This is a genomic window from Polyangium sp. 6x1 (assembly GCF_029946515.1).
Taxonomy (GTDB): Bacteria; Myxococcota_A; Polyangia; order Polyangiales; family Polyangiaceae; genus Polyangium.
Genome location: NZ_JARZHH010000067.1, coordinates 1 through 57,671, shown reverse-complemented (window position 1 = coordinate 57,671; position 57,671 = coordinate 1). Strand labels below are relative to the sequence as shown.

45 protein-coding genes (1 of these 45 running past the window's edge) are annotated in these 57,671 nt (G+C 69.9%); 25 read left to right on the top strand and 20 right to left on the bottom strand.

Going from position 1 to position 57,671, the window contains the following annotated elements:
• Together QHF85_RS40025 and QHF85_RS40020 are read right to left on the bottom strand one after the other, a co-directional pair.
• Positions 1–769: the 5' portion of a ParB N-terminal domain-containing protein gene (locus tag QHF85_RS40025; RefSeq protein ID WP_281332696.1), read on the bottom strand. It extends 272 nt beyond the left edge of the window; the window shows 769 of its 1,041 coding nt (coding positions 1–769); it begins with the start codon at positions 767–769; the stop codon falls past the left edge of the window.
• 70 nt (positions 770–839) lie between these two features.
• Positions 840–2,279, bottom strand: coding sequence for a serine/threonine-protein kinase (locus tag QHF85_RS40020; protein ID WP_281332695.1), 1,440 nt, complete (start codon positions 2,277–2,279; stop codon positions 840–842).
• A gap of 98 nt (positions 2,280–2,377) precedes the next feature.
• On the opposite strand from QHF85_RS40020, the gene QHF85_RS40015 reads away from it, so the two are divergent.
• Positions 2,378–4,234 (top strand): thrombospondin type 3 repeat-containing protein, encoded by a 1,857-nt coding sequence (locus QHF85_RS40015; protein WP_281332694.1) that lies wholly within the window; start codon positions 2,378–2,380, stop codon positions 4,232–4,234.
• Here QHF85_RS40015 and QHF85_RS40010 read toward each other — a convergent pair.
• Together QHF85_RS40010 and QHF85_RS40005 are read right to left on the bottom strand one after the other, a co-directional pair.
• Positions 4,191–5,594, bottom strand: coding sequence for a hypothetical protein (locus QHF85_RS40010; protein ID WP_281332693.1), 1,404 nt, complete (start codon positions 5,592–5,594; stop codon positions 4,191–4,193). The two genes, QHF85_RS40015 and QHF85_RS40010, sit on opposite strands and share 44 nt — an antisense overlap.
• A gap of 13 nt (positions 5,595–5,607) precedes the next feature.
• The gene (locus tag QHF85_RS40005) at positions 5,608–6,597 is read right to left on the bottom strand and encodes a hypothetical protein (protein WP_281332692.1); all 990 of its coding nucleotides are present in this window, start codon (positions 6,595–6,597) and stop codon (positions 5,608–5,610) included.
• A 122-nt stretch (positions 6,598–6,719) separates the two neighbouring features.
• On the opposite strand from QHF85_RS40005, the gene modB reads away from it, so the two are divergent.
• From modB to QHF85_RS39980, 5 genes are all read left to right on the top strand, one after another.
• Positions 6,720–7,397, top strand: a complete 678-nt coding sequence (gene modB / locus QHF85_RS40000) for a molybdate ABC transporter permease subunit (RefSeq protein ID WP_281332691.1) — start codon at positions 6,720–6,722, stop codon at positions 7,395–7,397.
• On the top strand, positions 7,394–8,119 hold the full coding sequence (locus QHF85_RS39995; RefSeq protein WP_281332690.1) for an ATP-binding cassette domain-containing protein: 726 nt from the start codon (positions 7,394–7,396) through the stop codon (positions 8,117–8,119). Before modB ends, QHF85_RS39995 begins: the two co-directional genes overlap by 4 nt.
• Entirely contained in the window at positions 8,095–8,505 is a 411-nt protein-coding gene (locus tag QHF85_RS39990; protein ID WP_281332689.1) for a hypothetical protein, read from the top strand. The genes QHF85_RS39995 and QHF85_RS39990 overlap by 25 nt, the downstream gene beginning before the upstream one ends.
• A gap of 124 nt (positions 8,506–8,629) precedes the next feature.
• The gene (locus QHF85_RS39985) at positions 8,630–10,999 is read left to right on the top strand and encodes a 3-hydroxyacyl-CoA dehydrogenase/enoyl-CoA hydratase family protein (RefSeq protein WP_281332688.1); all 2,370 of its coding nucleotides are present in this window, start codon (positions 8,630–8,632) and stop codon (positions 10,997–10,999) included.
• A gap of 18 nt (positions 11,000–11,017) precedes the next feature.
• The gene (locus QHF85_RS39980; protein ID WP_281332687.1) at positions 11,018–12,181 is read left to right on the top strand and encodes a thiolase family protein; all 1,164 of its coding nucleotides are present in this window, start codon (positions 11,018–11,020) and stop codon (positions 12,179–12,181) included.
• Positions 12,182–12,481: 300 nt separating this feature from the next.
• On the opposite strand, the gene QHF85_RS39975 is transcribed toward QHF85_RS39980, so the two are convergent.
• Together QHF85_RS39975 and QHF85_RS39970 are read right to left on the bottom strand one after the other, a co-directional pair.
• The gene (locus tag QHF85_RS39975; protein ID WP_348652801.1) at positions 12,482–12,970 is read right to left on the bottom strand and encodes a hypothetical protein; all 489 of its coding nucleotides are present in this window, start codon (positions 12,968–12,970) and stop codon (positions 12,482–12,484) included.
• A gap of 158 nt (positions 12,971–13,128) precedes the next feature.
• Positions 13,129–14,226: an AAA family ATPase gene (locus QHF85_RS39970; protein WP_281332685.1), complete on the bottom strand. Its 1,098-nt coding sequence runs from the start codon at positions 14,224–14,226 to the stop codon at positions 13,129–13,131.
• 126 nt (positions 14,227–14,352) lie between these two features.
• Here QHF85_RS39970 and QHF85_RS39965 point away from each other — a divergent pair, with 126 nt between their 5' ends.
• Complete coding sequence (locus tag QHF85_RS39965; protein ID WP_281332684.1) at positions 14,353–15,309, top strand: patatin-like phospholipase family protein; 957 nt, start codon at positions 14,353–14,355, stop codon at positions 15,307–15,309.
• Between the two features lie 21 nt (positions 15,310–15,330).
• Here QHF85_RS39965 and QHF85_RS39960 read toward each other — a convergent pair whose 3' ends face one another.
• The 4 genes from QHF85_RS39960 to QHF85_RS39945 all read right to left on the bottom strand — a co-directional run bounded on the left by QHF85_RS39960 (position 15,331) and on the right by QHF85_RS39945 (position 19,843).
• Entirely contained in the window at positions 15,331–17,229 is a 1,899-nt protein-coding gene (locus tag QHF85_RS39960) for a hypothetical protein (RefSeq protein WP_281332683.1), read from the bottom strand.
• Positions 17,226–18,002: an imidazole glycerol phosphate synthase subunit HisF gene (hisF, locus tag QHF85_RS39955; RefSeq protein ID WP_281332682.1), complete on the bottom strand. Its 777-nt coding sequence runs from the start codon at positions 18,000–18,002 to the stop codon at positions 17,226–17,228. Before hisF ends, QHF85_RS39960 begins: the two co-directional genes overlap by 4 nt.
• 137 nt (positions 18,003–18,139) lie before the next feature.
• Positions 18,140–18,961: a hypothetical protein gene (locus tag QHF85_RS39950; protein ID WP_281332681.1), complete on the bottom strand. Its 822-nt coding sequence runs from the start codon at positions 18,959–18,961 to the stop codon at positions 18,140–18,142.
• Positions 18,962–19,057: 96 nt separating this feature from the next.
• On the bottom strand, positions 19,058–19,843 hold the full coding sequence (locus QHF85_RS39945; protein ID WP_281332680.1) for a hypothetical protein: 786 nt from the start codon (positions 19,841–19,843) through the stop codon (positions 19,058–19,060).
• A gap of 174 nt (positions 19,844–20,017) precedes the next feature.
• On the opposite strand from QHF85_RS39945, the gene QHF85_RS39940 reads away from it, so the two are divergent.
• Both QHF85_RS39940 and QHF85_RS39935 read left to right on the top strand, forming a co-directional pair.
• Positions 20,018–21,694, top strand: a complete 1,677-nt coding sequence (locus QHF85_RS39940) for a S41 family peptidase (protein WP_281332679.1) — start codon at positions 20,018–20,020, stop codon at positions 21,692–21,694.
• A gap of 21 nt (positions 21,695–21,715) precedes the next feature.
• Positions 21,716–22,543 carry a siderophore-interacting protein gene (locus QHF85_RS39935; protein WP_281332678.1) on the top strand — a complete coding sequence of 276 codons (828 nt, stop codon included), beginning with the start codon at positions 21,716–21,718 and terminating at the stop codon, positions 22,541–22,543.
• A 10-nt stretch (positions 22,544–22,553) separates the two neighbouring features.
• Here QHF85_RS39935 and QHF85_RS39930 read toward each other — a convergent pair whose 3' ends face one another.
• The gene (locus QHF85_RS39930) at positions 22,554–23,369 is read right to left on the bottom strand and encodes a hypothetical protein (RefSeq protein WP_281332677.1); all 816 of its coding nucleotides are present in this window, start codon (positions 23,367–23,369) and stop codon (positions 22,554–22,556) included.
• A gap of 27 nt (positions 23,370–23,396) precedes the next feature.
• Between QHF85_RS39930 and QHF85_RS39925 the strand changes: the two genes are divergently transcribed.
• Complete coding sequence (locus tag QHF85_RS39925; protein WP_281332676.1) at positions 23,397–23,597, top strand: hypothetical protein; 201 nt, start codon at positions 23,397–23,399, stop codon at positions 23,595–23,597.
• 140 nt (positions 23,598–23,737) lie between these two features.
• On the opposite strand, the gene QHF85_RS39920 is transcribed toward QHF85_RS39925, so the two are convergent.
• Positions 23,738–24,652 (bottom strand): PAS domain S-box protein, encoded by a 915-nt coding sequence (locus QHF85_RS39920; RefSeq protein WP_281332675.1) that lies wholly within the window; start codon positions 24,650–24,652, stop codon positions 23,738–23,740.
• A gap of 813 nt (positions 24,653–25,465) precedes the next feature.
• Between QHF85_RS39920 and QHF85_RS39915 the strand changes: the two genes are divergently transcribed.
• Together QHF85_RS39915 and QHF85_RS39910 are read left to right on the top strand one after the other, a co-directional pair.
• Positions 25,466–27,289, top strand: coding sequence for a zinc ribbon domain-containing protein (locus tag QHF85_RS39915; protein ID WP_281332674.1), 1,824 nt, complete (start codon positions 25,466–25,468; stop codon positions 27,287–27,289).
• A 2-nt stretch (positions 27,290–27,291) separates the two neighbouring features.
• The gene (locus tag QHF85_RS39910; RefSeq protein ID WP_281332673.1) at positions 27,292–28,551 is read left to right on the top strand and encodes a PQQ-binding-like beta-propeller repeat protein; all 1,260 of its coding nucleotides are present in this window, start codon (positions 27,292–27,294) and stop codon (positions 28,549–28,551) included.
• Positions 28,552–28,564: 13 nt separating this feature from the next.
• Here the strand turns inward: QHF85_RS39910 and QHF85_RS39905 are convergent, their stop codons facing one another.
• On the bottom strand, positions 28,565–30,001 hold the full coding sequence (locus QHF85_RS39905; protein WP_348652800.1) for a catalase: 1,437 nt from the start codon (positions 29,999–30,001) through the stop codon (positions 28,565–28,567).
• A gap of 142 nt (positions 30,002–30,143) precedes the next feature.
• Here QHF85_RS39905 and QHF85_RS39900 point away from each other — a divergent pair, with 142 nt between their 5' ends.
• The 3 genes from QHF85_RS39900 to QHF85_RS39890 all read left to right on the top strand — a co-directional run bounded on the left by QHF85_RS39900 (position 30,144) and on the right by QHF85_RS39890 (position 37,000).
• Positions 30,144–30,737, top strand: coding sequence for a protoglobin domain-containing protein (locus QHF85_RS39900; protein WP_281332671.1), 594 nt, complete (start codon positions 30,144–30,146; stop codon positions 30,735–30,737).
• A 70-nt stretch (positions 30,738–30,807) separates the two neighbouring features.
• On the top strand, positions 30,808–31,362 hold the full coding sequence (locus QHF85_RS39895) for a cysteine hydrolase family protein (protein WP_281332670.1): 555 nt from the start codon (positions 30,808–30,810) through the stop codon (positions 31,360–31,362).
• A gap of 172 nt (positions 31,363–31,534) precedes the next feature.
• A complete protein-coding gene (locus QHF85_RS39890) occupies positions 31,535–37,000 on the top strand; it encodes an AAA family ATPase (RefSeq protein ID WP_281332669.1) in 5,466 nt (1,821 codons plus the stop codon).
• Between the two features lie 9 nt (positions 37,001–37,009).
• Here the strand turns inward: QHF85_RS39890 and QHF85_RS39885 are convergent, their stop codons facing one another.
• Positions 37,010–39,208, bottom strand: a complete 2,199-nt coding sequence (locus QHF85_RS39885) for an ATP-binding protein (RefSeq protein WP_281332668.1) — start codon at positions 39,206–39,208, stop codon at positions 37,010–37,012.
• Positions 39,209–39,746: 538 nt separating this feature from the next.
• Between QHF85_RS39885 and QHF85_RS39880 the strand changes: the two genes are divergently transcribed.
• From QHF85_RS39880 to QHF85_RS39870, 3 genes are read left to right on the top strand one after another with little or no spacing between them, the layout of a single operon-like run.
• A complete protein-coding gene (locus tag QHF85_RS39880) occupies positions 39,747–41,342 on the top strand; it encodes a L,D-transpeptidase (RefSeq protein ID WP_281332667.1) in 1,596 nt (531 codons plus the stop codon).
• Between the two features lie 54 nt (positions 41,343–41,396).
• The gene (locus tag QHF85_RS39875) at positions 41,397–41,786 is read left to right on the top strand and encodes a hypothetical protein (RefSeq protein WP_281332666.1); all 390 of its coding nucleotides are present in this window, start codon (positions 41,397–41,399) and stop codon (positions 41,784–41,786) included.
• A 1-nt stretch (position 41,787) separates the two neighbouring features.
• Positions 41,788–42,720, top strand: coding sequence for an alpha/beta hydrolase (locus QHF85_RS39870; protein WP_281332665.1), 933 nt, complete (start codon positions 41,788–41,790; stop codon positions 42,718–42,720).
• On the opposite strand, the gene QHF85_RS39865 is transcribed toward QHF85_RS39870, so the two are convergent.
• The 4 genes from QHF85_RS39865 to QHF85_RS39850 are packed head-to-tail and all read right to left on the bottom strand — an operon-like array spanning position 42,701 to position 47,318.
• Entirely contained in the window at positions 42,701–43,732 is a 1,032-nt protein-coding gene (locus QHF85_RS39865) for a hypothetical protein (RefSeq protein WP_281332664.1), read from the bottom strand. The two genes, QHF85_RS39870 and QHF85_RS39865, sit on opposite strands and share 20 nt — an antisense overlap.
• 57 nt (positions 43,733–43,789) lie before the next feature.
• On the bottom strand, positions 43,790–44,548 hold the full coding sequence (locus tag QHF85_RS39860) for a 4'-phosphopantetheinyl transferase superfamily protein (RefSeq protein ID WP_281332663.1): 759 nt from the start codon (positions 44,546–44,548) through the stop codon (positions 43,790–43,792).
• Positions 44,545–45,375: a metallophosphoesterase gene (locus QHF85_RS39855; protein ID WP_281332662.1), complete on the bottom strand. Its 831-nt coding sequence runs from the start codon at positions 45,373–45,375 to the stop codon at positions 44,545–44,547. Before QHF85_RS39855 ends, QHF85_RS39860 begins: the two co-directional genes overlap by 4 nt.
• A gap of 17 nt (positions 45,376–45,392) precedes the next feature.
• Positions 45,393–47,318, bottom strand: coding sequence for a serine/threonine-protein kinase (locus tag QHF85_RS39850; RefSeq protein ID WP_281332661.1), 1,926 nt, complete (start codon positions 47,316–47,318; stop codon positions 45,393–45,395).
• Positions 47,319–47,442: 124 nt separating this feature from the next.
• Here QHF85_RS39850 and QHF85_RS39845 point away from each other — a divergent pair, with 124 nt between their 5' ends.
• Positions 47,443–49,095, top strand: a complete 1,653-nt coding sequence (locus tag QHF85_RS39845) for a DUF2961 domain-containing protein (RefSeq protein ID WP_281332660.1) — start codon at positions 47,443–47,445, stop codon at positions 49,093–49,095.
• Between the two features lie 12 nt (positions 49,096–49,107).
• Here the strand turns inward: QHF85_RS39845 and proC are convergent, their stop codons facing one another.
• On the bottom strand, positions 49,108–49,962 hold the full coding sequence (proC, locus tag QHF85_RS39840; protein ID WP_281332659.1) for a pyrroline-5-carboxylate reductase: 855 nt from the start codon (positions 49,960–49,962) through the stop codon (positions 49,108–49,110).
• Between the two features lie 187 nt (positions 49,963–50,149).
• On the opposite strand from proC, the gene QHF85_RS39835 reads away from it, so the two are divergent.
• A complete protein-coding gene (locus QHF85_RS39835) occupies positions 50,150–51,661 on the top strand; it encodes a Do family serine endopeptidase (RefSeq protein WP_281332658.1) in 1,512 nt (503 codons plus the stop codon).
• Positions 51,662–51,710: 49 nt separating this feature from the next.
• Positions 51,711–53,213 carry a 2OG-Fe(II) oxygenase gene (locus tag QHF85_RS39830; protein ID WP_281332657.1) on the top strand — a complete coding sequence of 501 codons (1,503 nt, stop codon included), beginning with the start codon at positions 51,711–51,713 and terminating at the stop codon, positions 53,211–53,213.
• Here the strand turns inward: QHF85_RS39830 and QHF85_RS39825 are convergent.
• Positions 53,210–53,698 (bottom strand): hypothetical protein, encoded by a 489-nt coding sequence (locus QHF85_RS39825; RefSeq protein WP_281332656.1) that lies wholly within the window; start codon positions 53,696–53,698, stop codon positions 53,210–53,212. The two genes, QHF85_RS39830 and QHF85_RS39825, sit on opposite strands and share 4 nt — an antisense overlap.
• Positions 53,699–53,832: 134 nt before the next feature.
• Between QHF85_RS39825 and QHF85_RS39820 the strand changes: the two genes are divergently transcribed.
• The 4 genes from QHF85_RS39820 to QHF85_RS39805 form a co-directional block, all read left to right on the top strand.
• Entirely contained in the window at positions 53,833–54,798 is a 966-nt protein-coding gene (locus tag QHF85_RS39820) for a DMT family transporter (RefSeq protein WP_281332655.1), read from the top strand.
• 19 nt (positions 54,799–54,817) lie between these two features.
• Positions 54,818–55,963, top strand: coding sequence for an ATP-dependent 6-phosphofructokinase (locus tag QHF85_RS39815; protein ID WP_281332654.1), 1,146 nt, complete (start codon positions 54,818–54,820; stop codon positions 55,961–55,963).
• On the top strand, positions 55,960–56,880 hold the full coding sequence (locus tag QHF85_RS39810; RefSeq protein ID WP_281332653.1) for a tetratricopeptide repeat protein: 921 nt from the start codon (positions 55,960–55,962) through the stop codon (positions 56,878–56,880). Before QHF85_RS39815 ends, QHF85_RS39810 begins: the two co-directional genes overlap by 4 nt.
• A gap of 84 nt (positions 56,881–56,964) precedes the next feature.
• On the top strand, positions 56,965–57,671 hold a 707-nt coding region (locus tag QHF85_RS39805; protein ID WP_281332652.1), incomplete at its 3' end, for a response regulator.

Sequence of the window (57,671 nt, the reverse complement as noted above, 5' to 3'; positions counted from 1 at the left end):
GGGCGAGCGCGTCTTCGAGCGAGACGTCGAGGAAGGCGTCCGTGGCCCGGAGGATGCCGTGGTACGAGCCGCCCGAGAAGCGCGGGCGGGCCTCGTAGCAGAGGCCGAGCGTGAGCAGCGCGGGCTCCTCGAACTCGAAGGAAAAATCCGCCTCGGTGCGGTCCGAGCCCGCCTCGGCGAGGGAGCGGGCCATGCGGATGACCTCGAGCGCGCGCTCGCGGACGTTGTGGGCCTTCTCGGTGTTGAGGGCGAGGATCTGGTAGGCGACGCGCTCGTCCGGCACGACGAGGGCGACGAGGGCGCGGCCGCCGAGGCGCTTCATCGCTTCGAGGCGGTGGCGGCCGTTCGGGGTCCAGTAGCGGCCGTCGGGCCGCCGGAAGGCGATGATCGGGTCGAGGAAGGTGCCGATCTTGTCGATCACGGCGGCGAGCTTTTTCGCGTGGGCCTCGGAGAGATCACGCTGGAAGGGCGTGGGCTCGACGCGGTCGAGGGGGAGGCCCGCGAGGACGGTGGGATGGGCGCCGAGCGGGTCGCGGTAGACGGCGAGGACCGAGCCGCCGTCCTCCTGGATGGCGTGCGCGAGGGCGTCGACCTCGGGCGGGACGGGGCCGGCGAGCAGGACGCCGGCGGGCAAGCCGCGGGATCCCTCGGCGGGGCCCTTCTTGCGGCGAGCTCGTTTCACCGGCGGTGCGGACTCGATCGGCGGCGCGGCGGCGGCCGTCTCGGGCGCTTTCTTCGAGCGGGGTGCGGCGCGTTTGGTCGTGGCCATGCACCACGTTCGTTCGGCGCGACGTTCGTCCCGGCAACTGGATCGAGGGGGATCCAGCCTGCGGCAGGGCTCAATCCCGCACGTAAATCGAGGTCGACGCGGGCGCGGCGGGCGGGCGCGTGGGCGCCTTCGTCGAAGAAGCGCGGACCGTGGGAGAAGGGGTGGGCGTCGAGGACGGGGCGGCGACCACGGACGCGGTGGGCGGCGCCTCGGCAGTCGCGGGGACGATCGGCGAGGGGACGGGGGCGGGGAGCGGGGACACGTCGACGATCGGGGGGTTCGTCGAGCCCCGCGGAGGTGCGCTCTCCGTCGCCACGGCCGGCGGCGGCGTGGGGGGATCGGCGAGGAAGGCGCGCGCGGCCAGGGCGCTCGCGCCGAGCAAGCTCAGGGCGATGAGCGTGGCGTTGCGGAGCCGGCGAGGTGGTTTGTCCGGGAGCGCAGCCGTGCCTCCCGGGGCGGCCCGGGTCACCGCGGGGGGCGCCGTCTGGGTGACGGCCTCGCGGGCATCCTTCGAGAGGGCAGGGCGATCGGCCGGCACGAGCCGGAGCCGCGCGGGTCCGAGGGGCATCTGGGCAAGGAGCGGCGTCTCGCCCGCGCCGGTCGACGTCCGGAAGGACGGCGCCGGCTGGCCGAGCGCCTCGGCGAGGGTCTGCACGGCCTCGGTGGCGGAGGGAAAACGGTCCTCGGGCGCGAATGCGGTGATCTTCGCGAACCAGGCGTCGAACGCGGGCGGAAGCACGATCCCCACCCGCTCGGCGCGCGTGCTCGCCGCTTCCTGCGGGCCGCGACACACCTTCGTGGCGAATGCGAAGACATTCAGCCCCGATTCCGTTTCCTTGTACCAGTAAGCAATCCCGCAGAGGAGCGTGTAGGCGATCATGCCCAGGGCAAACACGTCGGTCGCGGGGGAGACGGACGAATCCTCATCGAACTGCTCGGGCGCCATGTAGAGAGGCGTGCCCATCGAGCGCGTCGTGCCCATCTGGGAGGCGCTCGCCGCCAGGATCTTGGCGATGCCGAAATCGAGCACCTTGATGCGGGGGGGGCCGTCGTCGGGCATGCACAAGAAGAGGTTGTCCGGCTTGAGGTCGCGGTGAACGATGCCGGCGCGGTGGGTCTTCTGGAGCGCGAGCGCCGTCTGGTGGAGGTGCTCGACCACCTCGGCCGGGGCGAGCGGCCCGAGGCGGCGCACGCGCTTGCCGAGGTCCTCGCCGGAGAGCAGCTCCATCACGAGGAAAGGCATGCCGCTCGGCGCGTCGATGCCCGCGTCGAGCACGTCCACGATGTGCTGGCTCTGCACGTTCGCCGCGACGCGCGCCTCCTGACGGAAGCGGTCCCGGAGCTGATCGCTCTGGATGCAATGCGGCAGCATCACCTTGAGGGCGCAGTGGCGCTGGGTCTCCGCGTGGACGACCTCGTAGACCGCGCCCATCCCGCCCGTGGCAATGCAGCGGACAACCTCGTAGCGGTCCGCGAATACACTGCCTGGAGAGAGCGGCCCGGCCGACATGTGTGGGACCATAGCGCGGCGCCGGTTCGAAGAGAAGCGTCGCGCCGAACCCTCGCGCGTGGAGATCGGGCCGCGTTCTTGCAAGGAACCGATCCGACATGCCAGCATCGGCGAGCAAGGAGGCCACGATCACGATGAGCTCGGGGGGCGCGCGGAGCGCCATGCGGGGCGGGTTGCGCGGCGCGCGCGGCCGTGTGGTCGTCTTCGCATTCGCGGCGACGGGTCTCCATGCGAACGTCGGCCACGCCGAACCGGCCGAGTGCGCCCTCGAGCCGGCGATGTGGCCCGCGCGCGCGAAGCCTTATTTCTTGATTGTCGTCGATTCGTCGAGCGCGATGACGGCGAGCGTCACGCAGGGCGGGGCCGCGGTGCCGAACAGCTGCGGCTACCCGACCACGCGTATCGGGCACGCGAAGTGTGCGGTCAAGAACACGATCCAGGCCTATGGCGACCAGGTGAGCTTCGGCCTCGCTGCGTTCGCCCGCGGGACCACGCTGGCCTGCTCGGCGTCGTGTGGCAGCGACGGAAACGGGTCGTGCATCTGGCTCGATTATCCCGGGGGCGGTTCGCCCCAGGCCGGGTGCGGGCCGGAGCCGAGCTCGCTGCCGAGCTCGGAGGACCGGCGCGGGGCCGAGATCCTGGTGCCCGTGCGGCGCGACAATTTCTATGCGCCGCCGCTCGACCCGCCGAACATCCCGGATCTCTTGCAATGGGTCGACAACAATTGCTCGCCCTCCGGCGGGATACCGAGGGAGGTGTGGGCCACCGGCGGCAAACCCCTCAACGGGGCGCTCCGGGACGCATATCGATATTTGTCGGTCGGCTGGACCAGCCCGAACGGGAATCGGTCGTTCCCGTCGCCCCTGGCCGACGCGGGGGAGCGACCTTGTCGGCCGCTCCGCGTGATTCTTTTGACCGCCGGCACGGAAGGCTGCGACGACGCGGGGCACGCGGCGGACGCCGCGGCGGATCTGCTCACGGGTTTCTCCAAGGGAGGGATTTCGTGGAGCGTGAAGACGCACGTCGTCGATTTCGGGAGCGTCGCCGTCAACGACGCCATCGCGGGCGCGGGCGGGACCGGAAAGGCGATCGCGGCGGCCGACGAGGCCGCGCTGACCGCGGCCCTCGCGAACATCGTCGTCGGTTCGCTCGGCGGGGAGACGTGCGACGAGGTCGACAACGATTGCAATGGCTGCACGGACGAGGGGTTCGGAAAAGGGGACGCGTGCAGCGAGGGCGTCGGCGCCTGCATGAGCACGGGCATGATGGTATGCGACGGTGCGGGCGCGACCATGTGCAGCGCCACGCCCGGAGAGCCCACGGCGGAAGCGTGCGGCGACGCGATCGACAGCGATTGCGACGGAGCGCCGAGCAATGGGTGCAGCGTCGACGCGGACGGGGACGGCGTGCCCGACGCCTACGATAATTGCCCGGACGTCGTCAATCTCGAACAGGGGGACCAGGACGGCGACGGCGCGGGCGACGCGTGCGACGCCGATCCCGACGGGGACGAGATTCCCACGGAGATGGGCGACAACTGCCCGTGGACGGCCAATGCCGGGCAGGAGGACCGCGACGAGGATGGGGTCGGCGACGCGTGCGACGCGGACGACGCCCTCGACGACGACGGGGACGGGATCGCCGATACGAGCGATGTTTGTCCCGGCGTGCCCGATCCGGAGCAAAGCGACATCGACGGCGACGGCGAGGGGGATGCGTGTGACGCCGACATCGACGGCGACGGCGTCGCCAATTTCGCGGATACGTGTCCCGAAGATCCGCGGCTCTCCTGCCCGAACCCCGTGGTCGACGTGTCCGGTTGCTCCTGCCGGGTCGGGAGCGCCGAAGGCGCGAGGAATGGGTTTTTCGGCGCGATCCTCGCCGGCCTGGTCGTCTTCGCCCGTCGCGGTTCTACTCGATCCGCATCCAGAAGGGCTCGGACGACGCGGCGGTGATGACGTCGTCCCCGACCGTCAGCGTTCCCTCGAAATCGCCGACCAAAAAGATGCGTCCCTCCCCGTCGACGGCAATGCCCGTCGCGTGCTGCGCATATTCGTCCCCGAAAGACCCGGCGCGCAGCACCCGCAGCGATGCGTCGAGCTCGAGGACGAGCACGTCCTCGGCGCCTTCGCTTTCGAAGACACGATCCCCCACCTCGATCCGGCCCGTGTAATCGAGCGCGATCACGGCGCCTCCGTCCGGCGTCCGGGCCATCGCCCTGGCGCGCGTGACGCCGGTCTCGCCGAAGCTCCGGACCTTGACGAGCGCGCCCTTGGAATCGATGGCCGCGACAAACGCCGCGCGCTCGGCCGAGGTCGCGGTGAGCGCGGCGCCGCGACCCACGCGGCCCGAAAAGCTCCCGAGCACGAGCGTCTGGCCCGCAGGATCGACGATCACGCCGGCCGCCTCCTCGTTGCCCGTGTCCCCGAGCGCGAGCATCCATCGCGCCTCGCCCGCGCCGCCCCGCGCAGCGACGAAGACGTCGCCGCCGCCCGCGCTCACGACCGCCGCGTTTGCCGGATCGAGCACGCCTTCGAAGACGCCAACCACGACGGCCCCGCCATCCGGGGTCGCCGCGATCGCCGCCGCTTGCTGCGCGAGCGGGCCGCCGATCCGCGCGGCGAACCGAGGCTCACCTGCGGCGTTCCTCGCGGCGACGAAGACGTCGCGATCCCCCTCGCTCACGAGCGGGTCGCCCCCGAGGTCGATCGTGCCCGAGAACGTGCCCGCGAGGAGCGTGCCGCCGTCCTCGAAGGTCGCCACGCTCATCGCGCGTTGCTCCGCGACGTCCCCGAAACGTGTCGCCTCGCCGAGGACGTCCCCGCCCGGGCTGAATCCGGTCAGGTTCGCGAGGAAGGCGTCCCGGCCTCCCGCGCTCTCGACGCGGCTCGGCCCGAAATCGAAGGCGCCCGCGAGGTCCCCGACGAGGACGATGTCGCCGTCCGCGCGCGCGGCCACCGCGCGGGGGCGCACCGAGCCGAGATCCCCCGCGACGACGGACGCGATGAGCCCCCCCGACGGCGCGAGCTCGAGGAGGAAGAGGTTTTCGTCGGCGACACACGGCGTGAGTTTGTCGGAGAGGAAGAGCCCGTCGCTGCAATGGCCCACGACGACGGATTCGCCCGAGCTCGTCGCCGCGACGCCCGTGAGCGCGCGCGCGCCCGTGCCGCCGATCTGGACGGCCGCCGCGGCCTGGAACGTGCCGACCGGACCCTCCTGCCACGCCGGCAGCGGATCCTGGAGCGCCGGGGCGCAGGCCGAAAGGAGCGGGAGCGCGACGAGGCGTGCGAGCGCGGACGGCGAGGCCCTTCGCATGAGACGCATCCTTTCAGAAATGGCCGACGACGAAGGCGCCGCCGGCGTCTTTCGCGGCCCACGGAACGAGGGTCATGGCCGCGGCCGTCTTGGCGTCCCGGTACGTCTGGACGAACCCGACGGCGCCGAGGCCGATTCCGATCGCGCTGACCACGCCGAAGCCGACGGCGAGGCCGAGGTCGCGGTTCCAGCGCTGTCGATACTCCGCGGCGAGGCCGGGCTCGTCGCACGTGCCGTCGGGGCAACGCGTGGCCACGGTGTGGCGGACATTCGCATGCGCGACGCTGAACGCGATGCTGCCGCCGAGCGCGGCGAGGCCTCCGATCCCGGCGATCCAGGCCCACGTCGGGGCCAGTCGATACGCATGGTCGGCCGGCTCGGGGGAGCCGACGGGGCCCGTCGTGAGGGGAGGGAGCTCCGGCTTCGTCGGGCCCGCCTTCGCCTGCGGGTCGAGCTCCACCGTCTTCGACTCGCCTTTCGACACGGTCACGCGCGTCTCGACCGGCGGGGCGCCGGGCATCTGCGTCGTGAGGACGTGCTCGCCCGGATCCACGGGCAGCGCCGTGCCGAGCGAGGCCGCGCCGAGCTCGAAGCCGTCCCGCATCACGCGGACGCTGACCGGGGTTTTTCCGGGGAGGACGAGCGTGAGCTTGGGGATCGCGGGCTCGATCGCGGCTTTTTCTTTGCGGGCGATGGCCGCGCGCGCGTCGTGTTTTTGACGGAGCGCCGCCGGCATGGCCTGGACGAGCCGCAAATATTCCGCGTAATGGGTCGAGGCCGAGGCGATCTTGCCCCAGAGGCGCTCGCATTCGGCGAGCGTGAACAACGTCCCCGCCCGGGGGTCGAGGCGCTGGCTCTCGGCGAAGGCGGGGCAAGCCATGTCGAAATGGCGGGCCTGCATCTCGGCCAAACCTCGGTCGAAGAGGGCCTCGGCGGCCGCCTCCTGCTGCGCGTGCGCTGACCGCGCCCCGAGCAGCACGGGCGCGACACAGAGAGGCCACACGAAAGCTCGCAGGAGCTTCCAAACGCCGGGCATGCGAGACGGTATCGCTCGGCCGAGCGAGGCGTCAAGGCGAGCGCACATCGTTGGCCCAGGCGCGCCGCCGCGTCGTAGCATCCGCGCCGGTGGAGTCGTCCACGTCGTTTCCCATCCTGCTCTCGCTCCGTGTCGCCGGCTTGGCGCTGCTCTTCGTCGGGCCGATCGGCCTCGCGATCGCGCTCCTCCAGGCGCGGCGAAGGTACGCGCTGCGTGGGCTCGTCGACGCACTCGTGCTCTTGCCGCTCGTCTTGCCGCCGTCGGTCGTGGGGTATGTCCTCGTCGTGGTGTTCGGCCGGCGGGGGCTCCTCGGGCGGATCCTGGAAGAGGGGCTCGGCGTTCGGCTCGTGTTCTCGCCGGCCGGCGCGGCGCTCGCGTCGGCGGTCGTGGCGCTGCCGATCCTCGTGAAGACGGCGCAACCGTCGATCGAGGCGGTGCCGTCGCAGCTCGAAGACGTGGCGCGCACGCTCGGGCTCAAGCCCTGGGAGGTCGTCTTTCGCGTGACGTTGCCGCTCGCGTGGCGCGGGGTGCTCGCGGCGCTCGTGCTCGGCTTCGCGCGGGCGATCGGCGAGTTCGGCGCGACGTTGATGCTCGCGGGCAACATCCCGGGCCGCACGAACACGATGCCCGTGGAGATCTTCGCGGCCTTCCAGGAGGGCGACGACGCGCGCGCCGGGCTCTACGTGGGGGTGCTCTCGGCGATCTCGGTCGTGGTGGTCCTCGTGGCGGGCCTGCTCGGGCCCAAGGAAGGGCGGGCACCGGCGTGAGCGGCGCGCCGGCGCTGGAGGTCGATCTCGAGGTCACCGTGGGGCGCGGCGGCGCGGCGTTCTCCGTCGAGGCGCGCTTCACGCTCCCTTCGGGCGTGCTCGTCCTGTTTGGCCCGTCGGGCGCGGGCAAGACCGTGACGCTGCGGGCGATCGCCGGCCTGATCCGGCCGACGCGAGGCTCCGTGCGGCTCGCGGGGGAGGCCTTGTTCGATTGGATGCGCGGGGTCGACGTGCCGCCCGAGGCGCGCCGGATCGGGTACGTGCCGCAGGATCAGGCGCTCTTTCCGCACCTCGACGTGCTCGGCAACGTGGTCTTCGGCCTGCCCCGCAAAGAGCGCAAGAAGCCCGGCCCTTTGGTGCTCGCGCTGCTCGACGAGCTCGGGCTCTCGGCGCTCCGAGGAGCGCGCGTGGACTCGCTCTCCGGCGGCGAGCGGCAGCGGGTGGCCCTCGGGCGCGCGCTCGCCGCCGAGCCGAGGTTGCTCCTGCTCGACGAGCCGCTCTCGGCGCTCGATCGGGCCGCGCGGCTGTCGATCGGTCGGTCCTTGCGGGAGGCGCTCGCGCGGCGGTCGCTGCCGGCGGTGCTCGTGACGCACGACGCGGAGGAGGCGGCGGCGTTCGGGGACGTGTTCGTGCGGTTCGAGCGCGGAAAACCGGCCCGGGAGTTGCCGCGGGAGGTCGTGCTCGGTGAAAAAGGACCATGTCCGCACTGCGGCAAGCCGTGATCGGCGAGCACGTCGCGATGATCGAGCCCCCAGATCTGCTCGTCCTCTCGTTCCGAGGGATGATCCGCGTCCCGCACGTCGAGGCCTACGCCACGCTGCGCGGCGAGCTGCTCTCGGATCAGCGCTACCTCCTGACGCTCGCGGATCTGCGCTGCGTGGAGGGCGTCGAGCCCGAGTGCCGCCGCAGCATCGCGGCCATCCGGGACGAACGAGCGCAAGCGACCGCGTTCGTCGGGGGCAGCTTCCGTTTCCGGGTCGTCGCCGAGCTCATCGCCAACGCGGCCCGCGTCTTCGCGCACAGGAAGCTCGCTTTCCGGTTCTTCCCCGAAGAAGCCTCCGCCCGCGCCTGGCTCGCCGAGATGCGCCGGACGTTCCGTGGTGTGTGAGCGGGCCACGCTGGACATAGCGCGAAGCGGCCCCTACCTGCCGCGTCGCGGCATCTGTCCGTAGACACCGGCCGGCCTCCGCGGTACCCGTCTGCCGGCAACGACAACCAGGGAGCCTTCTCGGATGAAGCCAATCCACCGTGCAGCCGTCATCGGCGCCGGGGTCATGGGCAGCGGCATCGCCGCCCACCTCGCGAATGCCGGGATCCACGTGGTCCTGCTCGACATGGTCCCGCCGAACCTCGGCGAAGCTCAGAAGAACGACCGCGCCGCCCGCAACGCGTGGGCGCAGGGCGGGCTCGACAAGGCCGTGAAGGCCCGCCCCGCCGCGTTTTTCCACCCGTCCTTCGCCCGCCTCGTCGAGGTCGGCAACGTGGAGGACGATCTTTCGCGTGTGAAAGATTGCGACCTCGTCATCGAGGCGATCATCGAGAAGCTCGAGCCGAAGCAGAGCCTCTTCGCGCGCCTGGAGGCGCTGGTCAAGCCGGGCGCGATCGTCGCGTCGAACACGTCGGGCCTGCGCATCGCGGAGATGATGGCGGGCCGGAGCGAGGCGTTCCGGAAGAACTTCCTCGTCATGCACTTCTTCAACCCGGTCCGCTACATGAAGCTCCTCGAGCTCGTGGCCGGTCCGGACACGGATCCGGCGGTCTTCGAGCGCGTGGTCCGCTTCGGCGAGGACGTGCTCGGCAAGGGCATCGTCGTCGGCAAGGACACGCCGAACTTCGTGGGCAACCGCATCGGCGTGCACGCGATGCTCGCGACGCTCCAGGGCATGCTCGAGCTCGGCCTCGAGCCCGAGGACGTCGACGCGATCACGGGCCCCGCGATGGGCCACCCGAAGAGCGCGACCTTCCGGACCGCGGATCTCGTCGGTGTCGACACGTTCGTGCACGTCGCCGACAACTGCTACGCGTCGCTCACGGCGGACGAGGACCGCGAGGTCTTCAAGGCGCCGGCGTTTGCCCGCGGCATGCTGGAGAAGAAGATCCTCGGCGACAAGACGAAGGGCGGCTTCTACAAGAAGGGCAAGGACGGGCAGATCCAGACGCTCGACGTCAAGACCCTCGAGTACCGGGCGAAGGGCGGCGACGAGGCGATCAAGAAGGCGACGAAGTCGATCGAGAAGATCGATTCGCCCGCGGAGCGCGTGCGCAAGCTGGTGGCCGATCAGGGCAAGGCCGGCGCGTTCGCGTGGAAGGTGCTCTCGAAGTCGCTCGCGTACGCGGCGCGGCGGATCGGCGAGATCACGGACGACGTGACGGCCGTCGATGACGCGATGAAGTGGGGCTACAACTGGGAGCTCGGGCCCTTCGAGACGTGGGACGCGCTCGGCTTCGCCGCGACCACGGACCGCATGAAGGCAGAGGGCATCGCGCTGCCGGCCTCGATCGAGAAGATGCGCGCCTCGGGCGCGACGGGCTTCTACAAGGGCGACGAGGTCTACGACCTCGTGAAGGGCGCCTACGTGAAGCGCGCGATCGATCCGCGGAACGCCACGTTCTCGATCCTGAAGAAGGGCGAGGCGCCGGTGCTCAAGAACGACGGCGCCGAGGCGTGGGATCTCGGCGACGGCATCCTCGGCCTCACCTTCAAGACGAAGGCGAACAGCATCGATCCCGACGTGATCTCGATGCTCTCGCTCGCGGCGGCGAAGGCCGAAGAGGACTTCCGCGGGCTCGTCATCTCGAACGACGGTGATCACTTCTGCGTCGGCGCGAACCTGTTCCTCGTCGTGATGGCGTCCGGCCAGAAGGACTGGGAGTCCATCCGCACGATGGTGAAGAACTACCAGTACGCGACGCAGCGCCTGAAGTACGCGCGCGTGCCGGTGGTCGCGGCGCCGTGGGGCATGACGCTCGGCGGCGGGCTCGAGCTCTGCTTCGGCGCGGACGCGGTGCAGGCGGCGGCCGAGACGTACGCGGGCCTCGTCGAGGTCGGCGTGGGCCTGATCCCGGGCGGCGCGGGCACGCTGAACATGCTGTGGCGCGCGCTCGAGGGCATCCCCGAGGGCGCGAGCATCAACACGCTGGAGATCGTGGCCCAGGTCTTCAAGAACATCGCGCTCGCGAAGGTCGCGACGAGCGCGGACGAGGCGAAGGCGCTCGGCTACTTCCGCAAGACGGACGGCGTCTCGTTCGACAAGGCGCGCCTCCTGACCGAGGCGAAGGCGAAGGCGATCGGCCTGGCGGAGTCGGGCTACCACCCGCCTGCGCCGAAGTCCTACCGCCTGCCGGGCGAGAGCGGGATCGCGACGCTCCGGATGATGGTCGACACGCTCGTCGCGGGCGGCTACGCAACGGAGCACGACGCCAAGATCGCGAACAAGCTCGCGGTCGTGCTCTGCGGCGGGGTGAGCGGCAACGCGCACGACGTGACCGAGGACGAGATCCTCGAGCTCGAGCGCGAGGCCTTCGTGAGCCTGTGCGGCGAAGAGAAGAGCCAGGCGCGCATGCAGTCCATCCTGATGACCAACAAACCCCTGCGGAACTAGAACTAGGCGAGGACGACCATGGCAGACATCGTGATCGTGGAGGCCGTTCGTTCGGCCGTGGGCCGGGCCCACAAGGGAGCGCTCGCGCAGAAGCGCCCCGACGAGCTCGCGGGTGAGGTCGTTCGGGGCCTGCTCGCGCGCGTGCCGCAGATCAAGCCGTCGGAGATCGACGACCTGGTCCTCGGGTGTGCGATGCCGGAGGGCGAGCAGGGGCTCAACGTGGCGCGGCCGGTGAGCTTGCTCGGGGGCCTCCCCGAAGAGGTCTCGGCGATGACCATCAACCGGTTCTGCTCGAGCGGCCTGCAGGCGATTGCGATCGCGGCGGGCAGCATTCAGGCCGGGTTCGCGGACATCGTCATCGCGGGCGGCGTCGAGAGCATGTCGATGGTGCCCATGACGGGCAACAAGATCTCGGTCTCGCCCGAGGCGATGGATCGCTGCCCGTCGGTCTACACGCCGATGGGGATCACGGCCGAGAACGTGGCCAAGCGCTTCAACGTGGCGCGCGCCGATCAGGATGCGTTCGCGCTGTCGAGCCAGAAGAAGGCCTCGGCGGCGATCGAGGCGGGCCGCTTCAAGGACGAGATCGTGGCCGTCACGGGCGTGCGGTACAAGGGCAACGACCGCGTCGCGTTCGAGTTCACGCGCGACGAGCTGCCGCGCCCGGACACGACGCTGGAGGGCCTCGCGTCGCTGAAGCCGGCGTTCGCGACGGTCGGTTCGGTCACGCCGGGCAACAGCTCGCCGCTCTCGGACGGCGCGGCGGCGGCGATCGTGACGACGAAGGCGAAGGCGGACGCGCTCGGCGTGAAGCCGCTCGGCTACCTGCGCATGTTCGTCACGGCGGGCGTGGATCCGTCGATCATGGGCATCGGCCCGGTGCCGGCGGTGCGGAAGCTCCTCAAGAAGACGGGGCTCTCGATCGCCGACATCGACCTCGTCGAGATGAACGAGGCGTTCGCGAGCCAATCGGTCTACTGCCAGCGCGAGCTCGGCATCCCGGACGAGAAGCTCAACGTGAACGGCGGCGCGATCGCGCTCGGCCACCCGCTCGGCTGCACGGGCGCGAAGCTCACGGCGACGGCGCTGTACGAGCTGCGTCGCCGCGGCGGTCGGTACGCGATCGTGACGATGTGCATCGGCGGCGGCATGGGCGCGGCGGGTCTGTTCGAGCGGGCCTGATTTCCACGTTCCTTCGTTGAAGAGGGCCCCCGTGCGGATGCGCGGGGGCCTCTTTTTTTTCAGGGGAGCGTCATCGATGAGGCTTCGACACGGAGGGGGACCGTAGCGAAGGGACGTCGAGGGGAGCTCGGTAGGGAGGGGGAGCGCGGCGGAGGCTCGTCGGCGGGGCCTCGGGACGGTCGCGGACCGTAGCGAAGGGCCGTCGACGGGGCCTCGGTACGGAGGGGGAGCGTGGCGGGGGCTCATCGATGGGGGGCCCTCGTGCGGTATGCGGGGGGACCCTTGCATTGGCGGGAGATTTCAGTCTGCGGCGTCCGAAGCGCGCGCGATGGCCTGGATGGCCTCGCAAAGATCGGCCTCGAAGCGCTGGAAGGCCGCTAGCTTCCGCAGCGCCTCGAAGCGCACTTCTTCGCCGAAGAGCCGATGGGCTCTCTCGCTGCCACGGCGGAAATCCCCATCTTGAAGGATGCGCCGCAGCGTCTGCTTTGGATCGGCTTCACGCTCGGGATCGGCTGGAAGAGAAGGGCTCGCCCCGCGACCGAGGAGCGTGTGGAACGCCTCCGCGTCCGCGAGCATCCAGGCCTCGAGCTCGCGCACAGGGACGCACGGTACGCTGACGAGGGATGGAAATTCCTGCTCGGCCAGAGCGGTCCCCGGTGTCACGCAGGTCTGCCGCGCTTCGTCCGGGTCTCCTGCGCCATCGGCATGGATGACGAGCAGCGTGAAGGCGCCCCAGTGCTCGGCGACAGCGGCGGCGATGCGATCGTCTCGCTTCGGGGGATACGGCATGGGAGCGTCGATGCCGATGGTCTCCGCGACGTCGACCCTGCTTGGAAGAAGCCTGTTTCCCAGCAGATCGAGCAAGCGATTGATGAGTGGGGAGAGGAAATCGTAATCGCTTGGCCCCTCTGCATAGAGGGCAGCACAAAGGTAGATACGGCTTCGTGTCATTCGGCCGCCTCTGCGTCCGCGGCGTGGAGCAGCATGTCGACCTCGCGCAGCGAGGCGACGAAGGCGCTGTCGCTCGGCTTCTTGGGCTTGCCCACGGGGCGCGCGCGGGTCTCACGCTTGCCGTCGCGAACCACGACGTCCACGACGCGGAGCATCTGGGGTTGGTCACGAAATGCCGCTACGACGACGGGCGAGTGCGTGGTGAGAAGGATCTGCGTCTTATTGTCCGAGACTGCCGTATCGCGCAGGATCGACAGGAGTCTGCGCAGTCGTCCCGGATAAATCCCATTCTCTGGCTCTTCGATTCCCAGGACGGACGGGTGCGGCTCGACCGTGAGGACCGTGAGGAGCGCGAGGGCGCGCAGCGTGCCGTCAGAGGCGAGGCGCGCCGGGAGTTGCTCTCCGCCTGAGAGCTTGAAATCGAGGCGCAGGGAGTCCCCTTCCGGGACGATTTCGAAGCCGGAGAGCCCCGGCACGAGGGAGGCGAGATCGGCGCGAATCGCGCCGAGGACGGGGGCAGGGAGATCGGCAAGAATGGCCGCGAGATTGGATGCGTCGGGCGCGAGGACACCGGAGCTGATTCGTTCGCTGGGTTCGCGGAGGCGGGCGGCGTCGAGGTGGAGGAGGCGGAAGGACGACAGCTCTTCCGTAATGGCATGGTAGACGTTCTCCCAGTTGTCCACATAGCCCTCCCCCATGACTTCCACCTTGCGCCTGTGCGTGCGTACGAGCTCCTCGATCCCCGAATCGCGTGCCCGGCGCTCGATCTTGAGCTCATATCGATACTGTGTCGGCAGCGGCGTCGCCTCTTCCGTGGATACCGCAATCGGCTCGCGCAGCGACACCTCGACCGCAAATCGAATCGCCCGGCTGGTCTCCCCCCCGAACCGGCTGAACTGATCGAGGACCCGTCCCCGCCCCTTCTTGAACGCTTCCTCCACGGGCATGGAGGCCAGCCGTCCAAGCAACGCCATCGCCTCCAGCAAGTTCGACTTCCCCGCGCCGTTCGGGCCGACGAACACGGTGAGCGGCTCCAGATCCACCGCGAAATCCCGCAGCGACTTGAACCCATCGACCTCGAACCGCGTGATCATGCCGCGATCCTACCACGTCCCTGTACGCCAGCCATCCAAGCCCATGCGCTTTCAAGCGAGACCACCGGTTCATGGATGACCTCCGCCCCCCACCCCGGATACCCTGTCCAATGGAGGGCTCGTGCCATGGAGATCGAGAATCTCGTGTTCGAGGGCGGGGGGATGAAGGGGATCGCGTATGCCGGCGCGATCGCGGAGCTCGAGCGGCGGGGGCTGCTCGGGGGCGTCACGCGGGTCGCGGGCGCCTCGGCGGGCGCGATCACGGCGGCGTTCCTCGCGGTCGGCGTCGAGGCCGCCGAGCTCGAGAAGATCCTGCGCGAGACCGATTTCTCGCAATTCATGGACGGCAAGGGCTGGGTGTTTCGGGACGCCTCGCGCCTCTTCGACGCGTATGGCGTGCACCCGGGAAAGACCGCCGAGGACTGGCTGCGCAGCCAGATCGCGCACCTCACCGAGCGCCTGACCGGCCGCGCGCAGCCCGACCTCACGTTCGCCGAGCTATCGGCCCTCGCCGCGGCGTATCCTGGCCGCGCGCGGAGCCTCCACGTCGTCACGACGAACCTCTCGCAGCGCGTGACCGAGGTCTTTTCGGCCGCCTCGCGCCCCGACGTCCCCATTTACAAGGCCGTGCGCATGTCGATGAGCATTCCGCTCTTCTTCGAGGCGTATCCCTTCAACGGCGACCTCTACGTGGACGGCGGCGTCTCGTGGAATTACCCGATCGACCTCTTCGACGGCGTCCACAAGACCCCGGTCCTCGGCGCCGAGCCGCGCGGCCCGGACGTGCAGCCGGCGACGCTCGGCTTTTGCCTGGGGACGAAGGCGGAGAACGAGGCCGCTCGCAAGGATTGGCGGCTCCCGCGGATGGAGGTCGACGACTTCCAGAGTTATGCGAAGGCCCTGGTCTCGTTCATCATTTCCTCGTCGACGCTGCTGCACCTCGACGAGGCCGCGCTCGCGCGGACCATCTTCATCGACGACGCCGACGTGGCGACGACCGAATTCACGCTGTCGAAAGAGATGCAGGACAAGCTCGTGGCCAATGGCGCGGCCGCGACGAAGGAATGGTTCGAGCGGGGGTAAAACGTCGCAGACTCGCGCGCCCTACTCGCCGTCGTCGGTCACTGCCACCGGCCTCTCGGCGGATTCGCTCGGCGCGGCCTTCCAGAGCCGCGGCACCCACGCGAAAATCCCCGGCCTCGCCCAGGCGAGCACCCCCGTCCCCGCCAGGATCAGCACCAGCAAGGCGAGCGGCCAGAGCAGCCGCGCCCCCATTTTTCGTGAAACCGGCACGAGCGGCGGCGGCGCAATCTCCGCCGGCTCCTTTCGCGCCTGGGGCAGCCAGTCCGGGCTCTTGCCTTCCGGGCGCGCCGGGATGCGGATCGCCGGCAAGACCGCCGGGGCATAAGGCGTCGGCGCGAGCCCCGCGAGCTCCTTCAAGCTCGACGCCGTCGCCCGGAACAGCGCCTCCTCGCCGCCCTCCGGCTGCGCGAACCGATGGAGCAGCTCATCCACGCGGTCCGGCCCCGTCTTCGCGGGAGGCGCCGCCACGACCGCCGCCGCCGGAGCCTCCTGCGGCGCCGCGGCCGGCGGCTCCGCGGACGCCACGGGCTCCACGGCCACCGCGGGCTTCACCGACACCGAAGGCGAAACCGATACCGACGGCTCCACCGACGCGGGCGGCTCCGTCGCCGGCCGCTCGAGCGCTTCCACCATGCCCGAGAATCCCGAGAGCGACAGCGCCTCCACGCCCTTTTCCACGGCGGGCGAAGGCAACGGCGTGAGCACCTCGAACTCGAAGCTGAGCAGCTCCTCGGCCGAAGGCGGTAGCTCCGACGGCACCACGTTCACCGCGGCGAGAGCCTCCACCACGGGCGCGGGCGCCTCCGCCACGCGGACCGAAGGCGCCGCGATGGACCGCGCCGACGCGGGTCGCGGCGCCTCTGGGCGCATGCCGAGCCCGACCGGCCAGGGCAACGTCGACTCGTGGGTCACGCGCGTCGCCGCGTCCTTCACGGACACCGGCGCGGCCGCGGGCGACATGGACGCCGGCGGCACGAGCTCGACAGCCGCTTCCCGCGCCGAGAGCAGCGTCGAATCGGACACCGTGGGCACGACCGGCGCGGGCGCCTGCGCAGAGGCCGGCTCCGAGGCGGGGAGCACCGCGGCGGCGGGGCTCGACGGTTCACTCTCGGGCAGCGCTTCCAGCAAGGCGAGGTCGACGTTGCAGATCGGCGTCGCGTCGGTGGCCGCGATGGAGACCGGATCCTGGAGCGTCGGCGTCGCTTCCCGCAGCGGGGCCGAGGGCGGCGCGGTGAAGAGCAGCTCCGACGGCAGAGACGGGATGTCCGCGATCGAAACGGGGCTGTCCACCACGGTGACCGAAGCGGGAGCCGCCACGCGCACGGAGACGGGAGCGGGAGCGGCAGCGGCAGCGGGAGCGGCAACGGGAGCGGCAGCGGGAGCGGCAACGGGAGCGGCAACGGGAGCGGGAGCCGGTGCAGGCGTAGCCACCGGCGCCTCCACCACGACCGGCGCCGGCAGCGGCGCCGGCTCGACCACGAGCCCTGCATCCACGGCGCGCGCCGTCTCCTTCGCCAGCCTCGCCAGCGTTCGCTTGGCCGCGCCCCGGTTCAGCGGCACCAGCGCGGCCTCGATCTCCGCCGCCACCATGCCCGGACCTCGCTCGGCGGCCTGCGACCGCGGCCTCGCCACGGCGGACAGCCCCGGCGCGCTGCCCGTCGCCACCGCGAGCAGCTTCGCCAGAAGCTCCCGCAGCCCGCGCGCCGCCTCCGCGCCCGACAGCACCTCGCCTTGCCGGTCCACGGCCACCACGCCGTCCGGCGCGAGCGTCACCGCGCCGGGGTCCACCCGGATCGGCAGATTCCCGATCGCGTCGCAGAGCGAGAGCACGAGGTAGCCCGCGCTCTCCGGTACCATCGCCGCCGCGCGCGCGGATGCGGCCCCGAGGACCTCCGAAAGCGTCACGTTCGCCCGATTCACGATCCACCTCTCTGATCGCCCAGCCGCACCGGCACCCCGCGCCCTGCGAGGTACGCCTTCGCCTCCGCCACCGAGTACGTCCCGTCGTGGAAGATCGACGCGCACAGCGCCGCGTCCGCCCCTCCCGCGACGAGGCCCTCGTACAGATGCTCGAGCGTCCCCACGCCCCCCGACGCGATCACCGGCACGCTCACCGCGTCCGCCACGGCCCGCGTCAGCGCGAGATCGTAGCCCGCCTTCGTCCCGTCCCGGTCCATGCTCGTCAGCAAGATCTCCCCCGCCCCGAGCCCCGTGATCCGCTTCGACCACTCGACCACGTCGAGCCCCGTCTCCCGCCGCCCGCCGTGCGTCACGACGGTCCACGAAGCCCCGACCCGCCGCGCGTCGATCGCCACCACGATCGCCTGCGCGCCCCATCGGGCCGCCGCCCGCTCCACGAGCTCGGGCTCTCGCACGGCGGCCGTGTTGATCGCGATCTTGTCGGCGCCCGCGTCGAGCAGCGCCTCGATGTCGCGCTCGCTCCCCACGCCGCCGCCCACGGTCAGCGGCACGAAGATCTGATCCGCCGCCGCCCGCACCATGTCGAGCAACGTCCCGCGCTTCTCGTGCGAGGCCGTGATGTCGAGGAACGTGATCTCGTCCGCGCCCGCCTCGTCGTAGCGCCGGGCGGCCTCGACGGGATCGCCCGCGTCCCGGAGCCCGACGAACTGGACGCCCTTGACGACGCGTCCGTCCTTCACGTCGAGGCACGGGATGATGCGCTTGGCCAGCACACAGCGCGCTTAGCGCCGGCGAGGCCCGAGGGCCAACTTCCTCGGGAGGCGGTGGGAGAGGGGCGCGGGCGGCGAACCTGGCTTCCCCGGAGAACCGTCAAACGACGGGCACGGGCAGCACGACCCCAAGCGCCGATTCATACGAGCTCGGGTTCCGTTGCGGCAAAAGACTTGAAGAAAATACCGTCCTTGGCCCTGAGGTGATTGGCCAAAACGACGCCGTGGATCTGTGCCCTTTGCCCTTTTCGTGTGACGTCGGCGTAGCAGATCCCCTCGAGCTCCTCTCCTTCAGCCGGGGTGTCGACCCCAATCAAGCCGAGACGTCGCCCATTCAGGGCAGAGTAACAGTAGATATTCTGGCGCTTCGGCCCCGTTCTGCCGGACGCGATGTAAAGGTGGCCGTTCGGCGTGAAGCAACCGCCCTGCGCGTACCCGCTGTCTGCGATGGGGGGGGCCAGAGGGAAGGTTGTGCCCGTGAAATGCCCATCCATGTCGTGAATCCAGAGTGTCGCCTTTTCGGGGATGTCATCCGCGACCATGTACATCGTCCGGTCCCACGGGTGGATGGCCAGGATGTTCAAGCGCGTGCCCGGGTCGACTCGGTCCAGCGTGAACCATCTCTCATAGGCGAGGCTTCCATCGGGCCCCACGCGGAAGACCAGGGCATGGCTGTGCGTGTCATCGAAATGGTCGATGTACACGCGGCCCTCGTGATGAAAGGGGGCGCCCACGTGGTGGAGCGTCAAGCCCGGCCCCAGGAGCTCCTGGGTGATGAGGACGCTGCTCACGATCTGCTCGTCCAGCAGATCGGCATCGCGGTCGAACGTCACGATGCGCCTGCTGCCGTTCTCGTTGCTGGTGAATACCCAGTGCGACCCGGTCCACGCAACGCCTTGACATGAATCGGTCCACCGCGCGTCGACCTTGGTCTCGACGATTTCATCGAACCGCGCAACCATGATTTCGATCGTCGGTTTGCGCCCCGCCCCCGTCAAGCCATGCCAGAGGCGTCTCCGTGGGGCCTTGACGTCCCCTTGCTACGAGCCGCCCTGGCTTCAGGTGTCGACCGGCGCCTCGTCCTCCGTGCCGCCTTTTTCCCCTGCGTACCGCCGCTCCGCTCGCTCCGACGCGCGCAAGACCGGCCGCCGGATCGCCTCGATGTACTCGGCCGGCGCTTCCGAGAGCTCCAGGTTCGAGAGCACCTGCGAGACGATCCGCAGCCACAAGGTGCGCGCGGCTTGCGGCGACAGCGTGCCTTCGGGCTTCGCCGCTTCCTTCGCGAGGAGCTCGGCCCGCGCGTTCTCCAGCTCGGCCAGGCGCGCGCCCGACGCGATCCACGCGTCGACCACGTCGCGCAGCGTGTGCGGGGGCGCGCCGGCCGGGATCTCCGCGAGGAACTCGTTCATCCAGGGCTCCTCGTCCCGGATGAGCCGCGCGACCCGCGCCGTGTTGCCCGACTCCGCGAGCAGCGACGCACTCACGATGGCCAGGCCCGTCGGGAAGAGCTTGCGCGAGATGTCCCGGGCCCGCGCGGCGCGCGCGAAGTCGGGCGGGTGCCCCGCGAGGTAGAGCTCGGCCCGCGCGTCGAGCGAGAGCGAGATGGCGCGGGCGAGGTGATCGTGCCGCGCGTCGACGAGCGTCTCTTCCTCGAGGATCGCTGCGAGCGCGGTCGGTGTGGCCTTGGTCTGCGGGATCGCGAGCACGGCCTCGTGAGCCTTCAGGACCTTGCCGTGCAGCGGCGCGATCTCGGGGATGGCGAGGAAGACGCTCTTGCGCTTCGAGTCGTCCACCCAGGGCGCGATGAGCGCGACCATCTCGTCGATGTTGAGGTGCTTCAGCAAGGTCAGCCTCCTGCCGATGAGGACGCGGACATGATGGCGCCCTCCCGGAGGGGGCTGTCAACTGTGGAGAGCCGGCCGTCGACGCGGCGGCCTCGGCGTGGCAACGTGCGCCGAATCGTACAGGCCAGCGACAAAGGGCAGCTCCACTCGAGGAGAGGCTTCTCAGGCACAGACATGACGACCGTGCGCATGCGCTTCCTCGCCTCGCTCTCCGCGCTCCTCCTCCAGGGTTGTGGCTCCGCCGGGCCCGAAACGCCGGTGACGCCGCCTGGGGCGCCTGACGCCGCGCCCGTGCACGGCGCGGACGTCCACGCCGTCGCGGCAAAGCCCGCCCCGGCGAAGGTCGATGTCGTCTCCGAGGAAGAGCGTGCGAGAGAGAAGGCTCGGTGGGAGTCGCTGGGCCTGCGCGTCACGGGGGACGGTCCCGTGCTCCCGGATCCCTTCGCCGAACCTTTCTCACGGCGCTCGTTCGTGGTCCCGTCGAGCTGGTTCGAAGGCGGCGTGGAGCGATCGAAGGGCACCGCCACGGTCGAAGCGTCCGCGGTGCTCGCGGACCTCGACGTGCTCGAGAAAGCGATGCGCATCGCCTACGGGGGGTGGGACAGCGCCGCCAAGCGCGGTTGGGACTGGGACGGGTGGTTCGCTCGCTGGCGGGAGCAGCTGAAAGCGCAAGGCGAGAAGGCGATCACCGTGCGCGATGCCTTCCTTCCCATGAAGGATTTGATGGCCGCGCAGCTCGACAACCACACGACCGTGCCCCTCGGGTTGCGCTTCGGGAGCGGGAGCCGCAGCGCCGTGCTGGCCCGCGCGCCGTCTTCTTCGTGCGATCGCGCCCGCACCGAAAGCGGCGACGAGGTCGCCGTCGATCCCGCCGATAAAGCCCAGCAGCCACGCGCCGCGTTTCAACCCGACGCGCGCGGAGCCGCGCTCCGCCCTGTCCACTACATCGCCTACCCGGCGAGCCGAGGCGAATACCGATCCATTCATTGCGGCACCGAATGGATCGACGTCACGTCGGCCTTCCATGGCCCCGCGCCCACGCTCGCGCTCGCGAAGATCGCCGAGGACCAACCGAGCGCGAGGCGCGTCTCTCCCGAGATCGTCGCGATCCGGCTCCCGACCTTCACCAAGCGAAACGCGGAGCGCCTCGACGCCGCGCTGCCGAGCTTTCCGGAGAGGTCCTCGAAGGATCGCGTGCTCCTCGTGGATCTGCGCGACAACGACGGCGGCGACGCCGCGTTCCAGGCTCTGGAGAGGTGGATCCCCTTCCCGACGCTCGAGCCTCACATGGGGCTGCGGAAGCGCGTCGGCGCCTCGTGCGTGTATCACGGGCTCCGCTTTGGCTACACGTCGATGACGTCGATGGGGCTCACGCCCCCGATTCGTGAATCGATGCGGAGCCGCCTGCAGGCCATTCTCGACGAGGAGGCCAGCGCGGACCAGGGCGGCCCATGCAAGCGAGCCTTCGAGGACGTCGGTGACAAGAAGACGTACCGCGCACAGCCCTTCGAGCCGAACAAGGCTGCTTCCGCATTGCGTGTCCTCGTGCTCGTCAATCACGCTTGTGGGAGCGACTGTGAATACATGGTGACCGTGCTGCGGAGCCTGCCGGGCACGGTGGTGGCTGGGACGAATACCTTCGGCGTGGGGCAGTTCATCCAGCCAGGTTACTCCGTGCTGCCGCGAACCCGGCTCCCATTTCGCATCGCATTGGGCATGAGCGACATGTATGGCGATGGCCGCTCGTTCGACGGTTATGGGCTCGACGTCGACGTGCTGCTCCCGACGGAGGCCCTCCACCAGCCCGACGCCATCATCGATCTCGCGAAGCGTCTTGCCCGCGCCCGCTGATTCTGCGCAGGAGTGTCCTCCATGAACCGTGAAGACTCACCCTTCGAGCTCGTTCGTCACCCGCTGAAGGTTCGCCGTTTGAGCGTCGACCGTGTCCGCGATCTCTCGCCGCGTATGCGTCGCATCACGCTCGGCGGTCCCGAGCTCGAGGGCTTCGTCTCCCTGGCACCCGAGGACCACGTGAAGCTCTTGTTTCCCGCCGAGGGACAATCCGAGCCTGTGCTGCCCGTCGTCGACGAGCGCGGCGAAATTCGGCCGCCAACGGGCGCGCGTCCGATTGCGCGCGATTACACCATCCGGGCACGGCACGCGGATACGATCGACGTCGACTTCTTGTTGCACGGGCATGGCGTCGCCTCCTCCTGGGCGGCGCGCGCGACGCAGGGCCACGTGCTCGGCCTCGCCGGGCCGCGCGGCTCGCGCCTGCTTCGGCTGCAACCGGCGTGGCAGCTCTTCGTCGGCGACGAGACCGCATTGCCGGAGATGACACGTCGTCTCGAGGAGACGCCGGCGAACGTGCATACCTTCGTGGTCGCGCTGGTGGAGGATACGACGGACCAGGCCGCGTGGCCCGAGCTTGCCCGGTCAGGCGTGCAGACCCGCTGGGTGCACCGCGCGGACGCGGCCGGAGCCGGGGACATGGCAAACCGGCTCGTGGACATCGTGCGCGCGGCCGAGCTCCCCGATGCGAGCGATGGATTCGTCTGGCTCGCCGGTGAGGCCTCCGAGACCGCTGCGGTGATGCGCATGCTCGTGCGCGAGCGAGGCTTTCCGCGCGCACGAATGCACGCCTCGGGGCACTGGAAGCGCGGCGTGGTCGCCCACGATCACCACGAGCCGCTGAGCTGACGCCCGGAGCTCACTTCCAGGGAACGGGCAACGGTTCCGCGAAACCGCTCGATTCCGAGAAAGGCTCCGGTTGATACACGTTGGGAATTTCTTCCCACCCGTGCTGCGCCAACCTGAAGAGGTGCGACACGCGTTGATTCACCAGCAGGGTGACATCGAACGCGTTTTCTGCGGGGAGCCGGCTCATCACCGCCCGCATGATCGTTCGCAAGAAGCCCATCGAGGCCTGCGCGGCAGCCTCGAAGCTCCCGGCTTCCTGTAACAGGTGGCGGCGCTGCGCGGTGAGCGCGGTCATCTTCGGCGAGCCGGGCTCGTCGCGATCCAGTTTCCAGGTCGCGCGCAAATTCTCGGCGATCTGCGCTCCGTGGGGGGAGGCCAGGGCATGCAAATACGGGTACGTGACGATCCCGTAACGAATGTCCTCGTCGGCGTCCACCATCTCGTCATTGAGCTGGCGCATTCTGCGCAAGGCGACGAGCGCAGGGGCAAACGCGGGGGGCAAACTTCCTTCGGCGAGGTGGAAGGCCCACTCGATCGTGACGGGGAAGAAGATGGACGAGAGGAGTCGACTATGGCCCTCGAGATATTCGGTGAGCGTGGCCGCGGAGACGTCGCCTGGCACTTGGTATCGAGCGGTCTCTTCTCCCCAGAAGAAATGGTACATTTCCCGGGTATGACGAAGGAAGCAGCTCTCGACGCCCTCCGGCGGGCTGCTCTTCCGGATGTGCTCGAGCCCCAGCGCATAGGATGCCAGCACGAAGAGCCATGTGTTCTTCGTCGACGGCGTGCCAGGCAGCGCGTCCAGCATCCGATCGATCGCCATCACGGGAATGCCATAACCAAGCGTGTACGCATGGGCGAGATCGCGATGCCGCGCATCGAGCCCGCCGAGCGCCTGGCCGAACACGAAGAGGGGCAAGACCTGCTTCCAGATCGTGATGGGCTGATAATGTTCCGCCCAATGCTGCTGGAAATGTGGGGGCTGCTGGCGGATCAGCGTCCCATCGGCGCGAATGCCTTCATAGAAATCGAGGTAGACGTCGCGGTACCGTGACGCGAGCCATCGATAGGTGTCGCTGTTGTACGACGTCGGGTCCGTGGGGATCTTGCTCGGATCCAGGGCGGCAGGGCCACCGGCCGCGCGGAAGCTCACGGCCGAATACTGGAACCACTCGTCGAGACCTTCGAAGCTCGTCATCGTCTCAATTGCCTCAATGCGTAGGAAATGCCCTCGCGGACGGTGCTGAGGGTCATCACGCTCCCGAGATCGGCCTGGAGGTCCACGAGCGTCTTGGCGATGCGCGGCTGAATGCCCGTCAGGATCGCCTGCGCGCCCAGCAAGCTGACGGCCTGCGCGGCCTGAACGAGCGCATTCGTGACCTCGCCATCCATGACCTGCACGCCGGTGATGTCGAGGATCGTCATTCGAGCCTGATATCGCGTGACGCCGTCGAGCAGGACCTCGAGCACCGCCTGCGCGCGGATGCTGTCGATCGTGCCCACGAGCGGCATCACGAGGACGTGCTCGGCCACGGGGATGAGCGGGGTCGATAGCTCGCGCAACGCCTTCTTCTGTGCGTCGATGATCTCCTGCTTGAGCGCCAACCGCTCCTGTTCGTTCTCCCAGCGATCGGTGATGTCGTGGAGGAACCCGAAAATATGGTCGAACGAGCCGTCGGGGCGGTAGACACCCTGTATGAGGATATTCCCATACATGACGCTGCCGTCCTTGCGCATGAAACGTTTGTCGAGGCTGTACCGCTGGATCTCGCCTCGGACGAGCTTGTCGAACAGATCCATGTCCAGGGAGACATCGTCCGGGTGCGTGAGGCCGACCCAATTCGTTTGCTTCAGCTCTTCCGGCGTGTAGCCCAGTTGCTCGCAGAGCTGCTGGTTGAACTCGATCCAGCCGGTCTCGAGCGAAGTCACGGTCATTCCAATCTGCGCGAAATCGAAATAGCGACGGTAACGAAGCGCATCCGCTCGGGCCGCCGCGATTTCCTCGGCCTGAGTTTGGACCAACTTTTCCAGATCCGCGATGCGTTGACGCAACGAGCCAACATCCGCATCCGCTTCGAGGGCCGGTTGTTGTGTAGGTTGCTTGTCCATGCTTGCGAGTCAGCCTTCCTTTTACGTGAGCAGGGCGCAGAGTATCGATGCAACCCGACAATCTCGCCCGAGACAGATCTGTTCGTCAAGCGTCACGGGGTGGGAGATCGGCGGGCGCGTGCATCACCCGTGTCCACTCGTAAGCGGCGCCCCGCCATGGCGTTGACTGTCGGCGCGCTGCCAGACCCCTATGGCAGTACACCGGCAGTGCAACGAGAAGTGTCCAGCTCGAACGCAATAGGTGGTTTGCGGTTCTGCGGGCGCCAGCGTGGGTCGGGTGCATGTCATCGCAATGGCGTCGCCGGTCGAGCGGCGTCATGGTTCGCACCAACGTGGTCGATATCACCCGTCTCTCCAGCGCGAAGCCGGGCGAGCTGCGTGTGCCATGGATCCGGAGCGGGGCCAATGTCCGACGGAGCGTTTGCCCTGGAACGGGCGGATTGCGACCCCACCGATGCTGCGGATCGTCACGACGCAATGCACGTACGATTTCGCTTCGCCATGATGGCACCCTGGCGAGGTGGAGCTCGGGAATGCGCGTCCCGGGCGTGCAGCAATCGTTTTCCTGCCGAAGGCAACGGAGGCGGAGGCAAAGAGGGGTCGGCGCGTGGGGATCGAGGTTCGGAGGGGGCGCGGAGACGGGTCGGCGCGCGCGGGGGTGGAAGCGGAAGCGAAAGCGGGAACGGAAGCGGCAAGCGGTAGGCGGGAAGTAGGGCGGAAGCGGGGCCGGCGATCGGCGAACGTCGTGCCCCGACCGCGAGGACCCGGCCAGGGGCCTTCCCTTGGCGAACTTCCACGGTAGTATCCGCCCTGATGCACTGCCCCGAGTGTGGGACCAAGAGGAGCCCCGGCGCCGCCACGTGCGGTGGATGCGGCTTCGCGCTGGCCACGCTCGACCCGGCGCAGAAAGGCGGCGCCACCGCGCGCACGATGGTCGGCGTGTCGCTGTCGGACCTCGCCAAGGGCCCGAACGCGTCGACCGAGATCGATCCCGACGCGCCGACGCTCGTCAGGCCCGGTCCGAACGGCCCCGCCAAGCCCGTCGTCCCGCCGCCGCCCGAGAACCGCACCATCGTCGGCATGCCCGCCGCCGCGCTTCCCACCGGAGCGAAGCCCGCGCAGACGCTGCTCGGCGTGGCCGCGCCGAACGCCGGCGCGCCCGCAGTCAAGGCGCCGCCCCCCGCGGAGGGCACGCTGCTCGGCGTGGCGCGGCCGGGGATCGCGCCGCTCCGCGCGAGTGAGCCGCGCGCCGAGCCCGAGCCCCGAGGTCGCGAGCGCGAGATGCCGCACGAGCTCGGCGCGACCCTCGTGCCCGAGGCGATGGACCGTCTCCGCGGCAAGCCCCCCCGGCCGAGCTCGCGCGAAAAACTCGCCCGCAAGCGCCTCGTCCTTCCGCCCGTGCTGCCGCGCGGCGAGGTCCCGCGCGAGCGCTCGCGCAAGAACCGAAGGCGCGCGCTGCCGGTGATCATCACGGCGGGCTTGCTCGTCGTGTTTGCCGGGGTCTTCGCGCTCTTCTACACGAGCCCGCCCCCGCTCACGGCGAGCGTGAAGGCGACGCCGGAGGGCCGCGAGGCCGTGGCGATCGAGTGTCCGAGCTGCCCCGACGGGACGAAGGTGCAGATCGGCGCGGCGAGCGCGGACGTGAAGAAGCAGTCGGCCCTCGTGACCCTGCCCGCGCCGCTCGCGCTCGGCGAGAACCGGCTCAAGGTGTCGATCGACAGGCCGGGCAGCGGGCGCGACGAGTCCGTCGGCGTGACCGTGCACGTGAGCTATCGGCTGCGGCCGGATCTCACGGGGCTCGCGAACGACAAGCCGTCGGTGCACGTGGCGGTGGAGGCCGTGGGCGGGACGGAGATCACGATCGACGGCAAGCCCGCGGCGGTGAAGGACGGGCCCGCGGTGCACGTGATCGACGTCGCGTCGGACTGCACGGGGCCCGCGGACGAACCCGCGACGTTGAAGCGGCGCGTGCCCTACGTGGTGAAGACGGAGGGCGGCACGCGCGAGGAAGGCGCGGTGGACGTCGCGGTGGGGATCGTGCCGCTGCACATCGACGCGCCAGGGCCGCGCGTGATCGTGGACGGCGAGACGTTCGTGCTCGCAGGGCGCACGATGAAGGGCGCGGAGGTGCTCGCCGCGGGCAAGCCGATCCAGGTGGCCGCGGACGGATCGTTCGCGCAGCGGATGAGCGTGTCGTCGGTGGGATCGACGAACATCGAGGTGCGCGCAAAGGCGCCCGGGATGGCGCCGCGGCTCGTGCCGATCGCGGTGCGGCGCGTGGAGAAGCTCGCGGCCGCGGCGCAGGAGTTCATGGCGGACAAACCGCTTGGCTTCGCGGCGTTCGCAGCGGCGCAGGCGAGCGACGTGGGCAAGCCGGCGGTGGTGTCGGGCGAGATCGTCGAGGCGCGGACGCAGAACCACCAGACGATCTTCTTGCTGGACGTGGCGGCGAAGGAGGGCTGTCCGAAGGGGCAAGGTCCTTGTCGCGTGCGGCTCGTGCACGGCTTTCCGAACCCGTCGAAGGCAGGCGACGTGATCACGGCGTACGGTCAGCTCGGAAAGCCCTTCAGCGCGCCGGGCACGAGCGTGGTGCCCGAGATCCAGGTGGCGTTCACGATGCCCGGAGAGCGGAGATGAGCATGAAGACAGCGTCGCGCCTCGGGACGGCGCTCGCCGTGGTCGCGGGGCTCCTGGCGAGGCCGGCGGCGGAGGCCGCGCGCGCGGAAGGCATCGACACGACGCGGCCGTACACGGTGGTCGTGGGTCCGCCGCGCGGGCACGCGCCGAGCGAGCGGGTGGACGCGCGGCGCACAGGGCAGAGCCGGTCGAGGCTGCCGGTCGCGCCGGTCGACAAGTGGCGCAGGCACGCCGGCGGGACGATCGAGGTGCCGCCGGTCGTGGACGAGACCGGGCGGATCTACGTGACGCTCAGCGTGCCGGAGGTGGTCGCATTCGGGCCCGACGGCAAGGAGGTGTGGCGGACGCGTCTCGGCGGCGCGCCGGCCATCGCGCCGCCCGTGCTGACGAGCGACGGGACGATCCTGCTCGTGACGAGCTCGGGCACGGCCGTAGGCCTCGGGCGGGATGGTCGGGTGCGGTTCGCAACGCCGCTCGGGCAACGAGGCCGCGACCTCGACGTGGCGCCGCTCGCGCGCTCGGATGGAAGCGTGGTCATCGGAGGACGAGCGCTCGTGGAGCTCGATCCGAACGGCGGAGTACGGGCGCGGGCAAGCTTGCCGGAGCGCGCGGTAGGAGCGCTGATCGAGGGTCCCGAGGGGACGATCGCGACGAGCGAGTCGGGCGGGGTGTACGTGTTCCGACCGCCGAACCCGCCCAAGAAAATCGGGACGTTCGGCGGGCCGCTGCGGCGTGGAGCGGCGCTCGAAGGAGGCCGGACGCTGCTCGCCGTCGTGGGCGGCAAGAGCCTCGTGGGGTTCGATCTCCGGACAGGGCTCACGCACGTGCGGGCCGGGGACGTGGGGCTCGGTCTCTACGACGAGCCAGTGACGATCCATCCGCGCGGCTTCGCGATGGTGTCGACGTCGACGGGGCTCTTGCTCGGCGTCGATGCGGCGGGCAACGAGCGGCTGAGGATGGTGCTGGACAAGTCTGCGCAGCCGGTGGCGCCGGATCCGGCGGCGCCGGCAGGCACGGCGGCAGCGACGGCATTTTTCAACCCGCCAGCGGACGCACGGACGAGCCCAGCGCTGCTCGTGGACGCAGAGGGGCGCGTCGCGTTCGCGCGAGCCAGTGGCCGGGTCGGCGTGGCGCGGCCGGATGGGAACGTTGCGCTCGCAAGCGAGAAGCTGTGCGCAGCGCCCGTGGCGATGCAGCCGGCAGGCGACGACAAGCTGGTGGTGGCTTGTCGGGATGGGACGATCTGGATGCTGGGGATGTAGCGATTCGCCCCGGTCAAAGGCCGAGCGCCCGCGCCACCCCGGCCCCGTAAGCGGGGTCGGCCTTGATGCAATGGGAGACGTGCCGGCGCTGCACCTCGACCGACGCGCCGCCGAGCGAGCGCGCGGTGTTGTCGAACAGCGCCTGCTGCTGCCGAGGAGTCATCAATCGGAACAGGCGTCCCGGCTGCTCCCAGTGATCCTCGTCCATGCGATGATCCCAATACGCGGCGTCGCCGGCGACGGGCAGCGGCGGCTCGCCTGCGCTCGGGCTGTCGTTCCATTCGCCGTGTCGATTGGGGAAGTAGGAGGCCGTGGCGCCTAGATTGCCGTCGACGCGCATCGCTCCGTCACGGTGGAAGCTGTGAAACGGGCACCTCGGCGCGTTGACGGGGATCTGATTGAAGTTGACGCCCAGTCGGTAGCGCTGCGCGTCGCCGTACGAGAAGAGCCGCGCCTGGAGCATCCTGTCCGGCGAGAAGCCGATCCCGGGGACGATATTGGCTGGCGAGAACGCGGCCTGCTCGACCTCGGCGAACACGTTGTCGGGGTTGCGATGGAGCTCGAGGACGCCGACCTCGAGGAGCGGATGGTCGGCCTTCGGCCAGACCTTGGTGAGGTCGAACGGGTTGTGCCGGTGCGTCCGCGCCTGCGCCTCGGTCATGACCTGAACGCAGAGCTTCCAGCGCGGAAACCGACCCGCCTCGAGGCTTTCGAACAGGTCGCGCTGGTGGCTCTCGCGGTCTCGCCCCACCACCGCTTCGGCCTCGGCGTCGCTCAGGTTCTCGATCCCCTGCTGGCTGATGAAGTGGAACTTGACCCAGACGCGCTCGTTCTCGGCATTGAGCATGCTGAAGGTATGGCTGCCAAAGCCATGCATCGTGCGGTAGCTGCGCGGGATGCCGCGATCGCTCATCACGATCGTCACCTGGTGGAGCGCCTCGGGCAGCGACGACCAGAAGTCCCAGGTATTGTCCGCGCTGCGCATCCCGGTCCGGGGATCGCGCTTCACGGCATGATTGAGGTCGGGGAAGCGCAGCGGGTCGCGAAAGAAAAACACCGGCGTGTTGTTGCCGACGATGTCCCAGTTGCCTTCTTCGGTGTAGAACTTCACCGCGAAGCCGCGGATATCACGCTCGGCGTCGGCGGCGCCGCGCTCGCCGGCGACGGTCGAGAATCGCACGAACACGGGCGTTTGCTTGCCGATCTGGGCGAACAGCCGCGCGCGGGTGTAGCGCGTGATGTCGTGCGTGACGGTGAACGTCCCGTAGGCCCCTGAGCCTTTGGCGTGCATGCGCCGCTCGGGGATCACCTCGCGGTCGAAGTGCGCAAGCTTCTCGAGTAGCCAGATGTCCTGCAGCAACGCAGGGCCGCGCGGACCGGCGGTTTGGATGTTCACATTGTCCACCACGGGCGCCCCCGTGGCGTGCGTCAATTTCGGCCTGGTAGACATCGGTGCCGCGCATGTAACGCAATCGTGCCGGCGCAGAAAACCCGACCTTGGTCGGGTTCACGGGTCCGGTCTGGCTGAGATACACGAGCGGCACCGCTGTTCTCCCGCGTGTACCCCACCTGAACCCATCCAGGAGCCCTCGATGAACCCCCCCGCGATCCCCGGCTACACCCTTGGCACGTCGAACGTCGCGCGCTCGCCGCTCAGCGACGAGGAGTTCGCCCTGCTCAAGCAGACCGTGCTGCTCGGCGAGGACGACGTGCGTTCCCTGCGCATGGCGGGCGAGGTGCTCGACGACCAGATCGAGGCCGTGCTCGACGTCTGGTACGGCTTCGTCGGCTCGCACCCGCACCTCGTGTTTTACTTCAGCGGCGCCGACGGCAAGCCGAACATGGACTACCTGGGCGGCGTGCGCCGCCGCTTCGGGCAGTGGATCCGCGACACCTGCGCCGCGAACTACGACCGCGCCTGGCTCGACTACCAGTACGAGATCGGCCTGCGCCACACGAGTGCGAAGAAGGGCAAGACCGACGGCATCGCCTCCGCCGCGCAGCACATCAACCTGCGCTACCTGATTGCCTTCATCGTGCCAATCACGGCGACGATCAAGCCCTTCCTCGCGAAGAAAGGGCACAGCGCCGCCCAGGTGGAGGCCATGCACACGGCCTGGTTCAAGTCGATCACGCTGCAGATCACGCTCTGGAGCGAGCCCTACATCGCGCCCTCGGCGTTCTGAGAGCTCCCTCGGGACGGCCATCACCGAATCACCCCGATCACCACCCTATCGAAATCGAAAGGACAGCATCATGGGCAAGCGCGCGCTCATCGTCATCGACATCCAGAACGATTATTTCCCGGGCGGGAAATGGACTCTCAGCGGCATCGACGCCGCCTCCGACAATGCCGCCCGGCTGATCGCCGCGGCGCGGGCCAGGGGCGAGCTGGTCGTCCATATCCGCCATGAGTTCATGAGCGCCGATGCTCCCTTTTTCGTGAAAGGCTCAAAGGGGGCCGCAATCCACGAGAAGGTCGCCCCGGCGGCGGGCGAGCCCGTGGTGCTCAAGCACTACATCAGCTCCTTCCGCGAGACCGAACTGAAGGCGATCCTCGATCGCAACGGCATCGAGGAGCTCGTCTTCTGCGGCGCCATGAGCCACATGTGCATTGATGGCGGGACGCGGGCGGCGGTTGATCTCGGCTACGACTGCACCGTGATCCACGACGCCTGCGCTTCGCGCGATCTGGAGTTCGGCGGCGTGCGCGTGCCCGCCGTCCACGTCCACGCCGCCTTCATGGCAGCGCTCGCTTTCGGCTACGCCAAGAGCCTCTCCACCGACCAGTTCCTTGCGCCTCCGGCCTGACCCCGTGTCCGTTGCTCTTTCCTTGCGTGCCTTGCGCAAGGATTGTGAGCGCCGGCGCGGCGGCTCGAATCGTCGTTGATCGACGGTGGCACTTTTGGTAGGTGCCTTGGGCCGCGCCGGGCAGTGAGCCGGACCGTCGCTTCCCGTCAGCGCGCCCTCGCAGAGGACGAGCATGAACGAGCTGTCGGCTGGATCGGTGCTGCTCCGACACGATGGGGAGTGGGAGCTGTGGCGACGCCTCGGGACGGCGCAACGGCCACCATCGCTCGTCCTCGCGCCTACGTCGAGACACGTCTCGGTCGAGCGCCTGCTTCACGAGCACGACCTCCGCGCCGAGCTCGATCCGAGCTGGGCAGCACGTCCCCGCGAGCTTGTGCAGGAGGCGGGCAAGCCCGTGCTCCTCCTCGACGACCCGGGAGGAGAGCTCCTCTCCACGCGGCTCGAGCACAACGGCGACGACGTCGGTTCGCTGCTGCGAATCGCGACCGAGCTTTCGAGCGCTCTCGCCAGAACGCATGCGCACGGCTTGATTCACCAGGATATTCGTCCGGCCAACGTTCTCGTCGACGCGAGCGGACGCGTCCGCCTCACTGGCTTCGGGCTCGCCATGCGCGCCGATCGCGAGCACCGCATCTTCGACGCGGGGCGACACGGCGTGGGCTCGCTCCCCTACATCGCCCCGGAGCAGACCGGCCGCATGAACCGCTCCGTCGACATGCGGAGCGATCTCTACTCGCTCGGCGTCACGCTGTATCAGCTCCTGGCCGGTGATCTGCCGTTCTCGGCCTCGCTTCCGATCGAGTGGGTCCATTGCCACATCGCAAGGCCGCCGGTGCCGCTCGAAGAACGCGCCCCCGCGCTTCCGGCGATGATCGCCGCGATCGTCATGAAGCTCCTCGCCAAGGCACCCGAGGACCGCTACCAGACGGCGGCTGGCGTGGAGGCGGATCTCCGGCGCGGCCTCGAACAATGGCAAGCCGGCGTCGTCTCCGCGTTCCCGCTCGGCGAAGCCGACATCCCGGACCGCTTGGTCCTGCCTGAGCGCCTCTATGGAAGAGCGCGCGAGATCGGCGAGGTGCTACGCGCGTTCGAGCGCGTGGCCACCGAGGCAGCGGCAGGGCTGCTCCTCATTTCCGGGCCCTCCGGCATCGGGAAATCGGTCGTCGCGCGCGAGCTCGATCGAGCTCTCCTCGCAAGACCGGGTTGGTTCGCGTCCGGCAAGTTCGATCAGTACAAGGGGAACATCCCCTACGCGCCGCTCTCGCAGGCTTTCGGCGCTCTCGTGAGGCAACTCCTCACCCGCTCGGAGGAGGAGCTCACGCCGTGGCGTGAGGCGCTCGGCCGGGCGCTCGGCCCGAACGCCCCCCTCATGTGCGAGCTCGTGGCGGAGCTTTCCCTCGTCCTCGGACCGCAGCCGCCGGTTCCCGCTGTGCCGCTCGAGAACGTGCGGGACCGGCATTTCTTTGCCTTCCGTCAGTTTCTCTCGGCGTTCGCCCGGAACGACCGGCCGCTTGTACTCTTCCTCGACGACCTCCAGTGGCTGGATCGCGGCACGCTCGATTTCGTCGACCACGTCGTGGCGCACCCGGACGTGAAGCACGTCCTCTTCGTCGGCGCCTACCGCAGCAACGAGGTCAGCGAAGCGCACCCGCTCACCGCGACGATCCGTCGGCTTCGCAGCGTGAGCGCGCCGCTCGTGGAGGTCGAGCTCGCTGGCCTCTCGAGCTCGCACGTGAGCGAGCTCTTGACCGACGCGCTCCGGGCTCCTCCCGCCGACATCGACGACCTCTCTCGGCTCGTCGTCGAGAAGACGGAGGGCAATCCCTTCTTCGCGCTCCAGTTCTTTCGTGAGCTCTGTGATGCCCGCTTGATCGGCTTCGATCGAGAACGTCGCCTCTGGGCGTGGGACCTCGACGTGATTCGAGGACGCCCTTCGACCGACAACGTCGTCGAGCTCGTCCTCCGCCGCATCGAGCGGCTTCCGCGCACCACGGGCGACGCGCTCGCGGCGCTCGCGTGCTTCGGGAACGCGGCCTCGCCTGCCCAGCTGGCGAGCCACTGCGAGCGCGAGCTCCAAGAGATCGACGGCGGCCTTGCCGACGCCGCCGCCGTCGGCCTCCTCCATCGCGGGGCCTCGGGGTTCTCGTTCGTTCATGATCGCGTGCGCGAAGCTGCATACTCCCTCCTCTCGGAGGAGCAGAGGGCGACGCTCCACGCGGTGATCGGTCGCAAGCTTCGTGGTGCGGCTCCCGCGGACATGGTTGAATCCGTGTTCGACGTCGTCGGGCACCTGACGCGCGGCCTCGCATGGTTGTCGGCCTCGGAGCGCGTGGATCTCGTGACGTTGAGCCTTTCGGCCGGCAAGCGCGCGAAGTCCGCCGGCGCTCATGCGACCGCGCGGACGTACGTGAGCGAAGCGACGCGAATCCTCGAGAGCCTCGCGTCGGATCCGTGGTCGCGACATCCCGAGCTCATGTTCGAGCTCGCGTACGGCCATGCCGAGTGCGACTCGCTCTGCGGTGAGCTCGCGAGCGCCGAGCTTCGACTCGTCGATCTCGCGGCCCGCGCCACGCGCCTGACCGATGCGGGAAGAGTCGTGGCGCTGCGTGCGGCCGTCTCCTACTACTCGGGCGACTTCAACCGAGGCCTCGAGGTCGGGCTCGCGTACCTGAATGGGGCGGGAAGCCCGTTGCCATCGGCACCGACGGACGAAGACCTCGCCCGCGAGTACGGCCGGATTCGAGAGCAGCTCGGGACGAGGAGCATCGCCGATCTCGCGGACGTTCCGGTCTGCGCGGACGAGCTTCACGCCCGAACCCTCGAGCTCGCGTTCCAGCTGACCCAGCCGGCGCGGTGGGGCAATCACGATCGGCTCCACGACCTCCTGGTCTGCCGCATGGTCAATCAGAGCCTCGAGCGCGGACACGCGGACGCCTCTGCCATCGGCTATCTGCTGCTGGGCATGGTGGTCGGCCCCCGGTTCGGCGACTACGCGATCGCGCGCCCGCTCGGAGAGCTCGCCCTCGAGCTCGTCGAACGCCATCGGCTCGACCAGTACCGCGCCCTCGTGCAACACGGCATGGGCGCGATGATCGGGCCTTGGTCCCAGCCTTTCGACGTTTGCGTACGCTACGAGAAGCACGCGATCACAGAGGCACAACGAATCGGAGAGCCGATCGTCGGAAGCGGGTGGTTCCAGATCGTCTCGAACTATCTGGCCAGTGGAAGACCCCTCGCCGATGCCGAAGCGGAGGCCGAATTCGCCATCGAGACGGCCACAAAGCTCAACGTTCTGCCGTGCGTCGTGCTCGCGACCGACCAGCTCCGGCTGATCCGCACGCTGCGTCGGGCCGGCAGTGCCTTCCCGGACATGTCGGACGCGTCGCGCGACGAGGCGGCCTTCGAGCGCGACCTCGAGACGAACCCAGGGATGCCGCTCGTCACGTGCTGGTACTGGATCCGGAAGCTGACCGTCCGCTTCTTCGCGCGGGATCTCCAGGCCGCGCTCCACGCTGCGAATGCCGCGCGCGCGCTCATCTGGTCTTCCGCGTCGAACCTCGACGTGGAGGAGCACCATTTTTATGCCGCGCTGGTGCACGCGGGCCTCTGCGACGGTGCTCCGCCCGAGGCCACGCATGCGCATCGCGAGAGCCTGGCGGAGTACAAGCGGCAGCTCGACATCTGGGCGACCCACTGCCCCGAGAACTTCGGGGCGAAGGCGATTCTCCTCGCGGCGGAGACGGCGCGGATCGAAGCGCGGGTCCTCGACGCGGAGGGCCTCTACGAGAGGGCCATCCGCATGGCGCAGGAGCATCACCAGCTCCACGTCGAGGCGATCGCCAGCGAGCACGCGGCGCGGTTCCACGAGCAGCGCGGCCACGCGATCGTCACCGAGGCCTATCTCCGCCACGCCCACGCCGCCTATCGCGCCTGGGGCGCGGAGGCGAAGGTGCGCGCGCTCGAGAATGTCTACCCGTTCCTCTTGGCAGGCCCGCGCGGCGGAAGCCCCACCGCGCTTTCGCGTGGGCTCCACGAGCTCGATCTGACGACGGTGGTCCGCCTGGGCCAAGCGATCTCGCAGGAGATCGTGCTCGAGCGATTGATCGAGACGCTGCTCAAGACGGCGCTCGAGCACGCCGGCGCGCAGCGAGGCGTGCTCGTCCTGCCGCGCGGAGAGGCCCTCGAGGTCGTCGCCGAGGGGCGCGCGCAGCCCGATGGCGTGAGCCTCGACCTCCGGCGTGCTCCCGTCTCCGAGCGCGATCTCCCGCTCGCGCTGCTCCACTATGTTCGACGGACGCAAGAGAGCGTGCTCCTCGGGGATGCGGCCGAAGCCAACCCGTTCTCGGAGGAAGCCTACTTCCGTCGACGCGGCTCACGCTCGGTGCTTTGCCTTCCCCTCGTCAAGCAGGCGCGGCTCGTAGGCGTTCTCCACCTGGAGAACGACCTCGCGCCTGGCATCTTCACACCGGGGCGCTTCGCGATTCTCGAGCTCTTGGCGTCGCAGTCCGCGATGTCGCTCGAGAACGCGCAGCTCTATGCGGACCTGCGGCAGGCCAAGGTCTACATGAGCAAGGCCGAGAGCATCGGCCAGACGGGCACCTTCAGCTGGAAGCCTCGGACGGAGGAGATCTTCTGGTCCGACGAGGTGTTCCGCATCTTCGGTGTGGCGAGCTCGCCCTCGGTGGAGTCGATGCGCACGCGCATCCATCCCCACGACCTCCGCATCTTCGATGGCCTCGTCGCCGACCCCTCGCGCCTCGTGGGAGGCCCGCAGGTCGAGTATCGGCTGATGATGCCGGACGGCTTCGTCAAGCACGTCAGCATTTCCGCCCATCGCGTCTCCGACGACGAGACGGAGCAGGAACAGTACGTCGGCGCCATCCGGGACGTCACGGAGGTCCGACGTTCGGAGGAGGCCCTCCAGCGCACGCAGGCAGCGCTCGCCGATCTCACGCGGGTGTCGAGTTTGGGCGAGATGGCAGCCGCGATCGCCCACGAGATCAGTCAGCCGCTTGCCGCGATCGGCGCCAATGCGAGCGCGTGCGTGAACTGGCTCCAGCGTGACCCGGCGAATCCGAAAGAGGCGAGCGAGGCCGCGAGCTGCATCACCCGCGACGTCGTGCGGGCGGAGAACGTGATCAGTCGGCTCCGAGCCCTGTTTGGACGCTCCGGGGAAGCGCACGTGCCGCTCGACCTCAACGAGGCGATTCGAGAGGTCGTCCTGCTGACACGGGCCCGCGTGCAGCGGAATGGCGCAGCGATCCGCCTGGACCTCGCCGACAAGCTTCCCCCGGTGCTCGGCGACCGCGTCCAGTTGCAACAGGTCATCGTGAACCTCGTCGTCAATGCGTCCGAGGCGACATGTGGTGTCGCCCCCGGTCCCCACGAAATCCTGGTGCGAACGCGCCTCACCGATCCTGATGTCCTTGTGCTCGAGGTGAAGGACACCGGTCCGGGCGTGAGCCCGGAGGAGGCCGCGCGCATCTTCAGCCCATTCTATACGACCAAGCAGGGAGGCATGGGGATGGGCCTCTCGATCTGCAAGACCATCGTCGAGAACCACGGTGGTCGGATTGGCGTGCGTCCGAACGAGGATCGAGGGGCGAACTTTCACGTCTCGCTCTCGGTCGGGCGCTAGCCATCCTCCTCACGCCAGCGGAATCCGACAAACGAACCGCGCGCCGCCGCTGCCTTCGCGCTCCAGCGTCAGCGCGCCGCCGTGGCGCCGGGCGATGTCGCCCGAAATCGACAAGCCGAGGCCCGTTCCTTGGCCGCGGGGTTTTGTCGTGAAGAAGGGCTCGAAGATCTGGCTCGCGAGGTCGTCGGGGACGCCGGGGCCATTGTCGCTGACGGCGACGAGCGCTGCGCCTCCGTCGCGGCGGGCTTCGATGACGATGCGCGGCGTCGGTTTGTTTGGGCGCCCGTCGCATTCGAGGGCTTGAATCGCGTTGACGAGCAGGTTCATGCATACCTGGCTCATCTCGCCCGAGCGACAGAGGACCTCGGGCACGTCGCCGTACCGCTTCTCGACCTCGATGCCGGCGTCGCGCAGACGGCGGCCGAGCAGCACGAGTGTCTCCTCGATGCCGGCGACGAGGTCCGTCGGCACGACTTCGCCGGGGGACCGGGAGAAACTCTTCAGGTTGCCGACGATGCGGACGGCGCGGTCGCTCGCGCGGCGGAGCAGGTGCGAGATGCCGACGAGGTCTTCGAGGGCGGCGTCGACGTCGAGCTCGTGCATGGTGCGTTCGAGCTCGTTTCGTCGGGCGGGGGAGAGCTCGGGCAGGGCCGCGCGGAAGGCGGCGAGGGTCTGGCCGAGCTCGGAGGAGAGGCGTTCGAGCGGGGCGGCGGCGCCTGCGATGGCCGTGAGCGGGTTGTAGATCTCGTGTGCGACGCCGGCGAAGAGCTCGCCGATCGAGGCGAGACGCTCGCCCTGGACGAGGGCGGCCTGGGCGCGGCGCAGCTCGTCGAGGGTCTTCGTGAGCTCGGCCGTGCGGGCGGCGACGTTCTCTTCGAGGCCGGCGCGCTCGCGTTCGAGCTCGGCGATCGTGCCGGCGAGGCGGACGCGCATGCGCTCGATGCTCTCGCCGAGGCCGACGACCTCCACGGGCCCGGGGACGGGCGGGGCTGCGGCGTCGAGGGCGCCGCCGGCCACGAGATCGGCGGCGCCGGCGAGCACGGCGAGGGGGCGGCTGAGCTCGCGCGCGGTGCGGGCCACGACGCCGAGCGCGGCGACGACCATCGTGCTGAATGCGGCGATGAGGGCGGCGATGGCGTTGACGTCCTGGCGGAGGTCGCTGCCGACGGAGAGGGCGCGGTAGAGGCCGACGGAGGAGAAGAGCGAGAGGGTGGTGGTGAAGAGCAGCGGCAGGCCGAAGTCGCGCAGCATGCGCCTTCGGAGCGTGATGGGCTCGGCGAGCATGGCGACGCCTGCGCCGGTCCAGGCGCGCAGGCGTTCGAGGATGGGCGCGACGGTGTCGCGGTCCCAGGCGCGCTGGTAAAAAGAGACGCCGAAGGCGAAGAGGATGCCGAGGCAGATCTGCATGACGGCGTCGGCGAGGGACCAGGCGCGGCTGGGGCGGGCGTAAAAGACGCCGATCGTGATGAAGGCCGACCAGACGGCGAAGTTCAGGTAGGAGAGGGTGCTCGGCAGGGCCTCGGCCTGGGCGATGGCGCGCTCGTGCAGGGCGCGGTCGCCGTTCGGGCCGGCGGCGAGGGCGCGGGCGACGTGGCGTGTGGCGGGACGGATCGCGAGCGTGAAGCCGATCGTGCCGACGAGGGCGAGGGCTGGGACGATCTCGAGCCAGGCCTTGAAGAGCACGGGGCTCTGCGTGCGGAGGAACGCGACGCAGAAGAGCATGAGGGTGTGGCCACCGACGATGCCGGCGACCATGGCGGACTCGGCGAGTTTGTCGCGGAGGTCGCCGAGGTCGGTGGTGGTTTCGGCGAACGGGGTCAGGCCTCGGTAGAAGGCGCGGCGGATGCCGCCGGCCATGAGGCCGAAGCCGGCGGCGGCGAAGAGGACGCGGGAGCCGATGTGCGGGACGAGGGGGCTGACCGCGAGGGGCCACGAGAGGGTGCGGACGAGGGCGGCGAAGAAGAGGCCGCGGGGGCCGCGGCGGACGAGGGCGGGTCCGGCGAGGGCGGAGAGGGAGAGGGAGACGACGCCGATGGTGATGGCGAGGGGCAGGGCCGCGGAGAGGGCGTCGGGGACGACGGTCCAGATGAAGAGGAGCGCGGAGAAGGCTTCCCAGGCGGCGGCGAGGATCTCGGCCTGGAGGTGGCTCGGGGCCTTCGGGGGGCGGATGGTGGAGGGAGGGGGGAGGGTGCGGCGCTGCGGAGCCATGGGGCGTGGAGCGATGCTACGGGTTTTTCGGCGCGCGGATGCGTCGAACCCGAGCGGCGGGTGCTCCAAAACGGAGCGACCGATGCTCCAAAATGGAGCGGCGATGCGCCAAAGGGGGGTCGGGACGGCGGGGGACGGGCTTGGCGCAGCGCCAAGCCGAGGTTCCGGGGGTGGGGAGGGGCTTGGCGCAGCGCCAAGCCGAGGTTCGGAGGGTGGGGGAGGGGCTTGGCGCAGCGCCGAGCCGAGGTTCGGAGGGTGGGGGAGTGGCTTGGCGCAGCGCCGAGCGGAGGTCGAGGTGGTCCTCGGAGGGCTTGGCGCAGCGCCGAGCGGAGGTCGGCGCGTCTGGGGAGGGGCGGGGCGGAGCGCCGCGCGGAGGTGGGAGCGGTCCTGGGAGGGCGTGGCGCAGCGCCAAGGAGAGATCGGGGCCCTCCGACGGGGGTGTGGCGCAGCGCCGAGGCGGTATCGGGGCGATGGGGTGGGCGCTTGGCGCGGCGGAGTTGCGCCGGCGGGCGGATCCGGGGCATAGCTGGGGGGCAGGATGCGCGGCTCCCTTCTCGCTCTGTTTGTGCTCGCGCTCGGATGTGGTCCGTCCGAGCCCGCGCTCACGCCCGCCGCTGCCGCGCCCGCGCCCGCTTCCGCCGCCGCGCCTGCTGCCGCTCCCGCTTCCGCTGCCGCTCCCGCTTCCGCTGCCGCAACCGCTTCCGCTTCCGCGCCCGCTTCCGCTCCCGCTCCCCTTGCGGAGCCCGCGCCGGTCGCTCCCTCCGGCCCGCGCCTTCATGCCGTCGAGGGCATTCCCTGGATTTACCCCACGCCCGAGAAAAAGGGCGAGCGATACCTCGGGTACATCCGGGTCGGCGAGTCGGTCGCCTTGAAAAAGCCCGAGCCCGTGCGCGGGGCCGGCTGCGCGCGAGGGTTCTGGGCGATCGAGCCGCGCGGGTACGTCTGCAATGACGCCCTCGTCTCGCGCGAGCCTCCGCCCGACGTCCGGCCCGCGTTCGACGCGACCTTGCCCGTGCCCGGGCCCTTTCCCTACAAATACGCCATCTCCAATGGCGCGCCCATGTACAACCGCGTGCCGTCACCGCGCGAGCAGGCGCGTATCGAGCGGCTCCTCGGCCCCGCCGGCAAGGTCGAGCCGCTGTCGAAATTCCTCTCTGCCCACGAGGACCTCGCCGAGCCGCAGCCCATCACGCCGACCGACCCGCTGCCCGCGTTCCTCGAAGGCGGCAAAATGGTGCGTCCGGGTCGATTCGATCTCGTGCGGCAAAACATTCCGCATGGATCCATGCTGTCGTACACGAAGGCGTTTTCGGCCGAGGGACGCACGTTCCTGCTCGCGGTGGATCTCACGGTGGTGCCCGCCGACCGCGTGCGCCCGTTCCGCCCGAGCACGTTCCACGGCATACGCCTCGGCGACGACGTCTCCTTGCCCCTCGCCTGGTTCCGCAAATCGCCGCGCGCGAAATGGCGCAAGCTCCCGGGCGGCGCCATGGAGCGCGCGGGGTCGTCGTTCCCCGCGCGCTCGTATGCCATGTTGACGGGTCAAACCACCGAGGTCGCGGGGGTCACGTACCTCGAAACGAAGGAGCACGAGGGCGGGCAGCCCGTGTGGGTGGAGCAAGCCGACGCGACGGTCGTCGAGCCGCGGCAAAAGCTGCCGTTCGGCGTGCGCGAAGGGATGAAGTGGGTGCACGTGCGAATCACGCAAGGCACGCTCGTCGCGTACGAGGGCATGAAGCCCGTGTTCGCCACGCTGATCTCGCCGGGATCGGGCGGCGTGCCGGTGAAGGGGATCGACAACGTGAAGGCGAGCACGACGCCGACCGGGACGTTTTACGTGACGTTCAAGGACAAGGCGGCCACGATGTCGCCCGAAAAAGGCGAGGACCGCTCGTTCTGGATCGCCGACGTCCCCCACACGCAGTACTTCCACCCGCCCTTCGCGCTGCACGCGGCCTACTGGCACGAGCGTTTCGGCGAGCCGACGAGCGCCGGCTGCGTGAACCTCTCGCCGATCGACGCGGAAACGCTGTTTCATTGGACCGACCCGCCCGTGCCCCCCGGCTGGCAGGGGGCGGCGGGCGCAGGCGCCCCGGAGAACGGGCCGACGACGGCTGTCGTCATTTCGAGGTAGAATCGTCACGCCCGAGCTTGCGTGGCGTTCTCCCGATGGCCATCGTGGGGCCCCATGCGAACCGAGATCCGACGCAGCACCTGGGTCAAGCCTCTCCTCTCCGTATTCGGCGGAACGGCCGAGCGCTCGTACGTCGACATCAAAGGCGACGAGATCCACGTTCGTTTCGGCTGGCTCTTCGACGAGCGGATCCCGCTCTCGCGCGTCACGTCGGTCGAGCGCACGCGCTGGCCGCTGCTCGGCGGGCTCGGCTGGCGGACCAATTTCGTCGATACCGTCGCGGTCGTCGGGTCGTACGACGACGTGGTGCGCATTCGGCTCGCGCCCGCTCTGCCGATGCGCGTGCTCCTGCGTGTTCCGGCCGAGACGCTTTATGTGTCGGTCGAGGACCCGGACGCGTTCGTCGCCGAGGTCCGGCGCCGGATCGCCTCGCGGGTGTCCTGAAATGAGCTTCCCCGCCCATCACCCGTTCCGCTCGCCCGAGGACCGCGCGCGGTTCCTCGCGCGCTACGAGGAGCGCGCCGCGCGCTGGCCGGTCCCCTGCGAAGGCCGCCATGTCGACACGTCCCTCGGGCGAACGTTCGTCCGGGTGAGCGGGCGCGCGGGGGCCCCGCCGCTCGTGCTCCTGCACGGGATCTCGGGCAGCTCGCTGCAATGGGCGCAGAACATCGCGAAGCTCGCCGAGCGATTCGAGGTCTTCGCGGTCGACGGCATCCACGATTGCGGGCGGAGCGTCTATTCGCGGCACGCGAAGGACGGGTACGATTACGCGAAATGGCTCGACGAGGTCGCGGCGGGCCTCGGGATCACGTCGGAGTTCGCGCTCGCGGGGCTCTCGTACGGCGGGTGGATCGCGAGTCAGTATGGGTTGCGGTATCCGCAGCGATTGCGGGGCCTCGTGCTCGTCGCGCCGGCGAACACCGTGCTGCCCATCGTGGGCGCGTGGATCGGGCGCGCGATCCTGACCGTCCTGCCCGTTCCGTGGTTCACGCGGAACTTCATGCAATGGATGCTCGCGGACACCGCGGCGAAGGGCGAGGAGGGCCGGAAGCTCGTCGAGGAGGTGGCCGCAGACGGCTACCTGGCCGCGCGGTGCTTCGTCCGGAAGCCCATCACGCAGCCGACGGTCCTGCGCGACGAGGAGCTCGTCGCCTTGCCCAGGCCGACGTTTCTTGTGCTGGGGGAAAACGAGACGATTTATTCGGCGAAGGACGCGATTGCTCGGGTGAAGCGCGTCGCGCCGCACATCCGGACGGAGCTCCTGCCGAATGCGGGGCACGATCTCACGGTCGCCCAGGCGGACCGCTTCAGCGAGGCGCTGCTCTCGTGGCTGGGAGATTCTTCGACGGCGGCGACCGCTACCGAGTCTGCTGGATAGCCTGAGCCGCGTACGTCTGGCAGGTGAACGACGGCCAGCCCGTTTCGCACCGGAGCTCGACGTAAAGCTGCGTCACGAAGCTCGCCTGGGCGAAGCTGTGCACGCCCAGAATCACGCCCATCAGCGCCAAGCTCGTGACCCCGCGCCGCACCGCGCGTCGGAGCGCGCCGAGGGCCTGCTCGGGATTGCCTTGCACGAGCTCGATCGCGCGATCCCGGCTGCGATACGCAGCGGCGCTCCGCGCGAGGCGCGAGGCGAGGTCGTCGCCGAGGCCGAGATCGACGCGCGGGACCGAGGGATCCACGAGCGGCGCGGCGCCCTCCTCCCCGGTGGAGAGCCCCGGCGCGAGCGCCGCCTGCGCCCGCTTCAAAGCACGAACGTCGGCGGCGAGGACGACGAGCGTCACGAGGGCCGTCGCGAGCAGGATGTAGAGGGCCGGAAGGGGCGCCTCGGCCTCCGCCATGCGCGCCGCCGGCCAATCGAGGGCCGCGAAGAGCGTGGTCGCGGAGAGGGCGGCCGCGAGGATGCCCCACACGGCGCGGCGATCGCTGCCCGCGACGATCGAGCCGAGGCGAGCCCGCTGGGCGCGGCGCGCGGACGAAAGGACGAGCAGGCAAACGGGCAAAAAGAGGATCGCGGAGACGGCCCCGCTCGCGGCGCCGCCGAGCGTGCCCCCGTGGGCGTCGTCGAGCCCCGCCACCATTGCGCCGGCCGCGGCGCCGGCGAGCAGGAGGACGAGGACATGGTAGACGATCCGGTCCGTCCACGGGCGGACGTCCGGGTTTGGTGAGTCGATCTCGTACGAATATCGCCAGCCGAGGCAAAGCTTCTGGAGGAGGATGCCGGTGGCGGCGGCGATGAGCGTGGTGCCGAAGGTCGCGAGGGGCTTGACCCCCTCGTACGTGACGCCGACGAGCGGGTGCGCGAGCAGGCCCGCGGAGAGCCAACCGGCGGCGGCGCCGGCGATCGCGAACGGGGGGGCGAGCTTCGGAAAACGGGATCCGTCGGCCATCGGTGCCTCCCTTGAACGAGGGAAACGCGCGAGGCGCGGCCGTCCTTGGGCCGAACGTCAGGCCTTCGGCGGCACGTCCTCGAACGGAAGACACCGAAACATCTCGACGGCGATTGTTCCCTCGCCCGGACGTCGTTCGATCGCGGTCGCCACGCGGTGGCGTCCGCCGAGCGAGGTAAGCGAGAACTGCCAGCGCGACGGATCGTCCCGGAGCTCGGGCTCGAAGCTGATTCGAATGGGGCCGCCCTCGTCGAGGTGATACGAAAAATGGTCGAGCGGGATGGCGAGACCCATGCCGCGCGCCTTGATGTAGGCTTCCTTGAGCGTCCAGTAATCGAAGAATCGATCCCGCTGGTGATGTACGGGCAGCCGGCGCAGCGCGGCGGATTCGAACGGGGAGAAGAAGCGGTCGGCGATGCTGACGGTCTCGCCGCGCCGGTGGGTGTCCTCGACGTCGAGGCCGACCTCGCGGTCCCGCGCGACGAGGCAAGCGACGAGGCCGCGCGTATTCGAGAGGTTGAAGCGGAGCCTCGGCGCGCCCTTCGGCCCGGCGATCTCCGGGCGGCCATGGCCATTTCGCACGAAGAGCCAGTCGCGCGGGGCCACGGGCGTATAGGCGCTGAGCACGGCGCGGACGAGCGCGCGCGTGACGAGGTATTCCTGCCGGCCCTCCAGAAACCGAAAACGAGCCTGCTGCCGGGCCTCCTCGGGGGACATGACGGAATGGTAGGCGGCGCGCAGGTACCAGTCGTCGATCGCGTCGGGATCGACGTACCAGAGGTGCGCGGCGCCCGGCGGCAACGAAAAAAGGCTCACGGGCTCGGCTCCGGCGTTGGGAGGATTTGCTTCACGTAGGCGTCGATCGGGCGGTCGCCTCGCCTCTCGCGCGGGTATCCGTAGGAGACCTCCTCGAAGCGGACCCCGTCGACGTGGACCGTCCTCCGGACGTGCAAATGCCCTTGCACGACGACGCGCGCATCGAACTGGACGTGCCAATCCGTGGTTTTTCTCGTCCCGCACCAGGGCGAGAAGCGCGGCACGCGCGGCAGGAAAACGAGGTCCTGGCGCAGCGGGAAATGGTTGATGAGCACCTTCGGCAAACCCGGTGCGGCGCGGAGGCGCGCCTCGGTCTCGGCCACGCGTGCGTGGCACCACGCCTGCCGGCTGGAAAAGGGCGCGGGATCGAGCAGGAACTCGTCCGCCGCGGCGATGCCGTGCTCCGCGGCCCAGGCGACGGCGTCGCTCACGGGCACGTCGTCGGGGCGGAACGTGTAATCGTAGAGGAGAAACATGGGCACGATGAGGTGCGCCCCGCCCTCGCCTTCCCAGACGGGATAAGGATCCTCCGGGGTGAGAACGCCCCGCTCGCGGCAGAGCTCGACGTAGCGCGCATACCGCGCGGCGCCGCGCGGCTCGCCCGGCGGCGCGTGGGGAGGGACGTACAACTCGTGGTTGCCCGGCACCCACACGAGCTTTCGGAACCGCGGCGCCAGCGTGTCCAGCACGAATCGTACGTGCTCGAACGTCTCGCCGAGATCACCGCCGAGGACGAGCCAATCGTCGGGCCGCGCGCCGAGGGACGCGACGGCGGCGTGGTTGTCCGGAAATCCGACGTGCAGATCGCTGATGGCGAGGAGCTTCATGAGCGGGGGGCGTGTCCTTACTTTACACGCAGCGCGCGCCGCGCGTCAGCCGTATCCGCCGCGCCGCTCGGCTTCGACGCCTGGAGGACGAGCGCGACCGTGAGCAGGGTGCCGATCGTGCTGATCGCGCCCGTCGCCCAGGGGACGTACAGCGAGAGCAGGCCGCCCGCGAGCTGGATCGCCGCGGGCCAGAGGAGCACGAGCGTGCTGTTGATCGCGGTGACGACGAGGCAAGAGCCGATGATGAGCTGGCCCATCGCGCCCGAGGTCCAGACGTGCTCGCCGCGAACGTAGGAGAGCACGTCGTGCAGGGCATTCAGGGCGAACGAGGCCGTGACGGTGAAGAGCAGCCGGCGATTGAAGAGGTTCGTGAGCAGCCGCCTGCGGCCGAAAAAAAGGCCGGCGAGGAAAAGCGAGAGGATCACCGCGTCGAAGACGAGGACGTCGGCCCAGGGCGAGGGGCGGCGCGTGCTCGCCTCGCGGATCGAGAGGGCGCCCATCGCGACCGCGCCGAGCCCGACCACGGCGCTGATGAAGAGCGTGCGCGCGCGCCGGCCCACGTTCGAATCCATCTGCTTGTCCATCTCGGCGGCCCTCCGTTCGAGCCGCCGGCGCTCCTCGAGGCTCGCCTCCAGCGCGGCGACCCGCGCTTCGAGCGCGGCGCGATCGCCTTCCATTCGATCGAGCAGGGCGCGGGCATTCGTGGGGTTCTCCAGGACGATTTCGCGCTCGACGAGCCGCGCGAGGCTCCGCGCGAGCCCCTCCTTGGCGCGCGTATTGTCGGGCCATTCGCGCAACGCCTGCAGAAAGCCGAACCGGCATTCGCTGAGCCCGCCCAGGATCTCCGCGCTGGCGACGAGGTCGGGCCCGCCTTCGCCGATCGCCTCCTCCAGCGCGGCGAGGCGCTCGCTCGCCGCATGCGCGATCCCGAGCGAGGAGCGGTGCCGTAAAAAGTCGGCCACGCGCTCGCGGAACGCCGCGGCGCTCGGGGGGCGTTCGTCCCGATCGCGCGCCAGGGCGGCATTGCAGAGCGCGACGAGCTCGTCCGGGGATTCGGGCGGGTAGTCCCGCGGCGCGGCCGCGCTCGCCGCGAGCAGCGCGTCGTAGAGGCTCGGCCGCGCGTGCGGCGGGTTGCCCGTGAGGATCTCGTGGAGCGTCGCGCCGAGCAGGTACACGTCGGTCCGCGCGTCGATCTCGTGGGGCGCGCCGCACGCCATCTCGGGCGCCATGTAGGCCGGTGTCCCGACGAGCGGCTCGGGCTCCTTGCCCTCCGTCGTGTCGATTTTACGCGCCACACCCCAATCGAGCAGGTACACCTCGCCGAATTCGCCGACCATCACGTTGTCGGGCTTCATGTCCCGGTGGACGAACCCGCGGGTATGGGCGAAATGCAATGCGTTGCATACCTGCATCAGGATCTCGAGGTGCGCGACGAGGCGCGCATCGGCCCCGAAGCTCGCGCGCGCCCAGAATGCGTGGCTCGGATCCGCGAGGAGCTCGCTCCACGCGACGCCCTCGATTCGCTTGATGACCAGGATCGGCCGCCCGGTGTCGTCGAGCCCGAGCGCGTGGACCGGCACGATGTTCGGGTGCTCGAGCGCGCCGGCGACCTGGCCTTCGCGAATGATGGCCAGCGACGCGCTCCGCGGCGCGTCGTCGTGCGGTATTTTGACCGCGACGTGGCGAGCGAGGGAGCGCTGATGCGCGAGGTAGACGGCCCCCATGCCGCCTTGTCCGAGCTGCCGCACGAGGGTCAGATCGACGCCCGGCGAGGACAGCACGGGCGCTTCGCCCTCGAGCGCGCCGGTCGAGAGCGAAAGGCGCGGCAAGACCGGGGTCTCGGCGTCCGCCGGCCGGCTCCGCGTCGCGCTCGCGGCCGTGTCCCCGAGGGTCTCCGCCGGGAGGTCTTCGACGCGGATCGTGTCGGAGATGGTCCATTCCATTGCGCGGCTCGAAGGATGCCCGATTCTCGGCCCCCGGAGAAGTGCGGGCGACCGACTTTTTTCTCCGTCGCGCACGAAAAATACACTCGCGACCGGCCGGGCAAAGGCACACATTGCACGGACGATGGGCCACGCGATCCGCGGTGTACGCACCGTCTTTTTCGCCTTCGCCGCCACTTCCGTCGCCGGTTGTGGCGACGATCCCCGCCCCCTCGTGACGCCCGCGCCGCCGGGCACGCGCGAGGAGCTCGCGGACGAAGCCGCGCTCCGGTTGCTCGCGGATGTCCGGGGCTTGCCGGTTTTCGGCGAGGGACGGTACGTGCAGACGGGCAGCCAGGATCGCCTGAGCGGCGCGCCTGCGCCGGCGGATTTCGTGGCGCGGGGAAATCGCGACATGAACCATTTCGTGTGCCGCGGACGCGAGGCCGCCGTCAGCGAGAACCAGCTCCTTCCGCCGATTTTCGACGAGGCCGATTGCCCGGAGCCGTACGTGCGGGGCGTCATGCTCTCGCGTTTCGAGGGCTCGGGGTACCTCGCGCGGCTCTGGCTCACGGCGAGCTCGCTCCGGAACGGGCTCGTGGCGAACGACGAGGTGCTCCGGATCTGGGTCGACGACGAGGCAAACCCCGTCGTGGAGGAGCCCCTCGCCGCGGTGATCGACGGCACGGCGGGGGAGATGTTTGCGCCGCCGTTCGGGGACGGGCCGGGCAACCACCTCGCCTGGTATTATCCCGTGGTCTTCTCCAAGAAAATTGTGATTGCCTTGGATGGGCTGGGGCCGCTGGAATATTATTATCACCAGGCGGATGCGGTCCTGTCCCCGGCGGCGGAAGCCCGCAAGGCGGCGCCGGCGCGCCTCGCCGCGCGGGACGAGGCGATCGCGGTCCTCTCGTCCACGGCGGCAGGGGCGATCCCGGGCGAGCCGCTCGTGGCGCCGGCGTCCGTGACCCTTTCGCCGGGACAAATGATTTCGCTGGCCGAGATCACGGGGCCTTCCACGATTCACGCGTTTTCCGTCGAGGTCGCCGAGGCGGGGCTGGCCGCGCTCCGCGACGTCACGCTCTCCGTCACCTGGGACGACGCCGCCGCGCCGGCCCTTTCGTTGCCGCTGTCGGATCTCTTCGCGGCGACGCTGGATCCGCCGGAGAACGCGAGCCTCGCGCTCGCGGGGTCGAAGGAGGGGAGCACGGTGCGCCTCGCCTTGCGGCTGCCGATGCCGTTCACGAAAAAGGCGGTTTTCACGGCGACGAGCGCGTCGGCCGCGTCGGTCGATTTCATGCTCTCGATTCGCGGCGAAAAGGCCGTCCCGAGCGAGGCCTTCGGCCACCTGCACGCCGTCCGCAACGAGACCGTGTCGCCCGCGCCGGGGCCCGAGCATCCGCTCGCGAGCGTCACGGGCCGCGGGCGCTGGGCCGGGACGTGCTTGATGCTGGAGGGCCACGGGATCGGCGACGGCAGCCTCTTCGACGAGCCGCTCAATTTCCTGGAAGGCGACGAGCGCGCCGTGCTCGACGGCGTGACCTCGATCGTCGGGACGGGCACCGAGGATTACCTGAACGGCGCGTTTTACTTCGAATCGGGCCCCCACGCCTCGCCGTTTGCGCAATGGTGGGGGACGGTGGTCACGCCGCCCTCGGCCCGCACGAGCGGGTGCCGATTTCACGTGCTCACGGACCGGATCGATTTCCAGAAGAGCGCGGAGATCGCGCTGGAGATCGGGCCGGGTCTGCCGGAGACGCTCGACCGGTACCGGAGCGTGACGTTTTTCTATCGATGATCAGGCCGGCGTTTACCGGCGGAGCTTTTTCGCCATCTGCTCGCCGAGCTCAGCGGCGCGGTTCGTGGCGGCCTCGACGGCGTCGATGAGCGTGCGGCGCAGGCCGCCGGCTTCGAGCGTGTGCAGGCCCGCGATGGCCGTGCCGCCGGGGCTCGTGACCATGTCCTTGAGCCTCCCCGGGTGCTCGCCCGTCTCGAGCTGGAGCTTGGCCGCGCCGTAGACGGTCTGCGCCGCGAGCAGGAGCGCGGTGTCGCGGCCGAGGCCGACCTTCACGCCGCCGTCCGCGAGGGCCTCGATCATGAGCATCACGTACGCCGGGCCGCTGCCCGACAGGCCCGTGACCGCGTCGATCAGCGATTCGTCGAGCACGACGCAGCGGCCGACGGCCTCGAAGAGCGCGCGGGCGACCTCGAGGTCGTCCTTCGTGGCGTGCGAGCCGGGCGCGATCGCCGTGGCGCCCGCGAGCGCGATGGCCGCGGTGTTCGGCATCGATCGAATGACGCGCGCGCGGTCGGGCAGGCGCGCCTCGATGGCCTCGATCGGGACGCCGGCGGCGACGGAAACGACGACATCCCCCTCGTTCAAGCCGGCCGCGATGGCGCCGAGGATGCGGTCGACGATCTGCGGCTTCACGGCGATGACGACGACGTCGGCCCAGCGGACGAGCGCCTCGTTGTCGTCCGTGGTCTCGATTCCGTAGGTCTGCCGCAGCTCGTCGAGCCGCTGCTCCTTCAGATCGCTCGCCCGGATCTGAGCGGGCGTGACGGTCGCCGAATGCAAGAGGCCCCGGATGAGCGCGGACGCCATGCTGCCGCCGCCCAGAAATCCGATTCGCCGCCCTTCCATGCGCTTGCGCAGATCGTTCATCGTGTTCCTTCCGGCGACGCACCGTACCAGAGCGGCCCGCGAGGGGACAGAGCATCTGGGCGACGCGTGATCGTCCAAACCGCACATCGAGGGGTTGCGCAACCCTGTATCGCGATTCATCCGTTAGGCTCGGAATGAAGCGGAGCCCTGGCCGGTTCGCTCGCCCGGAGGTTCGAGGGGAGAATTCATGATGTCCGTCCGTTCGTCCCAGCGCGCGTCCTCATTCGTATCTCGCTCGGCGCTCGCCCTTTTGCTCGCCATGGGAATGCTCGGCTCGGCCGGGTGCGGGCACGAGGCCCACGCGACGCCGCCGCCGCCCTCCACACAGGCGGTCGCTCAGCAGGTGTCGGCCGAGGCCGCCGCGGCCGTCACGGCCGCGCCCGCCGCGCCGGCGCCCGTTCCGGCGACGTTCGACGTCGCCGACCTCGCCCAGCGCGTGACCCCGGTCGTCGTCAACATCACGACGACGCAAAAGGTCGCGTCTGGCGGCCCGGGCTTCGGCGGCGTGGATCCGTTCGAATTCTTCTTTGGTCCCCGCGGAGGCGGGGGCGGCGGCGAGCGTTCGCCGCGCCCCGAGCGGCCGATGGCGCGCACCGCGCTCGGCACCGGGTTCATCATCGACGCCGAGGGGTTCATCGTGACGAACGCCCACGTGATCGAGGGCGCGGACGAGGTGAAGGTGCGCCTCGCGGACGAGCGTGAGTTCGCGGCCGACATCGTCGGGCGTGATACCAAGCTCGATCTCGCCCTCCTCAAGCTGCGCGGCGCGAGTGGCCTGCCGGTCGCGGCGCTCGGATCGAGCGAGGCCTTGCGCGTCGGCGAGCACGTGCTCGCGGTCGGCAACCCCTTCGGGCTCGGGCACACGGTGACGCTCGGGATCGTGAGCGCCAAGGCCCGCTCGATCGGCGCCGGCCCGTACGACGATTTCATCCAGACCGACGCGAGCATCAACCCGGGCAACAGCGGCGGCCCGCTGTTCAACTGGAAGGGCGAGGTGATCGGCATCAACACGGCCATCCGCGCCGGCGCGAACGGCATCGGCTTCGCGACGCCGGTCGACGCGCTGAAGGACATCATCCCGCAGCTGCGCGAGAAGGGTCGCGTCGAGCGCGGCAAGCTCGGCCTGCTCTTCCAGCCGATCACGGCCGACCTCGGCAAGGCGTTCGGCATGGACACGCCGAAGGGCGCGCTCGTCTCGGATCTCGAGCCGGGCGGCGCGGCGGCGCGCGCGGGCATCAAGCCCGGCGACATCGTCGTCGCGGTGAACGGCACGCCGATCCACCACGCCGAGGACCTGCCCCGCAAGGTCGCGCGGCATGCGCCGGGCACGACGATCAAGGTCTCGCTTCTGCGCGCCGGCAAGCCGCTGGAGGTGACCGCGAAGCTCGATCAGCTGAGCGACGGCGACGGCGACGACGGCGACGCGACGCCCACGCGCGGGCAGAAGGCGCCGGCCGCGACGAACAAGTTCGGCTTCCAGTTCTCGGATCTCTCGGGCGGCGGCGTGCGCGTCGATCGCGTGACGGCCGCCGAGAGCGAGCTGTCGCCGGGCGACGTGATCCTCGAGGTGAACGGCGCGGCCGTGCGCGACGCCAAGGGTCTCGACGCCGCGCTCGGCAAGCTGAAGCCCGGCACGGTGGCGGCTTTCAAGATCCGCCGCGGCAAGGTCACGCGCTTCGCCGCGCTCCCCATCAAGTGATCCTCCACTGGGCTTGACAGCGCCCGCTTCGCGCGGTGCTGTCCGGCCCATGCATCCCGCCCCGTCCCCGCTGCGGCGCCTTTCCGAGGCGCCGCGCCTCTACGTGCAGGAGAGCTTCGCCTCCGACGAGGAGGTGCGCCACGTGCTCGCCTCGTACGGCGATCGCGACGCGCTCTCCCGTCGGGGCCTCGCGTGGGAGGCGAACGAGACGGGGCTTTCGAGCGAGCTACCCGTCGAAGGAGACCCCGTCCTCGCGGCGATCGCGGCGCGGATCGAGGCGGCCCTCGGGTTTTCCTGCACGCTCGCCGATCCGACGTTCCGGTTTCGCCGGTATGCGCGAGGCGACGCGCATCCGCCGCACCTCGACGAATACACGATCGGCGGCGCGCGGCTCGTGGCGACGGCGATCGTGTATCTCACGGACGCGGAGGGCGGCGGCGAGACGTTTTTCCCGCGCGCCGAGCCACATCCGGTGGCCGTCGCCGCGCGAAGGGGGCGGCTCGCGCTCTGGTTCAACCACCGGCCCGACGGGAGCGTCGACGGCGCCGCCTTGCACCAGTCGAACCTGCTCCGCGAGGGCGAAAAGGCGACGATCGCGTATTTCGTTTATGCCCCCGTCGAGGCCGCCCGCGTGGCCCTCGCGGCGGACGAGGCGCCCGCGCGGAGAGAGGCGGCGTCGCGGCGGTTCGTCTGCGTGAACGACGGCGTGCCCGAGGCGACGACGCGCGTGCTCCGCGAGGCGTGCGCGGCGCGCGGGGTCTCGTACGAGGAGGTGCAGGCGGCGCATTTCGATTTCACCGCGGCCGAGCCGCTGCCGCCGGGGACCTTGCTCTTCCGGCCGGCCGTGTCGTTATCGGCCGTGCGCGTGGAGCAGGCGCTCGTGGGGCCGGGCGTCGTGACGTTTCACCGGGAGCCGGACGGCGTCTTTCGCGATATCGGGCCCGATTGCGCGGTGCTCGAGCGGCGCGGGATCTCGGTGCCACGGTGGATCTGGGGGAACACGACGAACCGGGCGCTCTTGCGGCGGTACGTGGACGATCTCGGCGGCTTGCCGATCGTGATGAAGTTCGCCGGCGGATCGGGGGGCGTCGGCGTCCTGCGCATCGACAGCCTGGCGGGGCTTTTTTCCACGATGGATCACGCGGCCGCGTCGGGCCGGATGCCCGTGCTCTCGGCGTACATCCCGGACGCGACGCACCACCGCTGCATCGTGGTGGGCGACCGCGTGGCCGGGTACTGGCGCAATCGAATGGACGAAGACGATTTCCGGACACACGCGACCGACGATCCGGCCGATTACCAGACGCCGCCCGCGCCCGAGATCCTGGCGAGCGCCGTGGCCGCGACGGCGGCCCTCGACGTCGAGCTCGGCGGCGTGGACGTGCTCGAACATCCGAGCGGTCGCCATTACGTGCTCGAAGTGAACTTTCCTTGTTATTTCGCGCGCGCCCGGCTCGTCGGCGGGCAAGACGTGGGGGGAGCGATGATCGACTGGCTCGTGCGAAAAGCGGAAGCGATGGGCCGTCTGAGGCCGCGATTCGGTCCGCCCTAGGCTTTCTTGTCGCTCTGCTCGGCCGTGCGCTTGTCGCTCTGCTCGGCGCTGCGGGCGTCCTTGTCCTTGTCCTTGTCCTTGTCCTTGCCCGTCTCTTTGCCGACTTTCTTGTCGCTCTGCTCGGCGTTGCGCTTCTCCTTTTCCTCGTGGCTCTTCCGCGCGCCTTCGTCGTCGGAGGCCCAGAGCGGCATGCCCGGGGAGACGCCGAGGGCCGGGGCGCTCTCGACCGTCGCGCTGCGGCGAACCCGGGGGCCACCGGCGGGCGGCGTCACGCGCGCTTCGAGCAGGCCGAGATCCGCGAGCTCGTCGAGCGCGCGGAAGACCGCGTCGCGCGTCCACCCGTCGGTTCCAGTGGCGGCCGCGAGGTCGGCGAGGTCCGCGATGGACCGGGTGCCGTCGGCGTGCGCGAGGGCGAACGCGGCGAGAGGCGAGAGCGCGGGCAGGGAGCCTTCGTCGATCGAAGCGCTGCGGGCTTTCGGGGTCATGCAGATCTCCAGCGTAGGAAAGGTTCGTCCCAAACGTGACGATCCATATCACGGAGGGCCAGCGCGCACAGGGGAGACCTACGATGCGGCGCGCGGCGCGGGCATCGACGCTTGTCGCGTGGTACGGGGCGCGGGTGAATCGCGTCGAGCCGGGGGGCCGAGACAGGAGCACCCCGGAGAACACGAGCGGCCCACGCAAGGCGCTCGCGTGGATGGCCCTCGCGCAGGTCCTGTTCACGATCATGGGCGTCTGCACACGCCTCGGCGCGCAGAAGTTGCCGTGGTCCGAGGTCGCCGCGGCGCGCGCGGTGCTCGGGGCCATCGTCGCCATCGGGGTCGCCCGCATGCGCGGCGTGCCGCTCGTGATCCACGACCGGCGGACGTCGTGGGCCCGCTCGATCTGCGGGACGGTCGCGATGATCTGTACGTTCTACGCGTTCGGCGCGCCGGCGATCGCGCTCGGCGACGCCGTGACGCTCGGCGCGACGTCGCCGATCTTCATCGCGATCCTCGCGCCGTGGCTGCTCGGCGAGCGGAGCGGGCCGATCGTTTGGGTCGCAACGACCATCGCGTTCGCCGGCGTGGCGCTCGTCGCCGGGCCGAGCCTGAAGCTCTCCGGGGCGCTCTCGCTGGTCTCGCTGCTCGGCGCCGCCGCGAGCGCGCTTGCCATGATCTGGCTCCGTCGCCTGGGCACGGGTCGCTCGGGCGCGCCGCGCGAGAGCCCCGAGGCGATCGTCGCGCACTTCTCGCTCGTGGCGGGCGTCACGCTCTCGCTCGTCGCGCTGCCGACGCTGCGCGTGCCGGACCTCGAAGGCGCGCTCTTCCTGCTCGGCACGGGCGCGAGCGGCGCGTTCGCCCAGATCGCGATGACGCGGGCGTACGCGCTCGATCGAGCGGCCCGCGTGGGCGTGTGGAGTTACCTCGGCGTCGTCCTGACGCACTTCGCGGCGATCGGGATCCTCGGGGAGCGCGAGGATCCGATCGGGCTCGCGGGCTCGGCGCTGGTCATCGCGGCGGGCGTCGGGCTCACCTGGTCGGGCTTGCGCGAGGCGAGGGCGGCCGCCGTGGTCGCGTCGCCCCCTTGCCAAACGGTCCGATGACCGCGATTCTCCCTGCGGGATGCCGCGCACGATACGGAAGATCGCCATCAACACCGGGGGCGGAGACGCGCCCGGGCTGAACGCCGTGCTTCGATCCGTCACGCTCGCCGCGATCGAGCGGGGCATCGAGGTCTGGGGCATCAAGCATGGCTACCGCGGGCTGCTCGAAGACGAGCCTGGCGGCCTCGTGCGGCTCGACCGCGACGCCGTGCGCGGGATCATGCACCTCGGCGGGACGATCCTCGGCACGGCGAACCGCGGCGATCCGTTCAACTACCCGACGATGGAGGGCGACAAGCTCGTCCCCAAGGATCGCGCGGACGAGCTCGTCGAGCGGTTCCATCGGCAGGGCTTCGACGCGCTCGTCGCGGTCGGCGGCGACGGCTCGCTGCGGATCGCGAACCAGCTGCTCGAGCGCGGCCTGCCGCTCGTCGTCGGCGTGCCGAAGACCATCGACAACGACGTCTACGGCACGGAGCTCACGTTCGGGTTCGACACGGCGGTCTCGATCGCGACGGAGGCGATCGATCGGCTGCACTCGACGACGGAGGCGCACGAGCGCGTCATGGTCGTGGAGGTGATGGGGCGGCACGCGGGCTGGATCGCGCTGCGGGCCGGGATCGCTGGCGGCGCGGACGTGATCCTGATGCCGGAGTGCCCGTTCTCGTACGAGCCCATCGTGGAGAAGGTGCTGCAGCGCGAGGCGCGCGGGCGTCGCTTCTCGATCATCGTGGCGGCCGAGGGGGCGTGTCCGAAGGGCGGCGACGTGACCGTGCGCGACGCGGGCGACGCGTTCCGGCGCGTGGCCGTGCTCGGCGGCGTGGCCGAGCGCGTGGCCAAGGAGATCGCCGCGCGCACGGGCAAGGAGACGCGCTCGATGGTGCTCGGCCACCTGCAGCGCGGCGGCGGGCCCACGACCTTCGATCGGCTGCTCGCGCTGCGCTTCGGCGCGGGGGCCGTGCGTTTCCTCGTGGAGGGCTGCGAGAGCGGCATGGTCGCGCTGCGTTGCCATCGCGTGGAGCTCATCCCGCTCTCCGAGACTGCGGGGCGCACGAAGACCGTGGACCTCTCGTGCGACACGGTGACGACCGCGCGCGAGATGGGCGTCTGCTTCGGCGACGAGCCGCCGGGCCATTTCGCGCCGGGAGGGGCGCCGACGTCGTGAGGGCCTCGTGGGGGCTCACGCTCGGCGTCGCGCTCGCGCTCGTCGCGCCCGCGGCGCTCGCGAAGGAGCCGAGCAAGGCCGAGGTGCAGCTCGCGAACGAGATGGTGAGGGACGCCGTCGTCGAGGTGAAGGCGGGGCGCTGCGACGACGCGATCTCGATGCTGGAGCAGGCGATCGCGATCCACGAGACGGCCGAGGCGTTCCTCGCGCTCGGCGAGTGCCAGGCCACGACGGGCAAGCTGCGCGCGGCCGTGGCCACGTGGAAGCGCGGGGCAGAGATCGCGGAGGCGCAAAAGGACAAGGCCCGACGCGATGCCATCGAGAAGAAGCGCAAGGAGATCGAGCCGCGCATCCCCACGATCCGGCTGAAGGTCCCCGCGGGTGTCTCCGGCCTCGTCGTGACGATCGACGGGGAGGTGGTCCCCGAGGCGAGCCTCGGCGCGCCCGTGCTGGTGGATCCCGGCAAGCATCGGATCGAGGCGAAGGCGCCGGAGCAGGAGACGTTCTCGAGCAACGTCGTGGCCGAGGACGAGGCGAAGCTGACGGTCGAGATCTTCCCGGGGCTCGCGAAATCAGGACCTTCGGGGTCGAACGGGAGTGTCGTGCCGCTCGGCACGTGGATCGCGGGAGGCGCGGCGATCGCGCTGCTCGGCGGCGGCGTGACGGCGTACCTCCTGGCGGACGCGCATGCCGAGGCGGGCGCGATCGAGTGTCGCAAGCGGTTGCAGTGTGGCGAGGATCGCATCGACAGTGTGCGCACGTTCGATGGCCTCGCGCTCGGGGCGTGGATCGGCGCGGGCCTCGCGGCCGGCGCGGCGGTCGGGATCTGGGCGCTCGCGCCCAAGAAGGCGAAGGGCGATGCGTCGGCGCGTGTCTTCGTGGGCCCGGCCTCCGTCTCGATCGTCGGTCGGTTCTGAGCTCCGAGCGGAGTTTGACAGTCCTCGAACGAGATCGATATCTTGGCCAAGCCAGGCCCAGAGCCTGTCGAAACGGCCCGAATCATGACCAAAGTCCTCGTCTTCGAGAGCGATCACGCGTTTGCCGGAGAGCTCCGCACCGAGCTCGGGCGTCTCGGTTGCACCGTGCAGGTCGTCGACGACGGCAATGCCGGGCTTTCGCTCGCCGCGAACGACAAGCCGGACCTGATCCTCCTCTCCATCGAGCTGCCGCGCATGAACGGCTTCTCGGTGTGCAACAAGCTGAAGAAGGATCCGGTCCTCAAGGACGTGCCGCTCGTCATCATGTCGAGCGAGTCGACGGACGAGACCTTCGAGCAGCATCGAAAGCTGCGCACGCGCGCCGAGGACTACGTGCACAAGCCGATCGCGTTCGGCGAGCTGCTCGGCCACATCCGCGCCCTCGTGCCGATCGACGCGACGATCGAGCCGGACGCGATCGTCATCGACGACGCCGAGGTCCTCGAGGCCGACGACGTCGAGGAGGTCGAGGAGGTCGCGGAGGAAAACGCGCCTTCCGAGGCCGCGGGTGAGCGCGAGATCGACGACTTCCTGGGCGGCGCCTTCGATCGGCTGATGGCCGACGACGACGAGGAGAAGACGCGGGCGCAAGTCTTCCCGCTCATGCCGCCTCCGCCTGCGGCCGCGCCTCCAGCGCCCGCCGCGCCGCCGCCGCCGCCTGCGCCTGTTGCGGCGGTTGCGCCGCCGCCGCCGCCTGCGCCTGTTGCGGCCGCACCGCCGCCTGCTGCACC

Coding starts and splice junctions, on each gene's coding strand:
- QHF85_RS40020 (WP_281332695.1), bottom strand. CDS start 2,279: ATGTCGGCCGGGCCGCTCTCTCCAGGCAGTGTATTCGCGGACCGCTAC.
- QHF85_RS40015 (WP_281332694.1), top strand. CDS start 2,378: ATGCCAGCATCGGCGAGCAAGGAGGCCACGATCACGATGAGCTCGGGG.
- QHF85_RS40010 (WP_281332693.1), bottom strand. CDS start 5,594: ATGCGAAGGGCCTCGCCGTCCGCGCTCGCACGCCTCGTCGCGCTCCCG.
- QHF85_RS39990 (WP_281332689.1), top strand. CDS start 8,095: ATGTCCGCACTGCGGCAAGCCGTGATCGGCGAGCACGTCGCGATGATC.
- QHF85_RS39985 (WP_281332688.1), top strand. CDS start 8,630: ATGAAGCCAATCCACCGTGCAGCCGTCATCGGCGCCGGGGTCATGGGC.
- QHF85_RS39980 (WP_281332687.1), top strand. CDS start 11,018: ATGGCAGACATCGTGATCGTGGAGGCCGTTCGTTCGGCCGTGGGCCGG.
- QHF85_RS39975 (WP_348652801.1), bottom strand. CDS start 12,970: ATGCCGTATCCCCCGAAGCGAGACGATCGCATCGCCGCCGCTGTCGCC.
- QHF85_RS39970 (WP_281332685.1), bottom strand. CDS start 14,226: ATGATCACGCGGTTCGAGGTCGATGGGTTCAAGTCGCTGCGGGATTTC.
- QHF85_RS39965 (WP_281332684.1), top strand. CDS start 14,353: ATGGAGATCGAGAATCTCGTGTTCGAGGGCGGGGGGATGAAGGGGATC.
- QHF85_RS39950 (WP_281332681.1), bottom strand. CDS start 18,961: ATGGTTGCGCGGTTCGATGAAATCGTCGAGACCAAGGTCGACGCGCGG.
- QHF85_RS39940 (WP_281332679.1), top strand. CDS start 20,018: ATGACGACCGTGCGCATGCGCTTCCTCGCCTCGCTCTCCGCGCTCCTC.
- QHF85_RS39935 (WP_281332678.1), top strand. CDS start 21,716: ATGAACCGTGAAGACTCACCCTTCGAGCTCGTTCGTCACCCGCTGAAG.
- QHF85_RS39925 (WP_281332676.1), top strand. CDS start 23,397: ATGGGCGAGATCGCGATGCCGCGCATCGAGCCCGCCGAGCGCCTGGCC.
- QHF85_RS39920 (WP_281332675.1), bottom strand. CDS start 24,652: ATGGACAAGCAACCTACACAACAACCGGCCCTCGAAGCGGATGCGGAT.
- QHF85_RS39915 (WP_281332674.1), top strand. CDS start 25,466: ATGCACTGCCCCGAGTGTGGGACCAAGAGGAGCCCCGGCGCCGCCACG.
- QHF85_RS39910 (WP_281332673.1), top strand. CDS start 27,292: ATGAAGACAGCGTCGCGCCTCGGGACGGCGCTCGCCGTGGTCGCGGGG.
- QHF85_RS39905 (WP_348652800.1), bottom strand. CDS start 30,001: ATGTCTACCAGGCCGAAATTGACGCACGCCACGGGGGCGCCCGTGGTG.
- QHF85_RS39900 (WP_281332671.1), top strand. CDS start 30,144: ATGAACCCCCCCGCGATCCCCGGCTACACCCTTGGCACGTCGAACGTC.
- QHF85_RS39895 (WP_281332670.1), top strand. CDS start 30,808: ATGGGCAAGCGCGCGCTCATCGTCATCGACATCCAGAACGATTATTTC.
- QHF85_RS39890 (WP_281332669.1), top strand. CDS start 31,535: ATGAACGAGCTGTCGGCTGGATCGGTGCTGCTCCGACACGATGGGGAG.
- QHF85_RS39885 (WP_281332668.1), bottom strand. CDS start 39,208: ATGGCTCCGCAGCGCCGCACCCTCCCCCCTCCCTCCACCATCCGCCCC.
- QHF85_RS39880 (WP_281332667.1), top strand. CDS start 39,747: ATGCGCGGCTCCCTTCTCGCTCTGTTTGTGCTCGCGCTCGGATGTGGT.
- QHF85_RS39875 (WP_281332666.1), top strand. CDS start 41,397: ATGCGAACCGAGATCCGACGCAGCACCTGGGTCAAGCCTCTCCTCTCC.
- QHF85_RS39870 (WP_281332665.1), top strand. CDS start 41,788: ATGAGCTTCCCCGCCCATCACCCGTTCCGCTCGCCCGAGGACCGCGCG.
- QHF85_RS39865 (WP_281332664.1), bottom strand. CDS start 43,732: ATGGCCGACGGATCCCGTTTTCCGAAGCTCGCCCCCCCGTTCGCGATC.
- QHF85_RS39855 (WP_281332662.1), bottom strand. CDS start 45,375: ATGAAGCTCCTCGCCATCAGCGATCTGCACGTCGGATTTCCGGACAAC.
- QHF85_RS39850 (WP_281332661.1), bottom strand. CDS start 47,318: ATGGAATGGACCATCTCCGACACGATCCGCGTCGAAGACCTCCCGGCG.
- QHF85_RS39845 (WP_281332660.1), top strand. CDS start 47,443: ATGGGCCACGCGATCCGCGGTGTACGCACCGTCTTTTTCGCCTTCGCC.
- proC (WP_281332659.1), bottom strand. CDS start 49,962: ATGAACGATCTGCGCAAGCGCATGGAAGGGCGGCGAATCGGATTTCTG.
- QHF85_RS39835 (WP_281332658.1), top strand. CDS start 50,150: ATGATGTCCGTCCGTTCGTCCCAGCGCGCGTCCTCATTCGTATCTCGC.
- QHF85_RS39830 (WP_281332657.1), top strand. CDS start 51,711: ATGCATCCCGCCCCGTCCCCGCTGCGGCGCCTTTCCGAGGCGCCGCGC.
- QHF85_RS39825 (WP_281332656.1), bottom strand. CDS start 53,698: ATGACCCCGAAAGCCCGCAGCGCTTCGATCGACGAAGGCTCCCTGCCC.
- QHF85_RS39815 (WP_281332654.1), top strand. CDS start 54,818: ATGCCGCGCACGATACGGAAGATCGCCATCAACACCGGGGGCGGAGAC.